At 58.7% G+C, this 56592-nt stretch carries 54 protein-coding genes, 1 other RNA gene and 1 pseudogene (2 of these 56 cut by a window edge); 38 read left to right on the forward strand and 18 right to left on the reverse strand.

Annotation, left to right across the window (positions count from 1 at the left end; genetic code table 11):
• From AC07W5_RS24140 to AC07W5_RS24160, 5 genes are all read left to right on the forward strand, one after another.
• Positions 1 to 669 carry the 3' portion of an ABC transporter permease gene (locus AC07W5_RS24140; RefSeq protein ID WP_495024469.1) on the forward strand. Its footprint begins 135 nt before the window's first position, so only the last 669 of its 804 coding nucleotides appear in the window; its start codon lies off the left edge, out of view; it ends in the stop codon at positions 667 to 669.
• Positions 657 to 1493: an ABC transporter ATP-binding protein gene (locus AC07W5_RS24145; protein WP_495024470.1), complete on the forward strand. Its 837-nt coding sequence runs from the start codon at positions 657 to 659 to the stop codon at positions 1491 to 1493. Before AC07W5_RS24140 ends, AC07W5_RS24145 begins: the two co-directional genes overlap by 13 nt.
• 264 nt (positions 1494 to 1757) lie before the next feature.
• Positions 1758 to 2258, forward strand: a complete 501-nt coding sequence (locus AC07W5_RS24150; RefSeq protein ID WP_495024471.1) for a methylated-DNA--[protein]-cysteine S-methyltransferase — start codon at positions 1758 to 1760, stop codon at positions 2256 to 2258.
• Positions 2259 to 2432: 174 nt separating this feature from the next.
• Complete coding sequence (locus tag AC07W5_RS24155) at positions 2433 to 3074, forward strand: MBL fold metallo-hydrolase (protein ID WP_495011173.1); 642 nt, start codon at positions 2433 to 2435, stop codon at positions 3072 to 3074.
• 115 nt (positions 3075 to 3189) lie between these two features.
• Entirely contained in the window at positions 3190 to 3939 is a 750-nt protein-coding gene (locus AC07W5_RS24160; RefSeq protein WP_495024472.1) for a YiaD family glycine zipper/OmpA-like lipoprotein, read from the forward strand.
• A 77-nt stretch (positions 3940 to 4016) separates the two neighbouring features.
• Here AC07W5_RS24160 and AC07W5_RS24165 read toward each other — a convergent pair whose 3' ends face one another.
• Positions 4017 to 4451 (reverse strand): Z-ring associated ZapG family protein, encoded by a 435-nt coding sequence (locus tag AC07W5_RS24165; RefSeq protein WP_494991844.1) that lies wholly within the window; start codon positions 4449 to 4451, stop codon positions 4017 to 4019.
• A 146-nt stretch (positions 4452 to 4597) separates the two neighbouring features.
• On the opposite strand from AC07W5_RS24165, the gene AC07W5_RS24170 reads away from it, so the two are divergent.
• The 3 genes from AC07W5_RS24170 (at position 4598) to zapE (ending at position 7791) form a co-directional block, all read left to right on the forward strand.
• Positions 4598 to 5227: an alpha/beta hydrolase gene (locus AC07W5_RS24170; protein ID WP_494991845.1), complete on the forward strand. Its 630-nt coding sequence runs from the start codon at positions 4598 to 4600 to the stop codon at positions 5225 to 5227.
• A 24-nt stretch (positions 5228 to 5251) separates the two neighbouring features.
• Entirely contained in the window at positions 5252 to 6607 is a 1356-nt protein-coding gene (locus AC07W5_RS24175; RefSeq protein ID WP_495024473.1) for a tryptophan--tRNA ligase, read from the forward strand.
• Between the two features lie 89 nt (positions 6608 to 6696).
• Positions 6697 to 7791: a cell division protein ZapE gene (zapE, locus tag AC07W5_RS24180; protein WP_494991847.1), complete on the forward strand. Its 1095-nt coding sequence runs from the start codon at positions 6697 to 6699 to the stop codon at positions 7789 to 7791.
• 114 nt (positions 7792 to 7905) lie between these two features.
• Here zapE and AC07W5_RS24185 read toward each other — a convergent pair whose 3' ends face one another.
• The gene (locus tag AC07W5_RS24185) at positions 7906 to 8802 is read right to left on the reverse strand and encodes a GlxA family transcriptional regulator (protein ID WP_494992138.1); all 897 of its coding nucleotides are present in this window, start codon (positions 8800 to 8802) and stop codon (positions 7906 to 7908) included.
• 243 nt (positions 8803 to 9045) lie between these two features.
• On the opposite strand from AC07W5_RS24185, the gene AC07W5_RS24190 reads away from it, so the two are divergent.
• Positions 9046 to 10182, forward strand: coding sequence for an acyl-CoA dehydrogenase family protein (locus AC07W5_RS24190; protein ID WP_495024474.1), 1137 nt, complete (start codon positions 9046 to 9048; stop codon positions 10180 to 10182).
• A gap of 123 nt (positions 10183 to 10305) precedes the next feature.
• Here the strand turns inward: AC07W5_RS24190 and AC07W5_RS24195 are convergent, their stop codons facing one another.
• Entirely contained in the window at positions 10306 to 11346 is a 1041-nt protein-coding gene (locus AC07W5_RS24195; protein ID WP_494991849.1) for an NADP(H)-dependent aldo-keto reductase, read from the reverse strand.
• 245 nt (positions 11347 to 11591) lie between these two features.
• On the opposite strand from AC07W5_RS24195, the gene rplM reads away from it, so the two are divergent.
• The 7 genes from rplM (at position 11592) to AC07W5_RS24230 (ending at position 16466) form a co-directional block, all read left to right on the forward strand.
• Complete coding sequence (gene rplM, locus AC07W5_RS24200) at positions 11592 to 12020, forward strand: 50S ribosomal protein L13 (RefSeq protein ID WP_494991850.1); 429 nt, start codon at positions 11592 to 11594, stop codon at positions 12018 to 12020.
• 14 nt (positions 12021 to 12034) lie between these two features.
• Entirely contained in the window at positions 12035 to 12427 is a 393-nt protein-coding gene (rpsI, locus tag AC07W5_RS24205; protein WP_002555064.1) for a 30S ribosomal protein S9, read from the forward strand.
• Positions 12428 to 12680: 253 nt separating this feature from the next.
• Positions 12681 to 13274: a ubiquinol-cytochrome c reductase iron-sulfur subunit gene (gene petA, locus AC07W5_RS24210; protein WP_494991851.1), complete on the forward strand. Its 594-nt coding sequence runs from the start codon at positions 12681 to 12683 to the stop codon at positions 13272 to 13274.
• Positions 13274 to 14485, forward strand: coding sequence for a cytochrome b (locus AC07W5_RS24215; protein WP_494991852.1), 1212 nt, complete (start codon positions 13274 to 13276; stop codon positions 14483 to 14485). The genes petA and AC07W5_RS24215 overlap by 1 nt, the downstream gene beginning before the upstream one ends.
• Entirely contained in the window at positions 14485 to 15267 is a 783-nt protein-coding gene (locus tag AC07W5_RS24220; RefSeq protein ID WP_494991853.1) for a cytochrome c1, read from the forward strand. The genes AC07W5_RS24215 and AC07W5_RS24220 overlap by 1 nt, the downstream gene beginning before the upstream one ends.
• 151 nt (positions 15268 to 15418) lie before the next feature.
• Positions 15419 to 16036 carry a glutathione S-transferase N-terminal domain-containing protein gene (locus tag AC07W5_RS24225; protein WP_494991854.1) on the forward strand — a complete coding sequence of 206 codons (618 nt, stop codon included), beginning with the start codon at positions 15419 to 15421 and terminating at the stop codon, positions 16034 to 16036.
• A 16-nt stretch (positions 16037 to 16052) separates the two neighbouring features.
• The gene (locus AC07W5_RS24230) at positions 16053 to 16466 is read left to right on the forward strand and encodes a ClpXP protease specificity-enhancing factor (protein ID WP_494991855.1); all 414 of its coding nucleotides are present in this window, start codon (positions 16053 to 16055) and stop codon (positions 16464 to 16466) included.
• 157 nt (positions 16467 to 16623) lie between these two features.
• On the opposite strand, the gene AC07W5_RS24235 is transcribed toward AC07W5_RS24230, so the two are convergent.
• The 4 genes from AC07W5_RS24235 to AC07W5_RS24250 form a co-directional block, all read right to left on the reverse strand.
• On the reverse strand, positions 16624 to 17202 hold the full coding sequence (locus AC07W5_RS24235; protein ID WP_494991856.1) for a BON domain-containing protein: 579 nt from the start codon (positions 17200 to 17202) through the stop codon (positions 16624 to 16626).
• Positions 17199 to 17792, reverse strand: a complete 594-nt coding sequence (locus AC07W5_RS24240) for a phosphoheptose isomerase (RefSeq protein ID WP_007928463.1) — start codon at positions 17790 to 17792, stop codon at positions 17199 to 17201. The genes AC07W5_RS24235 and AC07W5_RS24240 overlap by 4 nt, the downstream gene beginning before the upstream one ends.
• A gap of 107 nt (positions 17793 to 17899) precedes the next feature.
• The gene (locus AC07W5_RS24245; protein WP_494991857.1) at positions 17900 to 18271 is read right to left on the reverse strand and encodes a YraN family protein; all 372 of its coding nucleotides are present in this window, start codon (positions 18269 to 18271) and stop codon (positions 17900 to 17902) included.
• Positions 18271 to 20082, reverse strand: coding sequence for a penicillin-binding protein activator (locus AC07W5_RS24250; protein ID WP_495024475.1), 1812 nt, complete (start codon positions 20080 to 20082; stop codon positions 18271 to 18273). The genes AC07W5_RS24245 and AC07W5_RS24250 overlap by 1 nt, the downstream gene beginning before the upstream one ends.
• 219 nt (positions 20083 to 20301) lie before the next feature.
• Between AC07W5_RS24250 and rsmI the strand changes: the two genes are divergently transcribed.
• From rsmI to lpxC, 18 genes are all read left to right on the forward strand, one after another.
• Positions 20302 to 21174 carry a 16S rRNA (cytidine(1402)-2'-O)-methyltransferase gene (rsmI, locus tag AC07W5_RS24255; protein ID WP_494991859.1) on the forward strand — a complete coding sequence of 291 codons (873 nt, stop codon included), beginning with the start codon at positions 20302 to 20304 and terminating at the stop codon, positions 21172 to 21174.
• 74 nt (positions 21175 to 21248) lie between these two features.
• Positions 21249 to 21602, forward strand: an RNA gene (gene rnpB, locus AC07W5_RS24260) — RNase P RNA component class A.
• A gap of 309 nt (positions 21603 to 21911) precedes the next feature.
• Positions 21912 to 22367 carry a division/cell wall cluster transcriptional repressor MraZ gene (gene mraZ, locus AC07W5_RS24265; protein WP_019693566.1) on the forward strand — a complete coding sequence of 152 codons (456 nt, stop codon included), beginning with the start codon at positions 21912 to 21914 and terminating at the stop codon, positions 22365 to 22367.
• Complete coding sequence (rsmH, locus tag AC07W5_RS24270) at positions 22364 to 23311, forward strand: 16S rRNA (cytosine(1402)-N(4))-methyltransferase RsmH (protein WP_495024476.1); 948 nt, start codon at positions 22364 to 22366, stop codon at positions 23309 to 23311. Before mraZ ends, rsmH begins: the two co-directional genes overlap by 4 nt.
• A complete protein-coding gene (ftsL, locus tag AC07W5_RS24275; RefSeq protein ID WP_494991861.1) occupies positions 23308 to 23601 on the forward strand; it encodes a cell division protein FtsL in 294 nt (97 codons plus the stop codon). Before rsmH ends, ftsL begins: the two co-directional genes overlap by 4 nt.
• Positions 23601 to 25340 (forward strand): peptidoglycan D,D-transpeptidase FtsI family protein, encoded by a 1740-nt coding sequence (locus AC07W5_RS24280; protein ID WP_494992139.1) that lies wholly within the window; start codon positions 23601 to 23603, stop codon positions 25338 to 25340. Before ftsL ends, AC07W5_RS24280 begins: the two co-directional genes overlap by 1 nt.
• Positions 25340 to 26803, forward strand: a complete 1464-nt coding sequence (locus AC07W5_RS24285) for a UDP-N-acetylmuramoyl-L-alanyl-D-glutamate--2,6-diaminopimelate ligase (protein WP_494991862.1) — start codon at positions 25340 to 25342, stop codon at positions 26801 to 26803. The genes AC07W5_RS24280 and AC07W5_RS24285 overlap by 1 nt, the downstream gene beginning before the upstream one ends.
• On the forward strand, positions 26796 to 28163 hold the full coding sequence (locus tag AC07W5_RS24290) for a UDP-N-acetylmuramoyl-tripeptide--D-alanyl-D-alanine ligase (protein WP_494991863.1): 1368 nt from the start codon (positions 26796 to 26798) through the stop codon (positions 28161 to 28163). Before AC07W5_RS24285 ends, AC07W5_RS24290 begins: the two co-directional genes overlap by 8 nt.
• Entirely contained in the window at positions 28163 to 29245 is a 1083-nt protein-coding gene (mraY, locus tag AC07W5_RS24295) for a phospho-N-acetylmuramoyl-pentapeptide-transferase (RefSeq protein WP_494991864.1), read from the forward strand. The genes AC07W5_RS24290 and mraY overlap by 1 nt, the downstream gene beginning before the upstream one ends.
• Positions 29246 to 29250: 5 nt before the next feature.
• Positions 29251 to 30597, forward strand: coding sequence for a UDP-N-acetylmuramoyl-L-alanine--D-glutamate ligase (murD, locus tag AC07W5_RS24300; protein WP_494991865.1), 1347 nt, complete (start codon positions 29251 to 29253; stop codon positions 30595 to 30597).
• Positions 30594 to 31811 (forward strand): putative lipid II flippase FtsW, encoded by a 1218-nt coding sequence (gene ftsW, locus AC07W5_RS24305; protein WP_494991866.1) that lies wholly within the window; start codon positions 30594 to 30596, stop codon positions 31809 to 31811. The genes murD and ftsW overlap by 4 nt, the downstream gene beginning before the upstream one ends.
• Complete coding sequence (murG, locus tag AC07W5_RS24310; protein WP_494991867.1) at positions 31801 to 32871, forward strand: undecaprenyldiphospho-muramoylpentapeptide beta-N-acetylglucosaminyltransferase; 1071 nt, start codon at positions 31801 to 31803, stop codon at positions 32869 to 32871. The genes ftsW and murG overlap by 11 nt, the downstream gene beginning before the upstream one ends.
• 13 nt (positions 32872 to 32884) lie before the next feature.
• Positions 32885 to 34324, forward strand: coding sequence for a UDP-N-acetylmuramate--L-alanine ligase (gene murC / locus AC07W5_RS24315; RefSeq protein ID WP_494992140.1), 1440 nt, complete (start codon positions 32885 to 32887; stop codon positions 34322 to 34324).
• The gene (locus AC07W5_RS24320; protein WP_495011166.1) at positions 34321 to 35301 is read left to right on the forward strand and encodes a D-alanine--D-alanine ligase; all 981 of its coding nucleotides are present in this window, start codon (positions 34321 to 34323) and stop codon (positions 35299 to 35301) included. Before murC ends, AC07W5_RS24320 begins: the two co-directional genes overlap by 4 nt.
• A 4-nt stretch (positions 35302 to 35305) precedes the next feature.
• Positions 35306 to 36172 carry a cell division protein FtsQ/DivIB gene (locus AC07W5_RS24325; protein WP_494991869.1) on the forward strand — a complete coding sequence of 289 codons (867 nt, stop codon included), beginning with the start codon at positions 35306 to 35308 and terminating at the stop codon, positions 36170 to 36172.
• Positions 36173 to 36187: 15 nt separating this feature from the next.
• Complete coding sequence (gene ftsA / locus AC07W5_RS24330; protein ID WP_489376406.1) at positions 36188 to 37450, forward strand: cell division protein FtsA; 1263 nt, start codon at positions 36188 to 36190, stop codon at positions 37448 to 37450.
• 72 nt (positions 37451 to 37522) lie between these two features.
• A complete protein-coding gene (ftsZ, locus tag AC07W5_RS24335; protein ID WP_489073363.1) occupies positions 37523 to 38710 on the forward strand; it encodes a cell division protein FtsZ in 1188 nt (395 codons plus the stop codon).
• A gap of 112 nt (positions 38711 to 38822) precedes the next feature.
• Complete coding sequence (gene lpxC / locus AC07W5_RS24340) at positions 38823 to 39734, forward strand: UDP-3-O-acyl-N-acetylglucosamine deacetylase (protein WP_494991870.1); 912 nt, start codon at positions 38823 to 38825, stop codon at positions 39732 to 39734.
• 206 nt (positions 39735 to 39940) lie between these two features.
• On the opposite strand, the gene AC07W5_RS24345 is transcribed toward lpxC, so the two are convergent.
• The 7 genes and pseudogenes from AC07W5_RS24345 to AC07W5_RS24375 form a co-directional block, all read right to left on the reverse strand.
• Positions 39941 to 41434 carry a diguanylate cyclase gene (locus AC07W5_RS24345; RefSeq protein ID WP_495024477.1) on the reverse strand — a complete coding sequence of 498 codons (1494 nt, stop codon included), beginning with the start codon at positions 41432 to 41434 and terminating at the stop codon, positions 39941 to 39943.
• 148 nt (positions 41435 to 41582) lie between these two features.
• Positions 41583 to 41675: pseudogene (locus AC07W5_RS24350) on the reverse strand (hypothetical protein); the annotation flags it as partial.
• 337 nt (positions 41676 to 42012) lie between these two features.
• Positions 42013 to 42237, reverse strand: a complete 225-nt coding sequence (locus AC07W5_RS24355; protein WP_495024478.1) for a hypothetical protein — start codon at positions 42235 to 42237, stop codon at positions 42013 to 42015.
• 266 nt (positions 42238 to 42503) lie between these two features.
• Complete coding sequence (locus AC07W5_RS24360; RefSeq protein WP_495024479.1) at positions 42504 to 43868, reverse strand: heavy metal sensor histidine kinase; 1365 nt, start codon at positions 43866 to 43868, stop codon at positions 42504 to 42506.
• Positions 43858 to 44532 carry a heavy metal response regulator transcription factor gene (locus AC07W5_RS24365; RefSeq protein WP_489376411.1) on the reverse strand — a complete coding sequence of 225 codons (675 nt, stop codon included), beginning with the start codon at positions 44530 to 44532 and terminating at the stop codon, positions 43858 to 43860. Before AC07W5_RS24365 ends, AC07W5_RS24360 begins: the two co-directional genes overlap by 11 nt.
• Positions 44533 to 44541: 9 nt before the next feature.
• Positions 44542 to 47637, reverse strand: coding sequence for a multidrug efflux RND transporter permease subunit (locus AC07W5_RS24370; protein WP_495024480.1), 3096 nt, complete (start codon positions 47635 to 47637; stop codon positions 44542 to 44544).
• Entirely contained in the window at positions 47634 to 48803 is a 1170-nt protein-coding gene (locus tag AC07W5_RS24375; protein WP_495011162.1) for an efflux RND transporter periplasmic adaptor subunit, read from the reverse strand. Before AC07W5_RS24375 ends, AC07W5_RS24370 begins: the two co-directional genes overlap by 4 nt.
• Positions 48804 to 49030: 227 nt before the next feature.
• Here AC07W5_RS24375 and AC07W5_RS24380 point away from each other — a divergent pair, with 227 nt between their 5' ends.
• The gene (locus AC07W5_RS24380) at positions 49031 to 49288 is read left to right on the forward strand and encodes a hypothetical protein (RefSeq protein WP_494991877.1); all 258 of its coding nucleotides are present in this window, start codon (positions 49031 to 49033) and stop codon (positions 49286 to 49288) included.
• A 145-nt stretch (positions 49289 to 49433) separates the two neighbouring features.
• On the opposite strand, the gene AC07W5_RS24385 is transcribed toward AC07W5_RS24380, so the two are convergent.
• From AC07W5_RS24385 to norR, 4 genes are all read right to left on the reverse strand, one after another.
• Positions 49434 to 50183, reverse strand: coding sequence for a YkgJ family cysteine cluster protein (locus tag AC07W5_RS24385; RefSeq protein ID WP_495024481.1), 750 nt, complete (start codon positions 50181 to 50183; stop codon positions 49434 to 49436).
• Between the two features lie 136 nt (positions 50184 to 50319).
• The gene (locus tag AC07W5_RS24390) at positions 50320 to 50802 is read right to left on the reverse strand and encodes a GNAT family N-acetyltransferase (protein WP_494991879.1); all 483 of its coding nucleotides are present in this window, start codon (positions 50800 to 50802) and stop codon (positions 50320 to 50322) included.
• A gap of 3 nt (positions 50803 to 50805) precedes the next feature.
• The gene (locus AC07W5_RS24395; RefSeq protein ID WP_494991880.1) at positions 50806 to 51708 is read right to left on the reverse strand and encodes a chemotaxis protein CheV; all 903 of its coding nucleotides are present in this window, start codon (positions 51706 to 51708) and stop codon (positions 50806 to 50808) included.
• Between the two features lie 268 nt (positions 51709 to 51976).
• A complete protein-coding gene (gene norR / locus AC07W5_RS24400; protein ID WP_494991881.1) occupies positions 51977 to 53533 on the reverse strand; it encodes a nitric oxide reductase transcriptional regulator NorR in 1557 nt (518 codons plus the stop codon).
• Between the two features lie 156 nt (positions 53534 to 53689).
• Here norR and hmpA point away from each other — a divergent pair, with 156 nt between their 5' ends.
• From hmpA to cyoA, 3 genes are all read left to right on the forward strand, one after another.
• On the forward strand, positions 53690 to 54871 hold the full coding sequence (gene hmpA, locus AC07W5_RS24405) for an NO-inducible flavohemoprotein (protein WP_494991882.1): 1182 nt from the start codon (positions 53690 to 53692) through the stop codon (positions 54869 to 54871).
• Between the two features lie 268 nt (positions 54872 to 55139).
• The gene (locus AC07W5_RS24410; protein ID WP_494991883.1) at positions 55140 to 55649 is read left to right on the forward strand and encodes a disulfide bond formation protein B; all 510 of its coding nucleotides are present in this window, start codon (positions 55140 to 55142) and stop codon (positions 55647 to 55649) included.
• An 813-nt stretch (positions 55650 to 56462) separates the two neighbouring features.
• On the forward strand, positions 56463 to 56592 hold the beginning of the coding sequence (gene cyoA, locus AC07W5_RS24415; protein ID WP_494991884.1) for a ubiquinol oxidase subunit II. The gene runs 815 nt beyond the window's last position; only the first 130 of its 945 coding nucleotides appear in the window; it begins with the start codon at positions 56463 to 56465; its stop codon lies off the right edge, out of view.

The raw sequence follows: 56592 nt of genomic DNA on the forward strand, positions 1-56592 counted from the left end.
GTGGTGCCGGGCATGTTTCTGCCGACCCCGGGGGCGGTGCTGGACGCCGCGCTGCGTCTGGGGCGCGACGGCACACTGGGGGTGCATGTGTGGGCCAGCCTGGAAGTGGTGATGGTGGGCTTCATCGTTTCGTCGCTGGTGGCAGTGCCCTTGGGTTTGCTGATGGGCAGCTTCCGTATCGTCCAAGCGTTCCTCGAACCGATGGTCAACTTCATTCGCTACCTGCCGGTGACCTCCTTTGTGCCGCTGTTCATCCTGTGGATCGGCATCGGCCTGGAGCAGCGGGTCTCGGTGATCATATTCGGGGTGTTCTTCCAGCAGCTGGTGATGATTGCTGATGTGTCAAAAGGCATATCGAAGGACCTGATCAATGCCTCCTACACCCTCGGTTCGAGCCGTCGCGATGCAGTGTTGCATGTCATCGCTCCGGCCTCGCTGCCGGGTGTGCTCGATACCCTGCGGGTCACCATGGGCTGGGCCTGGACCTATCTGGTCGTCGCCGAACTGGTGGCGGCCTCCAGTGGCCTGGGTTACCTGAGCCTGAAAGCCATGCGCGGCTTTCAAGTGGATGTGATCTTTCTCGCCATTGCGATCATCGGCCTGTTGGGCCTGATCACCGATCAACTGTTCCGCTTCCTTCGTCTGAGGATCGCCGCATGGGCTCAGTAACCGCTGCCAATCATCGCTTCGTCACCCCCGCTGCCACCCCGGTACAGGCCGCGCCACGGTTGCAAGTGGACAAGGTCAGCCTGCGCTACCAGAAGCCCGACGGCGGCATCTTCACCGCGCTGGAAAAGGTCTCGTTTGAAGTGCCGGACCAGCAATTCGCGGTGCTGGTGGGGCCGTCGGGCTGCGGCAAATCCAGCCTGCTGTACCTGACGGCCGGCCTGGCCGAACCCACGGAGGGGGAGATCTACGTGGGTGGTCAGCAAGTCGAAGGCCCCGGCGCCGATCGCGGCATGGTGTTCCAGAGCTACACCTTGTTCCCGTGGCTGACGGTGCGGCAAAACGTCGAATTTGGCCTCAAACGTCGCGGCATGCCCGCTGTCCAGCGCAAGGAAATCGTCGACTACTACGTGAACGAAGTCGGCCTGACGAGCTTCGCCGACAACTATGCCAAGCAACTCTCCGGCGGCATGATGCAGCGCGTAGCTATCGCCCGCGCCCTGGCCAACGACCCGCAAATCCTGCTGATGGACGAACCCTTCGGTGCCCTCGACAGCCAGACCCGCTTGCAAATGCAGCAACTGTTGCTGCGGGTGTGGGGCAACAGCAAAAAGACCGTGCTGTTTGTCACCCACGACATCGACGAAGCCATCCTCCTGGGCGACCGGGTGTACGTCATGGGCGCAAAGCCCGGGCGAATCAAAAAAATCCTCGACGTACCCATCGACCGCCCGCGCACCCTGGACATGGTCATGGAGCGCTCGTTCATCGAAATGAAACGCGAGATATTCGGCTTGCTGCATGATGAGCTTGAGGAAGCGCACTGATCGGCTGCCCGCCAAGTACACGCATTGATCGTTCCCACGCTCTGCGTGGGAATGCCTCTGGGGACGCTCCGCGTCCCGTGACGCAAAGCGTCACAGCTGCATACCCACGCGGCAGCATGGGAACAATCATCAAATTCAACCGCAAGAAACGTAGTTCTTGCGGTTGAACCACAAATTATTGTGAATACGTCCTCTGACAAAGATGAACGATCGCCTTCACCGTCCAGCGACGTCTGAAGTGCCTGTCGGATCAAGGAGTCACCCATGTCGTACGTATTCAAACTGATGAACTCGCCCGTCGGCACACTCACCCTGGTGGCCAAGGGCAACAAACTCTGCGCCATCCTCTGGGAGAACGACAAACCCAACCGGGTTCGCTTCACCACCCTGCAAGAAGATATCCACAGCCCGGTGTTGCTGGAGGCCGAGCGCCAACTCAACGAGTACTTCGCGGGCAACCGCAGCCGCTTTGAGCTGGAGCTAGACTTTGCCGGCACTGACTTCCAGCAAAAGGTCTGGCAAGCGTTGCTGACCATCCCGTTCGGCGAAACCCGCAGTTACAGTCAAATCGCCGTGCAAATCGGCAATCCAAAGGCAGTTCGAGCGGTTGGCGCTGCAAATGGAAGAAACCCGATCTCAATTGTCGCGCCTTGCCATCGCGTCATCGGTGCATCGGGTGCTCTCACGGGATTTGCAGGTGGGCTCGGAGCCAAAAAGTTTCTGCTTACATTGGAAGGTGAAGACAGGTTTGAGCTCGCACTTTGACTGTTCAGCCTCTTCGCGGGCAAGCCTCGCTCCTACGAGTATCAGACGGTCCCACAATTCTGGCCCGACGCAAATCTCATGTAGGAGCGAGGCTTGCCCGCGAAGACTCTGGATCAGGCAACTCATCTTTTGTGCCAGAATCGCCCCCATCACTGATTTCCGAGCATGCCCCCGATGTCCCAGCCCCCCGCCCTTATCCGCGAAACCTTCCCCGTCGGCCCGTTGCAGTGCAACTGCACGATCATCGGCGACCCGATCACGAAAAAGGCTATCGTCGTCGATCCGGGTGGCAATCATGAGTTGATCCTGGCACGGCTCGATGCGTTGGGCCTGAAGGTGGTGAGCATTATCCATACCCACGCCCATCTCGATCATTTCCTCGCCTCCGGTCAATTGAAGGAAAAAACCGGCGCCACCTTGCATCTGCATAAAGAGGATCAGTTCCTCTGGGACAACCTGGAGATGCAGTGCAGCATGTTCGGCGTGCCCTACACGCCAGTCCCGTCGCCGGATCGCTGGTTGGCGGATGACGAAGAGCTGGCCTGTGGCTGCGGCGTGGCGCTGCACACGCCCGGACATACGCCAGGTTCCATGAGCTTTTGGTTTTCTGAGGCTAAGCTGCTGATTGCCGGTGACACGCTGTTTCGTCGCGGGGTGGGGCGTACGGACTTGTGGGGCGGCGATCAGGCGACCATCGTGCGCTCGATCAAGCAGCGTCTGTATACCCTGGACGAGGAGGCGACGGTGGTTGCCGGGCATGGTCCCGATACCCGTCTGGGTGATGAAATGCGGGAAAACCCTTTTGTGCGAGCCTGATTTTCTGGCGTGGACAGGCTTACGGAATTTTTACCGTCGGTCGTGTTCCAACGCCAGCACGGGTCTATTGCCAACGTCCGTTGCACCACAGAATGCAAAAAAGTAGGAGCTTTCCATGTTCACCTCGCGTCGTTTGATTATTGTCGCTACTGCCGTGGCCTTGTTGTCTGGCTGTGCGAACCAGAACCCGTATGACAACCAGGGTCAGGCCGACAGCTCCACAGGCTCCACGGGCATGAGCAAAACTGCCAAATACGGTGGTTTGGGAGCCTTGGCCGGTGCGCTGGCCGGTGCTGCCATCGACCACAATAACCGTGGCAAGGGCGCGCTGATTGGCGCCGCCGTGGTGGGTGCATCCGCCGCCGGCTATGGTTACTACGCGGATCAGCAGGAAAAGAAACTGCGTGCCAGCATGGCCAACACCGGTGTAGAAGTGCAGCGCCAGGGTGATCAGATCAAGCTGATCATGCCGGGCAACATCACCTTCGGCACCGATTCGGCGAACATCGCCCCGAGCTTTTATCAGCCGCTGAACAACCTGGCCGGCTCCCTCAAGGAGTTCAACCAGAATCAGATCGAGATCGTGGGTTACACCGACAGCACCGGCGGCCGTCAGCACAACATGGACTTGTCGCAGCGTCGCGCTCAAAGCGTAGCAACCTACCTGACGTCCCAGGGTGTCAGCGGTGCCAACCTGTCGGCTCGCGGTGCCGGTCCGGATGGCCCGATCGCCAGCAACGCCGACGTCAACGGCCGTGCCCAGAACCGTCGGGTAGAGGTCAACCTCAAACCGATTCCTGGTCAGCAGTATCAGCAGCAAGGTCAGCAGCAAGGTCAGCAGCAAGGCCAGCAATATCAGCAATAAGCCCTGACGCTCAGGTACAAAAAAGCCCGCCCGATCTTCAATAGATCGGGCGGGCTTTTTTTACGCTTGAACCCTGATTATTTCTTCAGGCCGTAATGCTCATCGAGCATGCCGGGAGCGTTCGGCGATTTTGGCGCGTAATCTTTCGGCGCTTCCTGGCTGCGCGGTGGTGTCAGACGTTCCCGTGGCGCTTGTACCGAATCGGCGTGCAGAGCGGCCAGCAAGCGTTGGCGAGTCAGTTCGTCCAGGGCCAGACGGTTGGCGCCCTCGGCGAGATGCTCTTGTACGTCCTGATAGCTCTGAGTGAGCTTCTGTACCAAAGCTGCGGTGCTGTTGAAGTGGGTGACCACTTCATTTTGATAACTGTCAAAACGTTCCTGAATATCATCCAGCTGACGCTGCGTGCGGTTAGGCGCGGCATTGGGCAGCAGGCGAGCGACCAGGAATCCAATGACGACACCGGCAACCAGGGCAAGAGTCGGCAACAACCAAACTAAGAGCGAGTGTTCCACGAGTCCTTCCTCTATAAACGGCTTTGCTTTACGTTAACGGCTCGGACCTGCGCTGTATACCGCGACGAGATCGCAATCATGCCAGGCACAGACTTTTAGCTAGACGAGTCGACCCAATTCGAGGTCACGGAGTTCCTTCCTTGCTTATGCGCGAAACCCCTGTATTTATCGATGGCCCGGTTGGTCAATTGGAAGCCTTGCACCTGGATCAGCCCGACGCCCGTGGCCTGGCACTGATCTGTCACCCGAATCCGGTGCAGGGTGGCACCATGCTCAATAAAGTTGTTTCGACCCTGCAGCGCACCGCGCGTGATGCTGGCTTGATCACCCTGCGCTTCAACTATCGTGGCGTTGGCGCCAGCGCTGGCAGCCATGACATGGGCTGCGGTGAAGTCGATGATGCACTGGCGGCGGCACAATGGTTTCGGGCCCGGCATCCTGAGCTGCCCATCACCCTGTTCGGTTTTTCCTTCGGCGGTTTCGTCGCGGCCAGCCTTGGTGGTCGCCTGGAAGCCAAGGGTGAAACACTGGCTCACTTGTTCATGGTCGCGCCTGCGGTCATGCGTCTGGGCGATCAGGATCAGTTGCCGCAAAACTGTCCGCTGACCCTGATTCAGCCAGAAACCGACGAAGTGATCGATCCGCAACTGGTCTACGACTGGTCCGATGCCCTTGATCGTCCCCATGAGCTGCTGAAAGTGGCAGAATGCGGACACTTTTTTCACGGCAAGCTGACGGACCTCAAAGATCTGATACTGCCGCGCCTTTCGAATTGATTGCAGTCTGACAAGCGATTACCCATGACTACTCGTACGCGTATCCTCACCGGCATCACCACCACCGGCACGCCGCACCTGGGCAACTATGCCGGGGCCATCCGTCCGGCGATCGTTGCCAGCCGCGACAGCAATGCCGATTCGTTCTACTTCCTGGCCGACTACCACGCCCTGATCAAATGCGATGACCCGCTGCGCATCCAGCGCTCGCGTCTGGAAATCGCCGCGACCTGGCTGGCCGGTGGTCTGGATGTGGATCGGGTAACGTTCTATCGCCAGTCCGATATCCCGGAAATCCCTGAGCTGACCTGGCTGCTGACCTGCGTCGCGGCCAAGGGCCTGCTCAACCGCGCCCACGCCTACAAGGCCTCGGTGGACAAAAACGTCGAAACCGGTGAAGACCCGGATGCCGGTATCACCATGGGCTTGTACAGCTACCCGGTGCTGATGGCGGCGGACATTCTGATGTTCAACGCACACAAGGTGCCGGTCGGTCGCGATCAGATCCAGCACGTAGAAATGGCTCGCGACATCGGCCAGCGCTTCAACCACCTGTTCGGCCAGGGCAAAGAATTTTTCACCATGCCCGAGGCACTGATCGAAGAGAGCGTGGCCACACTGCCAGGTCTCGACGGCCGGAAGATGTCCAAAAGCTACGACAACACCATACCGTTGTTCAGCAGCGTCAAGGAAATGAAGGACGCCATTTCGCGGATCGTCACCGACTCCCGCGCCCCCGGTGAAGCCAAAGACCCGGACAACTCGCACCTGTTCACCTTGTTCCAGGCCTTCGCCACGCCGGCGCAGTCCGACGAATTTCGCAGCGAACTGCTGCAGGGGCTGGGTTGGGGTGAAGCAAAAAATCGTCTGTTCCAACTGCTCGACAACGAGCTGGGCGAATCCCGCGAGCGCTATTACCAGTTGATCGAGCGTCCGGCGGATCTGGAAGACATCCTCCAGGCCGGTGCCAGGAAGGCGCGCGCCATTGCGATGCCATTCCTCAATGAGCTGCGTGAAGCGGTTGGCCTGCGTTCTTTCGTCAATCAGGTGCAAGTCACCACGACCACCAAGAAGAAAGCTGCGAAAGCCGCGCGCTTCGTCAGTTTTCGTGAAGACGACGGCAGTTTCCGCTTCCGTCTGCTGGCGGCTGATGGTGAGCAACTGCTGCTGTCGCGCAACTTTGCCGACGGTAAGGCAGCAGGCGCAGTGACCAAGCAACTGCAAGCCGGTCAGGCACTGGACCTGCGTAGCGACAACCTGAGCTTCAGTATCTGGCTGGAAGGCGAGTGCGTGGCAGACAGCCCGACCTTCGCTGACAGCGCTGCTCGCGATGCTGCCATCGACGCCTTGCGGGTTGCTCTGACACCTGCGCAGGACTAATCGGAGGTCTGCCCGACTAAGGGTTGATTGCCATTCTCAAGGGCCGTCGCTACAGTGACGGCCCGTTTTTGTTGCCTTGCTAACGAATTATGAACCCCCTAGAACGATATCAAGCTGATCTGAAACGCCCGGAATTTTTCCATGATGCCGCCCAGGAAACTGCGGTACGTCATTTGCAACGCCTGTACGACGATCTGGTCGCGGCTTCGCATAGCAAGCCGGGCCTGTTCGGTAAACTGTTTGGCAAAAAAGATCAGGCGCCGGTCAAGGGGCTGTACTTCTGGGGTGGCGTCGGCCGCGGCAAGACCTATCTGGTCGATACCTTCTTCGAAGCCCTGCCGTTCAAGGAAAAGGTCCGCACTCACTTCCACCGCTTCATGAAGCGCGTGCACGAAGAGATGAAGACCCTCAGCGGCGAGAAAAACCCGCTGACCATCATCGCCAAGCGCTTCTCCGACGAAGCACGGGTGATCTGTTTCGATGAGTTCTTCGTTTCCGACATCACCGACGCCATGATTCTTGGCACGTTGATGGAAGAGCTGTTCAAGAATGGTGTAACGCTTGTTGCCACCTCGAACATCGTCCCGGACGGTCTGTACAAAGATGGTCTGCAACGTGCGCGCTTCTTGCCGGCTATCGCCCTGATCAAGCAGAACACCGATATCGTCAACGTCGACAGCGGCGTCGATTATCGCCTGCGTCATCTCGAACAGGCCGAGCTGTTCCACTACCCGCTGGACAAAGCGGCCAACGAAAGCCTGCGCAAGAGCTTCCGTGCCCTGACTCCGGAGTGCACTCAGGCCGTCGAAAACGATGTGCTGATGATTGAAAACCGCGAAATCCGTGCCTTGCGTACCTGCGATGACGTGGCCTGGTTCGACTTCCGCGAACTCTGCGACGGCCCTCGCAGCCAGAACGACTACATCGAGCTGGGCAAGATCTTCCACGCCGTGCTGCTCAGTGGCGTCGAGCAGATGACCGTCACCACCGACGACATCGCCCGACGCTTCATCAACATGGTCGACGAGTTCTACGACCGTAACGTCAAGCTGATCATCTCCGCTGAAGTCGAGCTCAAGGACCTCTACACCGGCGGTCGCTTGAACTTCGAGTTCCAGCGCACCCTCAGCCGTTTGCTGGAAATGCAGTCCCACGAATTTCTGTCGCGGGCGCACAAGCCGTAGGACGTTTCCGAAAATAAAAAAGGGCCTGCATTGCAGGCCCTTTTTTGTGCTGTGCGTCGCTCCAACTGATCGTTCCCACACAGAGCGTGGGAACGATCAGCTTGTTGGCTGGTGCTATGCCGCCTGCTGAAACTGCTGCCGATACTGATTCGGCGACAGCTCGGTGTGCTGGCGGAACAATCGAGCGAAGAAGCTGGCATCGTCATAGCCGACTTCATAGCTGATGGTCTTGATGCTTTTGCGGCTGGCCGAGAGCAGGCCCTTGGCGGTTTCGATGCGCAGGCGTTGCAGGTAGTGCAGCGGCTTGTCGCCGGTGGCGGTCTGGAAACGGCGCATGAAGTTGCGGATGCTCATCCCGTGTTCGCGGGCGACGTCCTCGAAGCGGAACTTGTCGGCGAAGTGTTCTTCGAGCCAGTGCTGGATCTGCAGGATGATCACGTCCTGGTGCAGTTTCTGCCCGCCGAAACCGATTCGGCCGGGGGCGTAGCTGCGTTGCACTTCGTAGAGAATGTCCCGGGCCACGGCCTGGGCGACGTTGGCGCCGCAGAAGCGCTCGATCAGGTAGATATAAAGGTCGCAGGCCGACGTGGTGCCGCCAGCGCAGTACAGGTTGTCGGCGTCGGTCAGGTGCTTGTCCTGATTGAGCTGGACCTTTGGGAAGCGTTCGCTGAAGGCATTGAAGAAGCGCCAGTAGGTGGTCGCTTCCTTGCCGTCGAGCAAGCCGGCTTCGGCAAGCCAGAACACTCCAGTGGCTTCGCCGCAGAGCACGGCACCGCGTGCGTGTTGTTCGCGCAGCCATGGCATCACTTGTGGATAACGCTGGCAGAGCGTTTCGAAGTCGTCCCAGAAGGCCGGGAGGATGATCACGTCGGTATTTTCCAGGCCGCCGTCCACCGGCAAAATCACATCGCTGAAGCTACACACCGATTGTCCATCGGGGCTGACCAGACGGGTTTCGAATGCCGGGGTCAGGCCGTGGCCGAGTTGTTTGCCATAACGCAGGCTGGCCAGATGGAAGAAATCCTTGGCTTGCATGAGGGTTGACGCAAAAACCCGATCAATAGCCAGGATGCTGACACGCCGCAGGGGCGTGGAGAGTTGGATAGACATAATTCAATTATTCTTATAGGGGAAAGTGGTCACCAAACGGCTGGATCGTCTTATTTTTTGTCGGATGTGTCCAGTGTCCTGTGATGGATAGGCGGCATAGGCTCTGTGAGTCAATCCCGGCTAACAATAATTACAGGTGTGTGCATGATCCCCAGAACCTTGTTCAGTTCCGAGCACGAACTCTTTCGCGACAGCGTACGTACCTTTCTCGAAAAAGAGGCTGTTCCGTTCCATGCGCAGTGGGAAAAGCAGGGGTACATCGATCGCAAACTGTGGAACAAGGCGGGGGAGGCGGGGATGCTCTGCTCGCATCTGCCGGAACAATACGGTGGGCTGGGAGCTGACTTCCTCTATAGCGCAGTGGTGATCGAAGAGGTTGGTCGTCTCGGGTTGACCGGCATCGGCTTTTCGCTGCATTCGGACATCGTTGCTCCGTACATCCTGCATTACGGCAGTGAAGCCTTGAAGCACAAATACCTGCCAAAACTGGTTTCCGGCGAAATGGTCACGGCCATTGCCATGACCGAGCCAGGCGCCGGTTCCGACCTGCAAGGGGTGAAGACTACCGCGGTGCTGGACGGTGACGAGTACGTGATCAATGGCTCGAAAACGTTCATCACCAATGGGTTTCTTGCCGATCTGGTGATTGTCGTGGCCAAGACCGACCCCAAGGCCGGAGCCAAAGGTACCAGTCTATTCCTGGTGGAGGCGCAGACCCCGGGCTTCGCCAAGGGCAAGCGTCTGGAAAAGGTCGGCATGAAGGCCCAGGATACCTCGGAGCTGTTCTTCCAGGACGTGCGCGTACCCAAGGAGAACCTGTTGGGGCAGGCCGGGATGGGCTTCGCCTATCTGATGCAGGAGTTGCCCCAGGAGCGCCTGACGGTTGCCATAGGCGGTCTGGCGTCGGCCGAGGCGGCGTTGCAGTGGACCCTGGAATACACTCGCGAGCGCAAGGCATTCGGCAAGGCGATCGCCGATTTTCAGAACACCCGCTTCAAGCTGGCTGAGATGGCCACTGAAATACAGATCGGCCGGGTCTTCGTCGACCGCTGCCTGGAGCTGCACCTGCAAGGCAAGCTGGACGTGCCGACGGCGGCGATGGCCAAGTACTGGGGCACTGACCTGCAATGCAAAGTGCTCGACGAATGCGTGCAGTTGCATGGCGGTTACGGCTTCATGTGGGAATACCCTATCGCTCGCGCCTGGGCGGATGCGCGCGTGCAGCGGATCTATGCGGGGACCAACGAGATCATGAAAGAGATTATTGCGCGGTCTTTGTAACGATCATTCCCACGCTCCGCGTGGGAATGCATCCCGTGACGCTCTGCGTCACATTCAGAAGTGGACGCGGAGCATCCATGGCGGCATTCCCACGCGGAGCGTGGGAACGATCAGTGCTGAAAATTATGGCGCCGGGTTAGGGTGATCCTTGTGAATCGCCTCAATCCCTGCCAGGACTTCATCCGACAGCTTCAAATCGACACTGGCGATGTTGCTGTCCAGTTGCTCAAGGGTGGTGGCGCCAATGATGTTGCTGGTCACGAACGGCTGCTGGGTCACATACGCCAGGGCCATTTGCGCCGGATCCAGGCCGTGTTCGCGAGCCAGGGCGACATAACGGCTGCAAGCGGCTTCCGACTGTGGATTGAAGTAGCGGCTGAAGCGGCTGTAAAGGCTCAAGCGACCTTTGGCCGGGCGTGCCCCGCCTTCATACTTGCCAGAGAGGAAGCCGAACGCCAGCGGCGAATAAGCCAACAGCCCGCACTGTTCGCGGATGGCGATTTCCGCCAGGCCCACTTCAAAGCTGCGGTTGAGCAGGTTGTACGGGTTCTGGATCGACACCGCTCGCGGCCAGCCGCGGCTTTCGGCCAGCGCAAGGAATTTCATTGCGCCCCACGGGGTTTCGTTGGACAGGCCAATATGGCGGATCTTGCCAGCCTTGACCTGCTCGTCCAGCGCTTCAAGGATTTCCTCCAATGGGGTGAAGTCTTCATTGGCCTTGTGCTTGTAGCCCAGTTGACCGAAGAAGTTGGTGCTGCGCTCGGGCCAGTGCAATTGATAAAGGTCGATCCAGTCGGTCTGCAAGCGCTTGAGGCTGGCATCCAGCGCTTCAACGATGTGCTTGCGGTTGTGCTTGAGCTGGCCGCCGCGAATGTAGTCGATTCCGTTGCCGGGGCCGGCGATCTTGCTGGCGAGCACCCAGTCGGCACGATCGCCGCGAGTCTTGAACCAGTTGCCGATATAACGCTCGGTGCTGGCATAGGTTTCGGCTTTTGGCGGCACCGGGTACATCTCGGCGGTGTCGATGAAATTGATCCCGGCACTCTTGGCCCGTTCGATCTGGGCAAAGGCCTCAGACTCGCTGTTTTGCTCGCCCCAGGTCATGGTCCCGAGACAGATGGCGCTCACATTCAGATCGGTTCGGCCTAGCTTGCGATAATCCATCGGGTGCTCCTTGGGCAAAACAATCATAAAAGCAGGTTGAAAATCTTTTCGCAATCTGCATAATTACGCACCTCTTTCTGCAGTGGAAGTGATGCGCCGCCGCCGAAGAATCTTGCCGTTGAACGGACGCGCCGACCCGAGCCCCCGAAAGCGTCTGTATCCGGCTGCCTTTGACTTGTCAAAGTACGCACTATTCAGTAAGATCCGCCGTCTAATTTACAGGGCGGCCCCTGAGGCTATAAAGAATGAAAACTTTTACTGCTAAACCGGAAACAGTAAAGCGCGACTGGTTTGTCGTCGACGCTGCTGGTCAGACCCTGGGTCGTCTGGCCACCGAAATCGCGAGCCGTCTGCGTGGCAAGCACAAGCCTGAGTACACTCCTCACGTTGACACTGGCGACTACATCGTCGTTATCAACGCCGAGCAGATCCGTGTTACCGGTGCTAAAACCACTGACAAAATGTACTACTCCCACTCCGGTTTCCCGGGCGGCATCAAGTCGATCAACTTTGAAAAACTGATCGCCAAGGCCCCTGAGCGCGTGATCGAGACCGCGGTCAAAGGCATGCTGCCGAAGAACCCGCTGGGTCGCGACATGTACCGTAAGCTGAAAGTCTATGCGGGCGCTGTACACCCTCATACTGCTCAGCAGCCCCAAGAACTGAAGATTTAACGGAATAGTTCATTATGTCGGCGACTCAAAATTACGGCACTGGCCGTCGCAAGACCGCAACCGCACGCGTTTTCCTGCGTCCGGGCACTGGTAACATCTCCATCAACAACCGTTCCCTGGATAATTTCTTCGGTCGCGAAACTGCCCGCATGGTAGTTCGTCAGCCGCTGGAATTGACTGAGACTGTCGAGAAATTCGACATCTACGTCACCGTGATCGGTGGTGGTGTGAGTGGTCAAGCTGGCGCAATCCGCCACGGTATCACTCGCGCTCTGATGCAGTACGACGAAACTCTGCGTGGTGCTCTGCGCAAAGCCGGTTTCGTTACTCGCGATGCACGTGAAGTTGAACGTAAGAAAGTTGGTCTGCGTAAAGCGCGTAAGCGTCCGCAGTACTCGAAGCGTTAATTCGCTTTTGCGTTCAAAAGCGCCCAGTTTCCTCACGGAGCTGGGCGTTTTTTATGGGCGATGTTTTTTAGTGTGACAACTTGCCACATCCGTAGACCCCCTATACTACAAGGCTTGCCGCTGGGGCAGGATGGTAATTACCTTGTCAGAATAGGGGCTTTTCTTTACCATTCTGCAAAATTTTTATAAGTTCAGATTTTTACTTAGTAGATGCCTGATTTAACAGGCCACAAAGCTGATGGGAGAGGACTGAATGAGCAATGACGGCGTGAATGCAGGCCGGCGTCGCTTCCTTGTAGCAGCCACATCCGTTGTGGGTGCTGCAGGAGCGGTGGGGGCTGCGGTCCCGTTCGTGGGGTCGTGGTTTCCCAGTGCCAAGGCGAAAGCCGCAGGTGCACCGGTGAAAGTGAATATCAGCAAGATCGATCCAGGCCAGCAGATGATTGCTGAGTGGCGCGGTCAGCCGGTATTCATCGTCCGCCGTACCGAGGAAATCCTTGGGAATCTTAAAAAGATCGAGGGGCAGCTGGTTGACCCGACCTCCAAGAACTCTACGCAACCGACCTATGTCGACCCGCAAACGCGGTCGATCAAGCCAGAAGTTCTGCTGCTGATCGGTATCTGCACACACCTGGGCTGTTCACCGACCTTCCGTCCGGAAGTGGCGCCAGCGGATCTGGGTAAGGATTGGGTGGGTGGCTATTTCTGCCCTTGCCACGGTTCTCACTACGATCTGGCCGGCCGCGTCTACAAGTCGCAACCTGCGCCGCTGAATCTGCCAGTACCACCGCATTCCTATGAGTCGGACAGCGTCGTTGTCATTGGTGTCGATACGGAGAAGGCGTGATGAGCAAATTCATGGATTGGATTGATGCACGCTTTCCCGCAACCAAAATGTGGGAAGACCACCTCAGCAAGTACTACGCCCCGAAGAACTTCAACTTCTTCTATTTCTTTGGCTCCCTGGCACTGCTGGTTCTGGTTAACCAGATCGTTACCGGTGTCTGGCTGACCATGAGCTACAACCCATCGGCAGAAGAAGCATTTGCTTCCGTCGAATACATCATGCGCGACGTCGAGTATGGCTCGATCCTGCGTCTGCTGCACTCCACCGGCGCTTCGGCGTTCTTTATCGTGGTCTATCTGCACATGTTCCGTGGCTTGCTCTACGGTTCGTATCAGAAGCCGCGTGAGCTGGTGTGGGTATTTGGCATGCTGATCTACCTGGCACTGATGGCTGAAGCCTTCATGGGCTACCTGCTGCCTTGGGGCCAGATGTCGTACTGGGGTGCTCAGGTGATCATCTCGCTGTTCGGTGCGATTCCGGTCATCGGCAACGACCTGACCCAGTGGATTCGTGGCGACTACCTGATTTCGGGTATTACCCTGAACCGCTTCTTCGCCCTGCACGTTGTCGCCTTGCCGATCGTGATTCTCGGTCTGGTGGTGCTGCACGTTCTGGCACTGCACGAAGTCGGTTCGAACAACCCTGACGGCGTGGACATCAAGAAGCACAAAGACGAAAACGGCGTACCGCTGGATGGCATTGCTTTCCACCCGTACTACACCGTGAAAGATATCGTCGGCGTGGTGGTGTTCCTGTTCATCTTCTGCTCGATCGTGTTCTTCTTCCCGGAAATGGGCGGCTACTTCCTCGAGAAGCCGAACTTCGAAGTGGCTAACGCCTTCAAGACCCCGGAACACATTGCGCCGGTTTGGTACTTCACGCCGTTCTACGCGATCCTGCGTGCGATTCCCGACAAGCTCCTGGGCGTTGTCGCCATGGGTGCTTCGATTGCCTTGCTGTTCGTCCTGCCCTGGCTCGATCGTAGTCCGGTCAAGTCCATGCGCTACAAAGGCTGGCTGAGCAGGATCTGGTTGTGGGTCTTCTGTATCGCCTTCGTGATTCTTGGCTGGCTGGGTGTCATGGCGCCAACTCCGGAACGTACGTTGCTGTCGCAGGTATGTACCTTCCTGTACTTCGCCTACTTCATTCTGATGCCGTTCTACACCAGGCTCGAGAAGACCAAACCGGTTCCGGAAAGGGTGACTGGCTGATGAAAAAGCTATTTGCTGTACTGATTCTTGCTGCTATGCCTGTATTGTCCTTCGCGGCCGAGCATGGTGGTCCTGAGCTGGAAAAGGTCGATATCGACGTCTCCGACAAGGCTGCAATGCAGGATGGCGCGCGTACGTTCGCCAACTACTGCATGGGGTGCCACAGTGCCAAGTTCCAGCGCTATGAGCGCGTCGCCGACGATCTGGGTATTCCTCATGATCTGATGCTCAAGAACCTGGTGCTCACTGGCGCCAAGATCGGTGACCACATGAGCACTGGCATGCAGCCTGCTGACGCAAAAGCCTGGTTCGGTGCGGCTCCGCCCGACCTCACCCTGGTGGCTCGCGTTCGAGGTACTGACTGGCTCTACGGCTACCTGCGTTCTTTCTACGAAGATCCGGCACGCCCTTGGGGTGTGAACAACAAGGTATTCCCGAATGTCGGTATGCCTAACGTTCTGGCGGGGCTGCAAGGCCGTCAGGTCGTAGGCTGCAAACAAGTTCAAATCGTCGAAAACGGCAAGAAGCAATTCGATCCGCTGACTGGTACGCCTTTGACTCATGAAGCGTGCGATCAGCTGACGGTATTGCCGAAAACCGGCACACTGAACCAAGAGCAGTTCGACGAGAAGGTCAAGAATCTGGTGACCTTCCTGGCCTATTCGGCCAACCCGGTGAAGCTGCAGCATCAGCGCATCGGTACGTACGTGTTACTCTACCTGGCCTTCTTCTTCGTATTTGCTTATCTGCTCAAGCGCGAATACTGGAAGGACGTTCATTGATAGAGCTGTAAGTAATTGCTGTTAATCGTGCGCGCCCAGGGGCGTCTCTAAACGTGTAACGTGTCTGGATCATCCAGGCGTTACGGGAGGCGCCCTTTGGGCGCGCTCGTTTTTCTGCTCCCGATAATTTCTACAAGCGAGGAGGACCGCCATGGGCGTGACCAATCGGTTGGCCTGTTACTCCGACCCCGCCGACCACTATTCCCACCGGGTACGCATCGTGCTCGCAGAGAAGGGTGTCAGCGCCGAGATCATTTCTGTAGAGGCGGGACGTCATCCGCCAAAGCTGATCGAGGTGAACCCTTACGGCAGCTTGCCCACCCTGGTCGATCGCGATCTGGCGTTGTGGGAGTCAACCGTGGTGATGGAGTATCTGGATGAGCGTTATCCACATCCGCCATTGCTGCCGGTTTATCCGGTGGCACGTGCCAATAGCCGTTTGCTGATTCATCGTATTCAGCGCGATTGGTGTGGGCTGGTGGATCTGATTCTGGATCCGCGCAGTAAAGAAGCCGCTCGCGTACAGGCGCGTAAAGAGTTGCGCGAAAGCCTCACCGGTGTTTCGCCACTGTTCGCCGACAAGCCGTTTTTCCTCAGTGAGGAACAAAGTCTGGTCGATTGCTGCCTATTGCCAATACTCTGGCGTTTACCGATTCTAGGTATTGAATTGCCGCGGCCAGCCAAGCCGCTGCTTGACTATATGGAGCGTCAGTTTGCGCGTGAGGCTTTCCAGGCGAGTCTGTCTGGTGTCGAACGCGATATGCGCTAAGGCTTAAGGAGCCGCTATGAACTCCAGTCGACCTTATTTGGTCCGCGCGCTCTATGAGTGGATTGTGGACAACGATTGCACCCCGCACATACTGGTCAATTCCGAGTACCCGTCAGTGCAGGTGCCTCAGGGCTTTGCCAGTGACGGACAGATTGTCCTGAACGTATCGCCCAGTGCTGTGAGGCATTTGCACATGGATAACGATGCGGTCAGCTTCGAAGGGCGTTTCGGCGGTGTGCCGCACACGCTTTACGTGCCTATAGCCGCCATCCTGGGCATTTATGCTCGCGAGAACGGCCAAGGCATGGTCTTCGATCTGGAATCGTCTATAGAGGACGATGACGAGGTTGGGCCGGATGATGACGGTTCGCCACCTGACAGCGAGCCACCGCGTCCAAGCGGTCGGCCAAGCCTGAAAGTGGTCAAGTAATAAAAAAGGCGATCCGCAAGGATCGCCTTTTTTATTACTGTAGGAGCACGGCTTGCCGGCGATGGCGATCTTCAGGGCGCTATCGCCGGCAAGCCGTGCTCCTACAGGGTGATGGCGATCTCAAGGACGTCATCGCCAGCAAGTCGGTGCGCAGATATCAGTCGATGTACTCGAACAACTTCACGATCTTCTGCACGCCGGAAACGCCCTGCACCAGGTTGGTGGCCTGGGCGGCTTCCTGTTTGGTTACCAGTCCCAGCAGATAGACGATGCCATTCTCGGTCACGACTTTGATGCGCGAGCCAGGAATGCTGGCGTCGGTAAGCATCTGGGTTTTGATCTTGGTCGTCAGCCAGGTGTCGTTCTGGCGCGCCAGGAGCGAGGAGGGCTGCAGAATTTGCAGCTCGTTGTGCACCGTCTTCACACGCTGGACAGAGCTGGCGGCTTGTTCGGCCTGGGCCTTGAGGTCGGCGCGCGGAGTCTGTCCGGCAAGCAGGACGACGCCGTTGAAGCTGGTGACGACGATGTGCGAGTTGTTGTCCAGGTCCGGATTGGCCTTGGCGACGTTCACGCCGACCTTGGTTTCGATCAAGGAATCGTCGATCTTGCTGCCGATGGTGCGGGTGCCGCGATCATCTTCAATGGGTTTTTCGCGGCTGGCGCTAACCATCGTGGTGCAGCCGCTGATGCTCAGGCATAGAGTCAAGGCCAGTAGGCCGAGGCGATTAGGGGTCATTCTTCACTCCCGAACAGTTGGCTGTCGATCAAGTCGCAAAGGCAGTGGATCGCCAGCAGGTGGACTTCCTGAATACGTGCAGTGACATTGGCCGGTACGCGGATTTCGACGTCTTCAGGCAAGAGCAGCGAGGCCATGCCGCCGCCATCGCGTCCCGTCAATGCTACGACAATCATTTCGCGATCGTGTGCGGCCTGGATCGCTTGAATAATGTTCGCCGAGTTGCCGCTGGTAGAAATCGCCAGCAAAACATCGCCAGGTTGGCCGAGGGCGCGGATCTGTTTTGAGAATACTTCGTTGTAGCTATAGTCGTTGGCGATCGAGGTGATCGTCGAGCTGTCGGTGGTCAGTGCGATGGCTGGCAGGCTTGGGCGCTCGCGCTCGAAGCGGTTGAGCAGTTCGGAGGAGAAATGCTGTGCGTCGCCCGCAGAGCCGCCGTTTCCGCACGAGAGCATTTTGCCTTCGTTGAGCAGGGCGTTGACCATCACCTGGCTGGCTTGCTCGATGTGCGGTGCAAGTACGTCCATCGCCTGTTGCTTGGTATCGATACTGGCCTGAAAAAGCTGGCGAATACGGGATTGCATGTCCATCTGTGTGACCTTAAGTAGCGCGGCTTTCCGGCACATGAATGTGCAGCCCGCAAAGCAAAGAGCAAAATTGTTCAGTGAAAGTGTTCGGCTCGACTTGAGCGCTTCGATCAGCTGTCAAAGGCATTCCGTAGCCAGTTCAAATGAGGTGCTGCGCCGGTGGTGCTGTCTATTGCGACCACATCGAAACGGCAGGGGTGATTGGCCCAGCGCGACTCGCGCAGCAAAAAATACTGCGCGGCGAGTATCAACTTCTGGCGCTTGCGTGCATCGATGCTGCCGAGTGCGCCACCCCATTGCGTGTGTTGTCTATAACGGACTTCAACGAATACTACTGTATCGCCGTCAAGCATGACCAGATCAAGCTCGCCGCGTTTGCACAACCAGTTCTGCGCCAGCAGGCGCAGACCTTGTTGCTGGAGATGCTTGAGCGCCTGGCTTTCCGCATCTTTTCCGCTTTGTTGGCGTGACCTGTCAGGCATCAGTGTGGGGTATCCGGCAGGCGTTGAACCTGGCCGCTGACGAACTGGGCCCAGGGCAGCTGGCGCTGGACGCGTTGTGTCCGGCTCATGCTCAGGCTCCCTGACAGCCCTTCAATGCGGCTGTCTGGCAGTGACTTGAGCTGACCCAGGCGCGGCGCAAGGCGATAGGCATCGACGCCCATTGCGTACAGGCGACCCAGGCTGCCGCCGGCTTGTGGCCATTGTGCAGTCACTTGCTTGCGCAGTGGGTCGTTGGCATCCAGCAGCCATGGTGTTTCGCAGAAGCGCACACCATTCATGTCGTTGTACTGGTTTTGATCGCCGCTGGCGCTGAATACGTGCGAGGTGGCGTAAACCGGCACATCACCTGCGTACTGGAAGTTCAGGGTCGGCTTGATCTGTTGGGCTTGCTGCGGGGTAGTGGCGAGGAAAATGAAATCGATGTCCTGGCGACGCGAAGGTTGTGCGGTCACCTGCGAACCTACAGTGTTTTGCAGGCTCTTGGCGCGACCTTCACTCTGACGCAGCTGGAACAGGTCGGCAATCTGCTGGGCCAGAGCAACCGGCTGGTCGACGTGTTCGACGCCGATCACGGTACCGCCGTTGGCTTCCCAATCCTGGCGGAAGGCTTTGAGTACGCGATCACCCCATTCACCTTTCGGCACCATGGCGGCAGCGCGATGCAGGCCATCGGCGCGGGCGCGGCGAGACACTTCGCGGGCTTCATCTTCGGCGGCAAGGCCGAACTGGAACAGCTGTGCCGGTCCTTGTTCGCTTTCGCTGTAGTTCAGAGCCAGAGTGGTGATCGGCAGTTGCGCACGAGCGCTGAGTTGTTTGACCAGCGGTTTTTCCAGCGGGCCGATCACCAGTTGCACGCCGTCGGCCTGCGCCTTGCGATAGAAATCGTCCAGCGAGGTCAGGCGCGAACTGTCATAAAACTCGATGCTTGGCGGTTTCTGCCCGGCTTGTTGAGCCTGGTAGTGAGCAGCCACGAAGCCTTCGCGCAGCGCTTTGCCGACCGAGGCCAGCGGGCCGTCCTGTGGCAACAGCAGGGCGATTTTGCTCAGTGGTTGGCTGACCAGTTCCTTGAGCCTGGTCAATGGCAGTGGCAGTTGAATGGCGGCAGGGTGATTAGGGTGCTGCGCGCGCCATTTATCGATGGCGGCTTGTTGTTGTTCCAGAGTGCCGGCGTTTTTCACTGCCAGGGCCAGGCTCATCCAGCCACCGAGATCGTCATTGCTGGTGGGTTGCAATTGTTCGGCAGGCAGGGCGGCGATCAGGGCCCAGATCGTTTCGTGGTTTTTACTGGCGGCATCGCCGCTGAGCAACGGGGCGATGAGGGTGCGTTCCCGCGCGGCGGCCAGGGTCTGGCCATCAGCCTCAAGCGCGAGAACGTGTACGCTGTCGGTGCGGATCTGTTGCTCGACCGGCAACTCGCCCAGACGCTGCAGACTTGGGTGGCCCAAAGCTGCCAGCGCCGCCTTGGGCTGGTTGCGGGTCATGGCCAGTTCGGCCGCCAGGGTGCTGGCGAAAACCTGTTGACCAGGCTTGAGTTGTTCCAGCGGGACTTGCGCAAGAATCTGCGCAGCCTGACCGGCCTTGTTTTGGTGATAGGCCAGGTCCGCCGCGCTCAAGCGCAGCAAGGCGGCTTTCTCGGGCGTTTTGTTGGCGGCGGCCTGTTCGAGCAACTGCTCGATACTGGCTTCCGGAGTTCGTGGAAGTTCGCCAAGGCTGGACGAGGGCGAGCTGGCGCAAGCCGCCAGCAGGGCAGCGAGGCAGAGGGCAGAGAACAGCCGCAGGCAAGCGATCATGTAAGTGTTCCTGATACTCGATCAAATTAGCGTGGAATTGTACCCAAGCACTGGCCGGGGCGCGATGTTACTGGCGTTAAACCGTTAAATTAGGTCGTGTAAATGTTGCAGGACTTCGGGAAAGACTGAAAAACGCAGGTCTACAAGGTGTCTGTGGAGCGCATTGCGAAGGCCTCAACAGGCTACAATGGCGCTTTTACCGATCAAGAGGTGTGCGCTTTGACTGCTCCAGGTGCTTTGAATTCCGCTGCTGGCTCGCTTTATGTGGTGGCGACGCCCATCGGCAACCTGGACGACATCAGTGCGCGGGCGCTGAAAATATTGCGCGAGGTGGCATTGATTGCCGCAGAAGACACGCGTCATTCCTTGCGGCTGATGCAGCACTTCGGTATTTCGACACCGCTGGCGGCGTGTCATGAGCACAATGAACGCGACGAAGGCAGTCGTTTCATTACTCGATTGCTGGCCGGCGACAACGTGGCGCTGATTTCCGACGCGGGTACGCCGCTGATTTCCGATCCCGGCTACCATCTGGTTCGTCAAGCCCGGGCTGCCGGTATCAATGTGGTGCCTGTGCCGGGCGCCTGCGCGCTGATCGCCGCCTTGTCTGCGGCAGGTTTACCCTCTGATCGTTTTATCTTTGAGGGTTTTCTACCGGCCAAGGCTGTGGGGCGTCGCGCTCGCCTGGAGCTCTTGAAGGAAGAGCCGCGCACACTGATTTTCTACGAAGCCCCGCACCGGATTCTTGAGTGCCTGCAGGATATGGAGCTGGTATTTGGCGCTGGGCGTCTGGCGTTGCTGGCTCGGGAGTTGACCAAAACCTTCGAGACACTCAAGGGTTTGCCGCTGGCGGACTTGCGGGCTTTTGTCGAAGGCGACAGCAATCAGCAGCGCGGTGAGTGCGTTGTGCTGGTGGAGGGGTGGTCCACGCCGGTAAGCGACGAGGCGGTCAGTGGCGAGGCGATGCGCATTCTCGATTTGTTGCTAAAAGAGATGCCGCTCAAACGAGCTGCGGCATTGGCGGCGGAAATTACCGGCGAGCGCAAAAATGTCTTGTATCAGGTTGCCCTGGACAAGCAGAAAGGCGAGTAGGTCGCAGGTCGCGGAGTGGCAAAAGGCTTTTAGCGCTTGTTCTTGAGCGGTTCTGCCGTTAATCTTTGCGACGGAGAGTCGATTGGACAGTCGCTGCCCTCTATGAAAATTAGGGGGGGGAGGAAAGTCCGGGCTCCATAGGGCGGAGTGCCAGGTAATGCCTGGGAGGCGTGAGCCTACGGAAAGTGCCACAGAAAATAACCGCCTAAGCACTTCGGTGCCGGTAAGGGTGAAAAGGTGCGGTAAGAGCGCACCGCACGACTGGCAACAGTTCGTGGCTAGGTAAACCCCACTCGGAGCAAGACCAAATAGGGTTCCAAGGCGTGGCCCGCGCTGGAACCGGGTAGGTTGCTAAAGATGTCCAGTGATGGCCATCGTAGACGAATGACTGTCCTCGACAGAACCCGGCTTACAGATCGACTCTCCACCTTTTTCCCTCCCTGCTTGAATCCATAGCAGAAGCGCTTTTGTAATACCAAAAAAATCTTACTCTTAACAAATCACTTTAACTTCTGATCGTAGCTTTATGAGCGGGCTGAAGTTAATGAGTTAAAACATCCGCCAAATTCTTTCTACCCCTCCCTTTAGTCTCCTAAATCTCCGATCTGTAAGGCTTTTCCGTCACTCCGCGCCTTGACGGTGTGGTGGGCGCATTCCTATAGTGTGCGCAAGTGGCGGAAAGTGGCATGAAGTGGGTTTTTTGAGCGCAAAACGCTAATATTTGGAGAAACGCTGACGTGTTTCGCGGAGCCAACGCTATCAGTCTCGATGCAAAAGGCCGTCTCGCCATGCCGAGCCGGTATCGTGACGAGCTCGTTTCGCGAAGTTCCGGGCAATTAATCGTCACCATCGATGCCGTTGATCCTTGTTTATGCGTTTATCCCCTCGATGAGTGGGAGCTGATTGAAACCAAACTGCGCGCACTGCCTTCGCTGCGCGAAGAAAACCGTCGCTTGCAACGTTTGCTGATCGGTAATGCCGTCGACCTCGAGCTCGATGGCAGTGGTCGTTTTCTGGTCCCGCCACGTTTGCGCGAATATGCCAAGTTGGATAAGCGCGCAATGCTGGTTGGCCAACTGAACAAGTTCCAATTGTGGGACGAGGATGCCTGGGACGCCGTTTCTGCTGCGGACCTGGCTGCCATTCAACAACCGGGCGCCATGCCTGATGAACTGCGTGATTTGATCCTGTGACTATTGATAGCGGCTTTAACCACATCACCGTACTGCTTGACGAAGCCGTCGAGGCTCTCGCCGTACGTCCTGATGGCTGCTATCTGGACGGTACGTTCGGGCGCGGCGGGCATAGTCGCCTGATACTCAGCCAGCTCGGCCCCGATGGTCGAGTGCTGGGATTCGACAAAGATCCTCAAGCGATTGCCACAGGGCAAGCGCTGGCGGCCGAAGACGGCCGCTTTGTCATTGTGCAGCGCAGCTTTGCCGAGATGGGTTCGGAAATTGCCGATCGCGGTCTGGCCGGCAAGATCAACGGCGTTCTGCTCGACCTGGGCGTTTCCTCGCCACAACTCGATGATCCAGAGCGTGGCTTCAGCTTCATGAACGATGGCCCGCTGGACATGCGCATGGACCCGAGTCGCGGTGTCAGCGCAGCCGAGTTTATCGCCACGGCTGCGGCGGAAGAAATCGCCCGGGTGTTCAAGGAATATGGTGAAGAACGTTTCTCCGGGCGCATGGCCCGCGCGGTCGTCGAGCGTCGTGTAATCAAGCCGTTCGAGCGTACCGGCGATCTGGCCGAAGTCCTGAAAGTCGCCAATCCGGCCTGGGAAAAGGGCAAGCACCCGGCTACCCGGGCGTTCCAGGGTTTGCGCATTCACGTCAATAACGAGTTGGGCGATCTGGAAACCGGTCTTGAAGCCGCGCTGGAAGCCCTTGAAGTGGGCGGCCGTCTGGTCGTTATCAGCTTCCACTCGCTGGAAGACCGCATCGTCAAACTGTTCATGCGTCGTCTGGTCAAGGGCGAAGCCGATAACCTGCCGCGTAACCTGCCGGTGCGTTTCGAAACCTTCGTGCCAAAAATCAAGATCCATGGCAAGGCGCAGTTCGCTTCCGAGGCCGAGCTCAAGGCCAACCCACGCGCTCGTAGCGCTGTCATGCGCATCGCGGAGAAGCTTCGGTGAGCAAGCTCTTCGCCAAACCGCTTCCAGGCGGAAGCTTTTTCATGCTGCTGCTGTTTATAGGCGTGTTGGTGTCCGCGATTGCGGTGTCTTACAGCGCCCACTGGAACCGTCAACTGCTCAACGCCCTCTACAACGAGTTGAGCGTGCGCGACAAGGCGCAAGCCGAGTGGGGCCGGTTGATTCTTGAGCAGAGCACCTGGACCGCCCACAGCCGGATCGAAGTGCTGGCCTCCGAACAGCTGAAGATGCGAATTCCTGGCGCGGCTGAAGTCCGTATGGTGGCGCCATGATGAAACTCGAAGGCGCCCTTTATCCATGGCGCTTCCGCGTGGTGCTGGGTTTGCTGGCAGTGATGGTGTCGGCGATTGCCTGGCGCATCATTGACCTGCAAGTCGTTGACCGTGACTTCCTCAAGGGGCAGGGGGATGCGCGCAGCGTTCGTCATATTCCGATTCCAGCCCACCGCGGTCTGATTACCGACCGTAACGGTGAACCTCTGGCTGTCAGTACGCCGGTGACCACGCTGTGGGCCAACGCCAAGGAAATGCAACTGGCCAAGGACAAGTGGCCAGAATTGGCGGCTGCGATGGGGCAGGATCCCAAAGCGCTGAGCGAACGCCTCGAGGCGCAGGCCAATAAAGAATTTATCTATCTGGTGCGTGGTTTGACCCCCGAGCAGGGTCAGGCCGTGCTTGATTTGAAAGTGCCTGGTGTTTATGGCATCGAAGAGTTCCGGCGTTTCTACCCGGCCGGTGAGGTCACCGCGCACATGGTCGGCTTTACCGACATTGATGACCACGGCCGCGAAGGTGTCGAGCTGGCTTATGATGAGTGGCTGGCCGGTGTGGCGGGCAAGCGCCAGGTCATCAAGGACCGGCGCGGCAGACTGATCCAGGATGTCCAGGTCACCAAAAACGCCAAGGCTGGTAAGCCCTTGGCGTTGTCGATTGACCTGCGCCTGCAATATCTGGCCAACCGCGAACTGCGTAATGCCATTGTGGAAAACGGAGCCAAGGCCGGAAGCCTGGTGATCATGGATGTAAAGTCCGGCGAGATCCTGGCCATGGTCAACCAGCCCACTTACAACCCGAACAATCGTCGCAACCTGCAACCGATCATGATGCGTAACCGCGCCATGATCGATGTGTTCGAACCGGGATCGACCATGAAGCCGATCTCCATGAGTGCAGCCCTGGAAACCGGGCGCTGGAAACCCAGCGATACGGTCGAGGTCTACCCAGGTACGTTGCAGCTTGGCAAGTACACCATTCGCGACGTTTCCAAGACTGAAGGGCCGGTACTCGATCTGACCGGCATTCTGATCAACTCCAGTAACGTGGGCATGAGCAAGGTTGCCTTCGATATTGGCGGTGAAGCGATTTTCCGCCTGATGCAGAAGGTCGGCCTCGGTCAGGACACCGGTCTGGGGTTTCCGGGAGAGCGCGTCGGCAACCTGCCGAACTATCGGGATTGGAAAAAGGCCGAGACGGCCACGTTGTCCTACGGCTACGGCTTGTCGGTGACTGCGATCCAGCTGGTTCACGCCTTCTCGGCGTTGGCCAACAACGGCCGGATTGCACCGCTGACCCTGATCAAGACTGACAAGGCTCCAGAAACAACCCAGGTGATTCCGGAGAAAGTCGCCAAAACCATGCAAGGCATGTTGCAGCAAGTAATTGAAGCGCCGCGTGGCGTGTTCCGCGCACAAGTGCCGGCTTATCACGTGGCCGGCAAGAGTGGTACCGCACGTAAGACTTCGGTTGGCACCAAGGGCTATGCCGAGAATTCATACCGTTCGCTGTTCGCCGGCTTCGGTCCGATGAGCGACCCGCGTTACGCGATCGTGGTGGTCATCGATGAGCCAAGCAAGGCTGGTTACTTCGGTGGTCTGGTTTCTGCGCCGGTGTTCAGCAAAGTGATGTCCGGGACCCTGCGCTTGATGAATATTTCACCGGATAACCTGCCGCCTGTGCAACAAGCGAATGCAGCACCAGCTAATGCAGCACCAGCTAAAGGAGGGCGCGGTTAATGTCTCTTAGCCTGAACAAGATTTTTGCCCACGCCGGTCGTGATCTGTTGATTCGCGAGCTGACGCTCGATAGCCGCAATGTTCGCGCAGGCGACCTGTTTCTCGCGGTCCCAGGCGGTAAAGTGGATGGCCGTGCACACATTGTCGACGCCTTGCAGCGCGGTGCGGCTGCCGTGGCCTATGAAGTCGACGGCGCTACTGTTCTGCCTATTACCGATGTGCCGCTGATTCCGGTCAAAGGCCTGGCGGCGCAGCTGTCGGATATCGCCGGGCGTTTCTATGGTGACCCGAGCCGCAACCTGAATCTGGTCGGTGTGACCGGTACCAACGGTAAAACCAGCGTGACCCAATTGGTTGCGCAGGCACTCGACTTGCTCGGCCAGCATTGCGGCATCGTCGGCACATTGGGTACGGGTTTTTACGGCGCGCTACAAAGTGGCCTGCACACCACGCCCAATCCGATTGCCGTGCAGGCGACTCTGGCGGACCTGAAAAAGGCGGGTGCGAAAGCCGTGGCGATGGAAGTCTCCTCCCATGGTCTGGATCAAGGCCGCGTCACCGCTCTGGCGTTCGATGTGGCGGTGATGACCAACCTGTCCCGGGATCACCTGGATTATCACGGGACCATGGATGCCTACGCCGACGCCAAGGCCAAGCTGTTCGGCTGGGCTGATCTGAGCTGCCGGGTAATCAATCTCGACGACGATTTTGGTCGGCAACTGGCCGCCGAAAAACATGAGTCACGCCTGATCAGCTACAGCCTGGAAAATTCCAGCGCTTACCTGTATTGCCGTGAAGCGCAGTTCGACGACGAAGGCGTGCGCGCCACATTGGTCACACCTCAGGGCGAACACCATTTGCGCAGCACCTTGCTCGGTCGTTTCAACCTGAGCAACGTGTTGGCGGCTGTCGGCGCCTTGCTCGGTCTGGACTACGCGCTGGACGAGATCCTGCAAGTGCTGCCGAAACTCGAAGGCCCGGCCGGTCGCATGCAGCGCCTGGGTGGCGGCACTCAGCCGCTGGTAGTGGTCGATTACGCCCACACCCCGGACGCGCTGGAAAAAGTTCTGACGGCCCTGCGTCCTCATGCCAAGGGCAAGTTGCTGTGCCTGTTCGGTTGCGGTGGTGATCGCGATCGCGGCAAGCGCCCGTTGATGGCGCAAATAGTCGAGCGTCTGGCGGACGGTGTATTGGTCACCGACGACAATCCGCGCACCGAAGCTCCCTCGAGAATTTTCGACGATATCCGCGTCGGTTTCAGCGCTGTGGATAAAGTCACATTCGTGGCCGGTCGCGGCCAGGCCATTGCCCAACTGATAGCCAGTGCCTCGGCCGACGATGTGATCGTTCTGGCCGGTAAAGGTCATGAGGACTATCAGGAAATCAACGGCGTGCGCCATGACTTCTCTGATCTGGTGGAGGCCGACCGCGCCTTGACCGCATGGGAGGTGGCCCATGCTTAAAGCCTTGAAGTTGAGCGAAGTGGCCGGCCCGTTGGCCGGCCGTGTGCTGACTGCCGATTGCAATTTCGATGGCGTCAGCATCGACAGTCGGGCGATCAAGCCGGGCCAGTTGTTTGTCGCCCTGACCGGGCCGCGTTTCGATGGTCATGACTACCTGAACGACGTTGCCAGCAAAGGCGCGGTCGCAGCTCTGGTCGAGCGTGAAGTGGCGAACAGCACATTGCCGCAACTGCTGGTCAAGGATACTCGTCAGGCCTTGGGTGAACTCGGCGCGCTGAACCGCGCTGCGTATTCGAACCCGGTCGCGGCAATCACCGGCTCCAGTGGCAAAACCACGGTCAAGGAAATGCTCGCAAGCATCCTGCGCACGCGCGGGCCGGTACTGGCGACCCGTGGCAACCTGAACAATGACCTTGGCGTTCCGCTGACCTTGCTCGAGCTGGCCGCGGAACACACTGCGGCAGTCATCGAACTCGGTGCTTCGCGTATCGGCGAGATTGCCTACACCGTCGGCATGACCAAACCGCATGTGGCCGTGATCAACAACGCCGGGACTGCCCACGTCGGCGAATTCGGCGGGCCGGAAAAAATCATTGAAGCCAAGGGCGAGATTCTGGAAGGGCTGGACGCCGATGGCCTCGCCGTTCTGAACCTTGACGACAAGGCTTTTGATATCTGGAAGAAGCGTGCCGCCGGTCGCCAGGTGCTGACCTTTGCCTTGAACGATAGCCGTGCCGATTTCCATGCCAGCGATCTGGATCGTGACGCACGCGGTTGCCCGTCCTTCAAGCTGCACAGCCCGCAAGGTGTCGAGCACGTTCAGCTGAACCTGCTTGGCAACCACAACGTTGCCAATGCCCTGGCAGCGGCAGCGGCTGCCCATGCCTTGGGTGTGTCGCTGATCGGCATCGCCACGGGGTTGAATGCGGTGCAACCGGTCAAGGGCCGTGCCGTCGCGCAACTGGCGACCAACGGCATGCGCGTGATTGATGATTCTTACAACGCGAACCCCACCTCTATGTGCGCTGCCGTTGATATACTTGCCGGCTTTTCCGGACGCACCGTTCTGGTGCTCGGAGATATTGGCGAGTTGGGCGCGTGGGCGGAGCAGGGGCATCGTGACGTTGGCGCTTATGCCGCCGGCAAGGTTTCTGCGCTCTACGCCGTTGGGCCGATGATGGTTCACGCCGTGGCAGCTTTTGGCCAACAGGCTTATCACTTCGCCACTCAGGCCGAGCTGATCGAAGCGCTGGGTGCCGAACACGATACAAACACCACAATTTTGATCAAGGGATCGCGCAGCGCGGTGATGGAAAACGTCGTCGCGGCTTTGTGTGGTTCCAGCGGGGAGAAACATTAATGCTGCTGCTGCTGGCTGAGTATCTGCAACAGTTCTACAAAGGCTTCGCGGTCTTCCAGTACCTGACCCTGCGCGGGATCCTCGGTGTGCTGACCGCGTTGTCGTTGTCGCTGTGGCTGGGGCCATGGATGATCCGCACCTTGCAGAATCGCCAGATCGGTCAGTCGGTGCGTAACGACGGGCCGCAATCGCACCTGTCCAAATCGGGCACGCCGACCATGGGCGGTGCGTTGATCCTTTCCGCAATCGCTGTCAGCACACTGCTCTGGGCTGACCTGGATAACCGTTACGTCTGGGTCGTGCTGCTGGTGACACTGCTGTTCGGCGCGATTGGCTGGGTCGATGACTACCGCAAGGTGATCGAGAAGAACTCTCGTGGTCTGCCAAGTCGCTGGAAGTATTTCTGGCAATCGGTGTTTGGCCTGGGTGCAGCAGTCTTCCTATATATGACTGCGCCAAGCGCGGTTGAAACTACGCTGATCCTGCCAATGCTCAAAGATGTAAGCATTCCGCTGGGCGTCGGCTTCGTGGTGCTGACCTATTTCGTCATCGTCGGCTCGAGTAATGCGGTCAACCTGACCGATGGTCTCGACGGCCTGGCGATCATGCCGACCGTCATGGTCGGCGGCGCGCTGGGGATCTTCTGCTACCTCTCGGGTAACGTGAAGTTCGCCGAATACCTGCTGATCCCTTATGTACCGGGCGCGGGTGAGCTGATTGTGTTCTGCGGCGCGTTGATCGGTGCCGGCCTTGGGTTCCTCTGGTTCAACACTTACCCGGCACAAGTCTTCATGGGCGACGTCGGTGCACTGGCGCTGGGTGCGGCGCTGGGCACCATTGCAGTCATCGTCCGTCAGGAAATCGTCCTGTTCATCATGGGCGGCGTGTTCGTGATGGAGACCCTGTCTGTCGTCATTCAGGTTGCTTCCTTCAAGCTGACCGGTCGTCGTGTGTTTCGCATGGCGCCGATTCACCACCACTTTGAACTCAAGGGCTGGCCCGAGCCGCGCGTGATCGTCCGCTTCTGGATCATCACCGTGATTCTGGTCCTGGTCGGCCTTGCCACCCTGAAGCTGAGGTAGAACGAGTGTCTCTGATCGCTTCTGACCACTTCCGCATCGTTGTCGGCCTCGGCAAGAGCGGCATGTCCCTGGTTCGCTTCCTGGCGAGTCGGGGTGTGTCGTTTGCTGTGGCCGATACGCGGGAGAATCCGCCGGAGCTGGTCACGCTGCGCCGTGATTACCCGCACGTGGACGTGCGTTGTGGCGAGCTGGACGTTGAGTTCCTGTGCCGTGCCGACGAGCTCTACGTGAGCCCGGGCCTGGCCTTGGCGACGCCGGCGCTGCAAGCGGCAGCAGCCCGTGGCGTGAAACTTTCCGGTGATATCGAGCTGTTCGCGCGTAACGCGAAAGCGCCGATCGTCGCCATCAGCGGTTCCAACGCGAAAAGCACCGTGACCACGCTGGTGGGTGAAATGGCAGCGGCGGCCGGCAAGCGTGTTGCGGTCGGCGGCAACCTTGGCACACCAGCGCTGGATCTGCTCAGCGACGACGTCGAGCTGTACGTGTTGGAGCTGTCGAGTTTCCAGCTTGAAACAACAGATCAACTCGGTGCGGAAGTCGCCACCGTATTGAACGTCAGCGAAGACCACATGGACCGCTACAGCGGTCTGCCGGCGTATCACCTGGCCAAACACCGGATCTTCCGTGGTGCCAGGCAGGTTGTGGTGAACCGTCAGGATGCCTTGACCCGTCCGTTGATGGGCGAGGGGTTGCCGTGCTGGACCTTCGGTTTGAGCCAGCCTGACTTCAAGGCTTTCGGTCTGCGTGAAGAGAACGGCGAGAAGTATCTGGCCTTCGAATTCCAGAACCTGATGCCGGTTCGCGAGTTGAAAATTCGTGGTGCTCACAATCAGTCCAACGCCCTGGCGGCCCTGGCCCTGGGGCATGCCGTGGGGCTGCCGTTCGACGCCATGCTGTCGAGCCTGCGCACTTTCGCCGGCCTTGAGCATCGCTGCCAGTGGGTCCGGGACCTGAATGGCGTGAGCTACTACAACGATTCCAAAGCCACTAACGTGGGCGCCGCTTTGGCCGCCATTGAAGGCTTGGGTGCAGACATCGCCGGCAAGTTGGTGCTGATTGCTGGCGGCGATGGCAAGGGGGCGGATTTCAAGGACCTGCGCGCTCCGGTTGCGGCCAACTGCCGTGCCGTGGTGCTGATGGGCCGTGACTCGGAGTTGATTGCCAAGGCGATCGGCGACGAGGTTGCGCTGATTCGCGTCAATTCGCTGATTGAAGCCGTTGAGCGCTGCAAGGCTGTCGCCGAACCGGGCGACGCTGTGTTGCTGTCTCCGGCCTGCGCCAGTTTCGACATGTTCAAGAACTACGAGGAGCGTGGGCACTTGTTCGCCCGGGCCGTGGAGGGCTTGAAATGATCTTCGCGAATATCATCAAGCCGTACCCATCGCCGATCATCACCGGTCGCGGTATCGACCTCGACTTCCCGATGCTTGCCGGTTGTCTGGCGCTGCTCGGTCTTGGCCTGGTCATGATCACATCGGCGTCCTCGGAAGTCGCCGCGGTACAGTCCGGCAACACGCTGTACCACATGATTCGCCACCTTGTTTATCTGGTCCTCGGCCTCGGTGCCTGCGTCGTGACCATGATGATCCCGATTGCAACCTGGCAACGTCTGGGCTGGCTGATGCTGATCGGCGCCTTCGGTTTGCTGGTCATGGTGCTGCTGCCCGGGATCGGTCGTGAGGTTAACGGCTCGATGCGCTGGATTGGTTTCAGCTTCTTCAACGTCCAGCCTTCCGAGATCGCCAAAGTCTTCGTGGTGCTCTACCTGGCCGGTTATCTGGTACGCCGTCAGAAGGAAGTCCGCGAAAGCTGGATGGGCTTCTTCAAGCCGTTCATCGTATTGCTGCCTATGGCTGGTCTGCTGCTGATGGAGCCGGACTTCGGGGCCACCGTCGTGATGATGGGCGCCGCAGCGGCGATGCTGTTCCTCGGGGGGGTCGGGCTGTTCCGTTTCACCTTGATGGTGGTGCTGGCGGTGGCTGCGGTGACGATTCTGGTTCAGGCCCAGCCCTACCGTATGGCGCGTCTGATTACCTTTACCGACCCGTGGGCCGACCAGTTCGGTTCCGGCTACCAGTTGACTCAGGCGCTGATCGCTTTCGGGCGTGGTGAATGGTTCGGCGTCGGCCTGGGCAACAGCGTGCAGAAACAGTTCTACCTGCCCGAAGCCCACACTGACTTCGTATTCTCGGTCCTGGCTGAAGAGCTGGGCGTGGTTGGCTCGCTGGCGACCATCGGCCTGTTCGTCTTCGTTTGCATACGTGGCATGTACATCGGGTTGTGGGCAGAAAAGGCCAAGCAATTCTTTGCGGCTTATGTTGCGTACGGCTTGTCGTTCCTGTGGATCGGCCAGTTCCTGATCAACATCGGTGTGAACGTCGGCTTGCTGCCGACCAAAGGTCTGACCTTGCCGTTCCTCAGTTATGGCGGCAGTTCCCTGGTTATTTGCTGCGCCTGCCTCGGTTTGTTGCTGCGTATCGAATGGGAAAGCAGAACTCATTTGGGCAGTGAGGAGATGGAGTTCAACGAGAGCGACTTCGCTGAGGAGCCGACTCATGGGCGCTAATGTGCTGATCATGGCTGGCGGTACAGGCGGGCACGTGTTCCCGGCGCTGGCCTGTGCCCGTGAATTCCAGACGCGCGGCTATACCGTGCACTGGCTGGGCACGCCACGCGGGATCGAGAACGAGCTGGTGCCAAACGCTGGTCTTGCCCTGCATCTGATCAACGTCAGCGGCCTGCGCGGCAAAAGTAAATTGTCCTTGCTCAAGGCGCCGTTCGTACTGCTCAAGGCGATCTGGCAGGCGCGCAAGATCATTCGTCAGTTGCAGCCGGTCTGTGTCCTGGGGTTTGGCGGTTATGTCACCGGTCCCGGTGGCGTTGCGGCCAAACTGGCTGGCGTGCCAGTAATCGTTCACGAACAAAATGCCGTCGCTGGTACCGCCAATCGGCTGCTGGTGCCGCTGGCTGCCCGAGTCTGCGAAGCTTTCCCGGATACCTTCGGGGCATCGAACAGCCGCCGGACCACCGGTAACCCGGTGCGTACCGAGCTGTTCCTCGAAACACCGCGCCAGGCTTTAGCCGGACGCAAGGCGCGTTTGCTGATCCTGGGCGGAAGCCTGGGGGCTGAGCCGCTGAACAAACTGTTGCCTGAAGCCCTGGCGCAAGTCTCTGTCGAGCTGCGCCCGGAAGTGTTTCATCAGGCTGGAAAAAATCATGATGAAGTGACCGCCGAGCGCTATCGCGCCGTTGGCGTCAATGCGCAAGTGCAACCCTTCATCAAAGACATGGCCCAAGCCTATGGCTGGGCCGACCTGGTGGTTTGTCGCGCAGGCGCGCTGACCGTCAGTGAACTGGCTGCCGCCGGTCTGCCCTCGTTGCTGGTGCCTTTGCCCCACGCAATCGACGATCACCAGACCCGCAATGCCGATTATTTGGCTCGTGAAGGCGCTGCCTTCCTGATGCCGCAAAGAACGACTGGCGCAGCCGATCTGGCTGCTCGCCTGACAGAGGTTTTGATGCAACCGGAACGACTCAATAGCATGGCGAGCGCTGCCCGTCGCCTGGCCAAACCCGATGCCACCCGTAGCGTGGTCGATATCTGCCTGGAGGTGGCCCGTGGTTGAGAATCAGAAAGCCATGCCTCAACCGGAAATGCGCCGTATCCGTCGTATCCACTTCGTCGGTATCGGTGGCGTCGGTATGTGCGGGATTGCCGAAGTGTTGTTGAACCTGGGCTATGAAGTTTCCGGCTCCGACCTGAAAGCTTCGCCGGTGACCGAGCGTCTCGAGTCTTTCGGTGCGCACATCTATATCGGCCACCGCGCCGAGAACGCGGCGAACGCCGATGTCCTGGTGGTTTCAAGCGCCGTGAACACTTCCAACCCGGAAGTCGCCACTGCTCTGGAGCGCCGGATTCCGGTAGTGCCGCGCGCCGAAATGCTCGCCGAACTGATGCGTTATCGCCACGGCATCGCCGTTGCCGGTACTCACGGCAAAACCACCACGACCAGCCTGATCGCCTCGGTGTTCGCGGCCGGTGGTCTGGACCCTACCTTCGTCATCGGTGGCCGGCTGAATGCAGCAGGCACCAATGCACAGCTGGGCACCAGCCGTTATCTGATCGCCGAAGCTGATGAAAGCGATGCCAGCTTCCTGCACCTGCAGCCACTGGTAGCGGTCGTCACCAATATCGACGCCGATCACATGGCGACCTATGACGGTGACTTCAACAAACTGAAGAAAACCTTCGTCGAGTTCCTGCACAACCTGCCGTTCTACGGTTTGGCTGTGGTCTGCCTGGACGATCCTGTCGTGCGCGAGATCCTGCCGCAGGTCAAACGCCCGACGGTCACCTACGGCTTCAGCGAAGAAGCCGACGTGCGCGCGATCAATGTTCGCCAGCAAGGCATGCAGACCTTCTTCACCGTGCTGCGTCGTGACCGCGAGCCGCTGGATGTCTCGGTGAACATGCCGGGTAACCACAACGTATTGAACGCCCTGGCAACCATCTGTATCGCCACCGACGAGGGCATCAGCGATGAAGCCATCGTTCAGGGCCTGTCGGGCTTCCAGGGTGTGGGCCGACGGTTCCAGGTGTACGGCGAGCTGCCGGTGGAAGGCGGCAGCGTGATGCTGGTTGACGACTACGGTCACCACCCGACCGAAGTGGCCGCAGTGATCAAAGCCGTGCGCGGTGGCTGGCCGGATCGGCGTCTGGTGATGGTTTACCAGCCGCACCGTTTCAGTCGCACTCGTGACCTGTATGACGATTTCGTGCAGGTGCTGGCTGATGCCAATGTGTTGCTGTTGATGGAAGTCTACCCGGCCGGTGAAGAACCGATTCCAGGTGCCGACAGTCGTCAGCTGTGCCACAGCATTCGTCAACGCGGTCAGCTCGACCCGATCTACATCGAGCGTGGCGTCGAACTGGCACCGCTGGTCAAGCCGCTGCTGCGTGCCGGCGACATTCTGCTCTGCCAGGGCGCCGGTGATATCGGTGGTCTCGCACCAAAACTATTGATCAGTCCGCTGTTTGCGGGTGCCGTTGCCGCTGCCGGTCAGGGGAAGTTGAAATGACTGCTGCCTACGCCAACCTGTTCTCGACGATCGAGCCGAAAGACTTCGGCCGCGTTGCCGTGCTGTTCGGTGGCAAGAGCGCCGAACGCGAGGTTTCGCTCAAATCCGGCAACGCCGTTCTCGATGCATTGCAAAGCGCGGGTGTGAACGCCTTCGGCATCGATGTCGGTGATGATTTTCTGCAACGTTTGCTGAGCGAGAAAATCGACCGCGCCTTCATCATTCTCCACGGTCGTGGCGGTGAAGACGGCAGTATGCAGGGCCTGCTCGAATGCCTGGGCATTCCTTACACCGGCAGCGGCATCCTCGCCTCGGCGCTGGCCATGGACAAGCTGCGGACCAAGCAGGTCTGGCACAGCCTGGGTATTCCTACGCCGCGTCACGCGGTACTGAGCAGCGAAGCCGACTGTATTTTGGCGGCGACGGAACTGGGCTTCCCTTTGATCGTCAAACCGGCCCATGAAGGTTCAAGTATCGGTATGGCCAAAGTGAATTCCACGCCCGAGTTGATCGACGCCTGGAAAGCGGCCAGTACCTACGATTCGCAAGTGTTGGTCGAGCAATGGATTCAAGGTCCGGAGTTCACCATCGCCACCCTGCGTGACCAGGTGTTGCCACCGATCGCCCTGGGCACGACCCACAGTTTCTACGACTACGACGCCAAGTATGTGGCTAGCGATACCCAGTACCGGATCCCGTGCGGCCTCGATAGCGCAAAAGAACAAGAACTCATGGACCTCACGGCAAAAGCCTGTGAGGCGTTGGGTATTGCCGGTTGGGGACGGGCTGACGTGATGCAGGACGCCGAAGGGCAGTTCTGGTTTCTGGAAGTCAACACTGCACCGGGTATGACCGACCACAGTCTGGTCCCAATGGCAGCCCGTGCTGCCGGCCTGGATTTCCAGCAGTTGGTGTTGGCGATTCTGGCTGCAAGTGTTGCCAGTAACGCTGCCGGTAACAAAGAGCCGCGAGGTTAAGACCATGCAAGGCCACCAGCTACGTCATCCGCAACCCGCTCCTGGCCGTAAGCCGGTGCCGCGTGGTGCCAGCCGTATGGTGGCCAAAGAGCCAATGTCGGTGCGCCTGCCGAAAGCCAATTTCGGCTTTCTGAAAAGCCTGTTCTGGCCGGTGCTATTGGTGGCTCTGGGCTTCGGTACCTACGAAGGCGCGCAGCGTTTGCTGCCTTATGCCGACCGGCCAATTACCAAGATCAACGTCCAGGGTGATTTGAGTTACATCAGCCAGCAAGCCGTGCAGCAGCGAATCGCCCCTTACGTGGCCTCGAGCTTCTTCACCATTGACCTGGCCAGCATGCGTACCGAGCTTGAGACGATGCCCTGGATTGCCCACGCCGAAGTGCGTCGCGTCTGGCCTGATCAGGTGGTGATTCGCCTGGAAGAACAACTGCCCGTGGCCCGTTGGGGCGACGAAGCACTGTTGAACAACCAGGGCGAGGCGTTCACCCCGCGTGAGCTGGCGAACTACGAACACCTGCCACAGCTGTTCGGCCCGCAGCGCGCTCAACAGCAAGTGATGCAGCAGTACCAGGTGTTGAGCCAGATGCTTCGGCCGATGGGTTTTTCGATTGCCCGTCTGGAGCTGCGTGAACGTGGCAGCTGGTTCCTGACCACCGGTGCCGGCAGCGCCGGTCCGGGGATCGAACTGTTGCTCGGTCGTGATCATCTGGTCGAGAAGATGCGCCGCTTTATCGCCATTTATGAAAAAACGCTGAAAGAACAGATTACGAACATTGCGCGCATCGATCTGCGCTATGCCAACGGCCTGGCCGTCGGCTGGCGGGAACCTGTAGCGCCCACGACGGCCCAACCCGCCGTCGCGAAGAATTAAGAAGAGGCAGGACCAATGGCTAATGTGCAAAGCGGCAAAATGATCGTCGGTCTTGATATCGGCACTTCCAAGGTGGTGGCACTGGTGGGCGAGGTCGCGGCCGATGGCACGCTGGAAATCGTCGGTATCGGCACTCATCCATCCCGTGGCCTGAAGAAGGGCGTGGTGGTGAATATCGAATCCACCGTGCAGTCGATCCAGCGCGCTATCGAAGAAGCGCAATTGATGGCCGGGTGCCGCATTCACTCGGCGTTCGTCGGTGTGGCGGGCAATCACATTCGCAGCCTGAACTCCCACGGCATCGTGGCGATTCGTGATCGCGAAGTCAGCTCGGCGGATCTGGAGCGGGTACTCGACGCGGCCCAGGCTGTAGCGATCCCTGCGGACCAGCGTGTCTTGCACACCTTGCCTCAGGATTACGTAATCGATAACCAGGAAGGCGTGCGTGAGCCTCTGGGCATGTCCGGCGTACGTCTGGAAGCCAAGGTCCACGTGGTCACCTGCGCCGTGAACGCGGCACAGAACATTGAAAAGTGCGTGCGTCGCTGCGGTCTCGAAATCGACGACATCATTCTCGAGCAGTTGGCCTCTGCTTACTCGGTGCTGACCGATGACGAGAAAGAGCTTGGCGTGTGCCTGGTGGACATCGGTGGCGGCACCACTGATATCGCGATCTTCACCGAAGGCGCGATTCGCCATACGGCGGTGATCCCGATTGCAGGCGATCAAGTGACCAACGACATCGCCATGGCGTTGCGCACTCCGACCCAGTACGCCGAAGAAATCAAGATTCGCTACGCCTGCGCCCTGGCCAAACTGGCCGGTGCCGGTGAAACCATCAAGGTCCCAAGCGTCGGTGATCGTCCGCCGCGCGAGCTGTCCCGTCAGGCCCTGGCTGAAGTGGTCGAGCCGCGTTACGACGAGCTGTTCACGCTGATTCAGGCCGAACTGCGTCGCAGCGGTTATGAAGACCTGATTCCGGCCGGCATCGTGCTGACCGGCGGTACTTCGAAGATGGAAGGCGCGGTGGAGCTTGCCGAAGAGATTTTCCACATGCCGGTCCGCCTTGGCGTACCCCATGGCGTCAAAGGCCTCGACGATGTCGTGCGCAACCCGATTTATTCCACCGGTGTGGGCTTGCTGATGTACGGGCTGCAAAAACAGTCCGATGGCGTGTCCTTCTCCGGGATCAGCAGCAACCGAGACAGCTACAGCAGTGACGAGGCCAAGACGCCTCTTTTCGATCGTCTCAGAAGCTGGGTTCAGGGCAACTTCTAAAGATTTACAGCAAGACAGTTTCAAAGTGGCAGCAGTAGGCGAAAAAACTAGAGAAATGAAAGGAGAGGGAAAATGTTCGAACTCGTAGACAACATCCCCGCAAGCCCGGTTATTAAAGTTATCGGTGTTGGCGGAGGCGGCGGCAACGCTGTCAATCACATGGTCAAGAGCAACATTGAAGGCGTTGAATTCATTTGCGCCAACACTGATGCCCAGGCGCTGAAGAGCATCGGCGCGCGGACCATCCTGCAACTGGGCACCGGCGTGACCAAAGGTCTGGGCGCTGGCGCCAATCCGGAAGTGGGCCGTCAGGCCGCTCTGGAAGACCGTGAGCGTATTGCCGAAGTGCTGCAGGGCACTAACATGGTGTTCATCACCACGGGCATGGGTGGCGGTACTGGTACCGGTGCTGCGCCGATCATCGCCGAAGTGGCCAAGGAAATGGGCATCCTCACCGTTGCGGTGGTGACGCGTCCGTTCCCGTTCGAAGGTCGCAAGCGCATGCAGATTGCCGATGAAGGCATCCGCCTGCTGTCGGAAAGCGTCGACTCGTTGATCACCATTCCCAACGAGAAACTGCTGACCATTCTCGGTAAAGACGCGAGCCTTCTGTCGGCTTTCGCCAAGGCTGACGATGTACTGGCCGGTGCCGTTCGCGGTATCTCCGACATCATCAAGCGCCCAGGCATGATCAACGTCGACTTTGCCGACGTGCGTACCGTGATGAGCGAAATGGGCATGGCGATGATGGGCACTGGCTGCGCCAGCGGTCCGAACCGTGCACGTGAAGCGACTGAAGCGGCGATCCGCAACCCGTTGCTCGAAGACGTGAACCTGCAAGGTGCACGCGGCATCCTGGTAAACATCACCGCCGGTCCCGACCTGTCTCTGGGTGAGTACTCGGACGTTGGTAGCATCATTGAAGCCTTCGCTTCCGAGCATGCAATGGTCAAGGTCGGTACTGTTATCGATCCGGACATGCGCGACGAGCTGCACGTGACTGTGGTTGCCACAGGTCTGGGTGCTAAAATCGAGAAGCCTGTAAAGGTCATCGACAATACCGTTCATACCTCCATGGCCGCTCAATCGCCAGCACCTTCGCGTCAGGAAATGCCGTCGGTGAACTACCGCGATCTGGACCGTCCAACCGTGATGCGCAACCAGGCTCAGGCCAGTGCTGCGACCGCGGCGAAGATGAATCCGCAGGATGATCTGGACTATCTGGACATCCCGGCATTCCTGCGTCGCCAGGCCGATTGATGGAATGTATCAGGGGTATTAGGGTGATTGGTGTTCAGCAAAGGCCTGGTCTGCTATTATCGCCAGCCTTTGTTGATACCAGTTCGCAATTTGCGCTGAAGCGGCCCAAGCCATGATTAAACAACGCACCCTGAAAAATATTATCCGTGCCACAGGTGTAGGTCTGCACTCCGGGGAGAAGGTATACCTGACCCTCAAGCCTGCACCTGTAGACACCGGCATTGTGTTTTGTCGTGCCGACCTGGACCCTGTGGTGCAGATTCCTGCTCGCGCGGAAAATGTTGGTGAAACCACTATGTCGACCACACTGGTCAACGGTGACACCAAAGTGGACACGGTGGAGCACTTGCTCTCGGCCATGGCTGGCCTGGGCATCGATAACGCCTACGTCGAGCTCTCCGCGTCCGAAGTCCCGATCATGGATGGTAGCGCTGGACCCTTCGTATTCCTGATTCAATCTGCCGGCCTGGAAGAACAGGACGCAGCCAAGAAGTTCATCCGCATCCTGCGTGAAGTGACAGTGGAAGACGGCGACAAGCGCGCCACTTTCGTCCCTTTCGAAGGCTTCAAAGTGAGCTTCGAGATCGATTTCGATCACCCGGTGTTCCGTGACCGCACTCAAAGTGCCAGCGTGGATTTTTCCAGCACTTCGTTCGTAAAAGAAGTCAGCCGCGCCCGGACCTTTGGTTTCATGAGTGATATCGAGTACCTGCGCAAGCACAACCTCGCACTCGGCGGTAGCGTTGAAAACGCCATCGTGGTCGACGCGGATGGTGTACTGAACGAAGACGGCCTTCGCTATGAAGACGAATTCGTGAAGCACAAGATCCTCGATGCAATTGGTGACCTCTACCTGCTGGGCAACAGCCTGATAGGTGAGTTCCGCGGCTTCAAGTCGGGGCATGCACTGAACAACCAGCTTCTGCGCAAATTGATTGAGCAGAAAGATGCCTGGGAAGTCGTGACCTTCGAAGATGCCAGCACTGCACCGATCTCTTACATGCGTCCCGTTGCGGCAGTGTAAGTAACACTCTCTTTCTTTAGTTTTTAAAGGCTGCCTTCGGGTGGCCTTTTTTTATGTCCGTAGGAGCGAGGCTTGCCCGCGATGGCGGCAAATCTGACACTCCGCGTCATCGTTCATCGCGAGCAAGCTCGGCTCCTACAGGTGTCCGCGTTTCCTTGCAGGCGCGAGGCTTGCCCTGGATGGGGCCGCTATTCGCAACGTGGATGTCAGCCTGTAACCACCCGATTTCGCCCACTGTATTTGGCCTGATAGAGCGCTGTGTCGGCAGCGAACAGCAGTGTCTCCAGGCTTTCCCCGGGCTCTCCCGACCAAGTGCCCAGGCCGATGCTCACGGTGATTGGCAAATTGTCGCCATTGATCGGTGCAAGCACTTCGACGGCGGCGCGGATGTTCTCGGCAATGCGCAACGCGCCAAGGGTATCGGTTTCGGCCAGGACCACGGCAAACTCCTCGCCGCCATAACGGGCGACAAGGTCCGCCGGGCGACGGATATGCTCGCTGATCACACTGGCGACCGTGCGCAGCGCCTCGTCACCGACCTGATGGCCGTGCCGGTCGTTGAAGGCCTTGAAATGATCCGCATCGATCATCAGTACCGACAATGGCTTGCCCGAACGCTGTGCGCGAACCCACTCACGGCTGAGTACCTGATCCAGTGTTCTACGGTTGGCCACACCGGTCAGTGCATCGGTTGCGGCCAGTTGCGCCAGTTCCTGCTCGGCGTTGTGGCGCAGACGCAGCTCGCGGCACAGCAGCCAGGTCAGCCAGAGCAGGCCGATGCAAAGCACGCCGGTGGCGCTGCTGATCAGTATTGCGGTGCGCTTCCATGAGGCAAGTACCTCATCGGTCGAGAGTGCTACCACGACGATTAATGGCAGTTTGCCAACCCGGGAGAAGGTGTACAGCCGCTGTCGGTGATCGAGGCTCGAGACACTGTTAAAGCTGCCATTGCCTTCTCGCAGAATGCGCATGAAGTTTGGCCGGTTACTGAAGTCCTTGCCGATCAGGTCATCGGCCAGGGGCGGCTCCTGGGCCAGCAGGACACCGTCAGTGCTGATCAGATTGACCGAACTGTCACGATCGATAGTCAAACTCCTGAACAGTTGATTGAAGTATCTCAGGCGCATGGCCGCTTGGGCGACACCGAGAAATTCGCCCTGTTGGGATGAAATGCGTCGACTGAAGCTGATGAGCCAGTCGTGATTGGCGCGTCTGGCCCTGAACGGCCGGCTGATAAACATTCCAGGATCGGGATTGTTTACATGGGACTGAAAGTATTCACGGTCGGCGAAGTTACCCGTTCGAGGTTCAACTGAGGCCGAGTCGGCGAGGACGTCGCCGTGTTGATCGAGTAACAGAATGTCGCCTTTATGGGGGGCGGCAGTTGCTCGATCGAACATCGCCAGATGACGTATTTGCGGGGAAGCCGTCCTGAGGTCGGTACGCTGCGAAGCGGCAATCAATCCCAGCAAGGACAGGTCATAGAGCTCGACATTGCGCAGCACGTCGGCGTCGATCAACTGCACAATGTTGGAGGCAGCACGAGCTGCGGCTAACTCGGCACTACGGTGTTCGCGGATCAGCAGAAAGGTCACGATGCTCAGAATGGCAATCACAGTCAGCGAACTGCCGAGAATCAGGATCCACTCCGACCGGCTGACGGGGGGCGGGCGCGGGGATGTTGCACTGCTCACACTCATGGTTCTGACTTCTGCTGTCTGGGCGGTAATGAAGTTGTTGCGAGGGAAGCGGGCAGAGTGACAGAGACCTGTTGCGCCTATGGCGCATGTATAAATCCCGGGCATAAAAAAGGCCAGCAAAACGTGCTGGCCTTTTGCTTATATGAGCTTAGAACACATTCAACGGGTAATCGACGATCACTCGGTAATCGTCGACATCGCGCTTCCGGTGCCTGGCGTTCTTACCGTCGGCGCTGTACCAGGTCTTGAGCATCGAGCTTGAGGCTGGAACCTTCAACGAACTTCGGTTGAGTCGTTTGCTGCATAGGCGTTTGGGGCGATCGTTACAGTAAGTGCAATGAACAGAGGGCTGAATTTGAATGCACGACTCACGTGAAGTAGAACGCCTTTGATCAATAATGGCCGTTGTTATTTTTTGCACCTGTATAAATACGGCGGGTATTTCTCAAGAGAAAACCAGGCAGGTCGGTGTTTATACACAGCGAAAAAAAAAGCCGCTGATAGCAGCGGCTTTGAAGACAACTTCTCAGGAGAAAGAGCCCAGAGAAGTGTCGAGGGAAACAGAGCGATGGTGCTGATCAGCTGTCTTTCTCAACCTGTGGTTGCGCCTGATTGGCTGACGTTTGTCGGGATTGCTCAGGATTTTGCGCCTTGGCAGTCAACTCGGCCTGGGACTTTTCGAAGGCATTGGCGCGTGCGGCATTTTGCGCAATGAATGCTGGAGAGTCTTTGGCCATGGCGAAGGGTGACAGGAATAAAGAAGACAAAACGAAAGCGCTGGTAATACCCATGGCGTTGGACATCTTGAAGACCTTCTTGCAGAGCAAGTGTTAGTGAGTGCGGCAAAAGTAACGGTCTTCAAGGTCGGGAAAAAGAGCGGATTGCATAAAGGACTGTTGCCTTTACAGTAATAGTCAGGAGCCTGATCGTTCCCACGCTCTTGATCGTTCCCACGCTCCGCGTGGGAATGCAGCCCGTGACGCTCCGCGTCACAATCGAAGCGGACGCGGAGCGTCCAGTGAGGCATTCCCACGCGGAGCGTGGGAACGATCGCAACGATCATCAGGGGCTAAATCGGCAGGTAAATACCGAATGTATTCATTCCGTCATTGCTGCGCACAAACACATCGCCGCCGTGCATCAACGCAATGGCCTTGACGATGGCCAGTCCCAATCCATGGTTGGCGCCGCTGTTGCTGCGCGAGGCATCGACCCGGTAGAAGCGTTCAAACAACCGCGACAGGTGTTCGCTGGCGATAGCCTTGCCGGGGTTGGCGACACCGATGGCAACCTGGTGTTCTTGCACCTCGATCTGTACACGGATGACTTGTCCGGGGGCGGTGTGTTGCACGGCATTGTTCAGCAGATTGATCAGCGCCCGACGCAGATGGGCTTTTTCGATTTGCACGTTGGCGTCGCCGCTGACTTCGACTTTCACCTGAGCGTCTTCGAGAATGAAGTCCAGATAATCCAGAGTCGTCGCGACTTCATCGGCCAGTGACGTCGGGGTGAGTTTGGTGGCTTTGCTGCCTTGGTCGGCGCTGGCCAGAAACAGCATGTCATTGATGATTGACCTCAGTCTCTCAAGCTCTTCGAGGTTCGATTGCAGGACTTCGAAGTAGTGCTCGGCCGAACGCCCGCGAGTCAGTGCGACCTGGGTCTGGCCAATCAGGTTGGTCAGGGGCGAGCGTAACTCGTGGGCCACATCGGCGTTGAACGACTCAAGGCGTGAATAGGCTTGCTCGACCCGTTCCAGTGTCGAGTTGAAGGCGCTGACGAATTGATTGAGTTCCGGCGGCAACGGTGACAGTTGCAGGCGTCCGGACAGCAACGGCGGCGCTAGACGTTGAGCTTCCTGGGACAACTTTATCAATGGCTTCAGACCGATCCGTGCGACCCAATAGCCCAAGACCGAGGCCAGTAACACACCGACGATGGCCAGGCTGATCAGGGCGATCAGCAAGTGATGCTGGGTCTGGGAGAAGGTCTCGGTGTCGATGCCGATCAGAAAGCGCAGCGGTGGTTGCTGGTCCTTGGCCGGGAGTTGGCTGACCAACACTTTCAGCGGATAAGGATGGTCCGGCAAGGTCAAGTCACGCATGCCCAAAGGTCCTTGGGCAAAGGCGCGAATTTGTGCGTCCGGGGCGCCATATTCATAGCCGGCATCACTGCTGACCACCCAGAAACGGATGCGTTTGTCTTCTTCGCCGAGCAGCTTGAGCTTGGCGTTGATCTTCACCCAGTGTTCGGGTGTGCCATCGCGGTTGAGGGCCGATTCGAGCACGCTGTAGCGCGCAACCAGTTCGGCTTCGGGCAGCAGGCCCAGGCCTTTGTCGACTTGTTGATAGAGCGCCCAGCCAATCAGCAGGAACACCAGCAAAGCCACCAGGGTGAACATGCCGCTCAGACGTAACGCAATGGAGTTAGACACCACGGCTCTCCAGCACATACCCCATGCCGCGAATGGTGTGCAGCAGTTTCTCTTCGAACGGTCCGTCGAGCTTGGCCCGCAGGCGTTTGATCGCCACTTCGACGACATTCGCATCGCTGTCGAAATTGATGTCCCAGACCATTTCGGCAATAGCGGTTTTCGAGAGGATTTCACCCTGACGCCGGGCCAGCACGCTGAGCAGCGAAAACTCCTTGGCGGTCAGGTCCAGGCGCGTGCCGGCCCGGCTGGCCTTGCGGCTGATCAAATCTATCCACAGGTCGGCGATGCTGATCTGCACCGGCTCATGACCGCCGCTGCGGCGGGTCAATGCCTGTAAACGCGCCACCAGTTCGAGAAAGGAAAAGGGTTTGCCGAGGTAGTCATCGGCGCCGTCGCGCAGGCCCTTGATCCGGTCTTCGACGCGCTCGCGGGCGGTGAGCATGATCACCGGGGTTTGCTTGCGCGCACGCAGCGCACGCAGCACGCCAAAACCATCGAGGCCGGGTAGCATTACATCGAGCACGATCACCGCGTAATCGCTTTCCAGCGCCAGGTGCAGACCTTCGACGCCGTCCCGGGCCAGGTCCACGGTGTAGCCTTGTTCGGTCAAACCGCGATGCAGGTAATCCGCGGTTTTTTCTTCGTCTTCGATAATCAGAACGCGCATGACCCCGCCTCAGTCAGTGGTCGCCAGCACTGGGGCTGGTTTGGGCCGATGGAATAGCCGCTCAAGCCACAAGTATATGACCGGTGTGGTGAACAACGTCAGCGCCTGACTCACCAGCAGTCCGCCAACCACGGCGATCCCCAGCGGCTGGCGCAGTTCGGCGCCGGTGCCATAGCCGAGCATTAGCGGCAGGGCACCGAGCAGCGCGGCGAGGGTGGTCATGATGATTGGCCGGAACCGGATGAGGCAGGCCTGGTAGATGGCCTCTTGCGGCGCTAGCCCACCTTTGCGTTGGGCTTCGAGGGCAAAGTCGATCATCAGGATGCCGTTTTTCTTGACGATCCCGATCAGCAGCACCAGGCCGATCAACGCCATGACCGAGAAGTCCTGGCCCCAGATCCACAGCATCAGCAGGGCGCCAAGGCCGGCCGAGGGCAAGGTCGAGATGATCGTCAGTGGATGCACGAAGCTCTCATAGAGCACGCCGAGAATGATGTAGACCGCCACCAGCGCCGCGAGAATCAGCCATGGCTGGCTGGCCAGCGAGCTTTGGAACGCCTGGGCTGCGCCCTGGAAATTGCCAATGATCGAGGCGGGCACACCGATCTCGTTCTTCGCCTGGTTGAGCATGATCACCGCATCGCCCAACGCCACGCCGGGGGCGAGGTTGAATGACAAGTTGGCGGCCGGGAACATCCCGTCATGGGCAATGGACAGCGGCCCGACAGTGGGCGGATCGACCTTGGCCAGCGCCGACAACGGGACCATCTGGCCACTGAGGGGCGAACGCAGGTAGAAGTAATTCAGGCTTTCGGCCTTGCCGCGCTGCTTGGCGTCGAGTTCGAGGATCACGTTGTATTGGTTGGTCTCGGTCTGGTATTCGTTGACCTGACGCTGGCCAAACGCATCGTAAAGCGCTTGGTCGACATCGCTGGCATTCAGGCCGAAACGCGCTGCCGCGCTGCGGTCGATGCTGATGTGGGTAATGCTGCCGCCCAGTTGCAAGTCGTTGGAAATGTCACGGAACGCCGGGTTGGTTCGCAGTTTTTCCGTCAGACGCTGGGTCCAGGTATTCAGGGTTGGTCCATCGTTGCTCTTGAGCACGTATTGGTATTGGCTGCGACTCGGCCCAGAGCTGAGGTTGATATCCTGGCCGGCCCGCAGATAGAGGACGATCCCCGGAACCTTGGCCAGTTGCGCACGGATCCGGTCGATGAACTGGCTGGCGCTGACGTCGCGTTGACTGCGGTCTTTCAAGGCGATCCAGAAGCGGCCGTTGGCGATGGTCTGGTTGCTGCCGGTCACGCCCACGGAATGGGAGAACGATTGAACCGCCGGGTCCGCGTTGACGATTTTCGCCAGCGCCAGGTGTTTGGCCACCATGTCCGGGTAGGACACATCGGCCGCCGCTTCACTGGTCCCGAGCACGAAACCGGTGTCCTGCACCGGAAAGAAACCTTTGGGAATGATCACGTAACCGACGATCGCCATGGCGAACGTCAGGCCGAAAATCCCGAGCATCAGCCGTTGGTGGGCGAGGGCGCGCCGCAGGCCTTTTTCGTAGAGCGCCAGCAGTCGTTCGCCGAAGCCGGGTTTGGTATGGGCATTGTGTCCCGGGGCTCGCATAAACAGTGCGGCCAGGGTTGGTGCCAGGGTCAACGACACCACCACCGAAATCAAAATGGTCGAGGTCGCGGTCAGGGCGAACTCCTTGAACAGCCGTCCGACCACACCACCCATGAACAGCAACGGGATAAACGCCGCCACCAGCGAGAAGCTGATGGAGACCACCGTAAACCCGATCTCGCCGGCGCCCTTGATTGCAGCCTCGCGCATGCCGTCACCGGCCTCGAGGTGACGGTGAATGTTCTCCACCACAACGATCGCATCGTCCACCACAAAACCCACGGAGATCACGATCGCCACCAGGGTCAGGTTGTTCAGGCTGAAACCCATCGCGTACATCAGCGCTAAACTGGCGATCAGCGACACGCCAAGCACGCTGGAAACAATCATCGTCGCCGACCACTGGCGCAGGAACAGCGCCATCACCGCGATCACCAGAAACACAGCAATCAGCAGGGTGATTTCCACCTCATGCAACGAGGCGCGGATGGTCCTGGTCCGGTCCGAGAGTACGGTCACTTGCACCGTGGCCGGGAGCATCGCTTGCAGGCGCGGCAGTTCAGCCTGGATGCGGTCGACGGTCCCGACGATGTTGGCGCCGGGCTGACGGAAGATCACCAGGTTCAACCCTGGTTGATCACCGGACCAGGCCTGAACGTAGGCGTTTTCCGAGCCATCGATCACCCGCGCGACATCTTTGAGGTGGACCGGTGCACCGTCCTTGTAGGAGACGATCAACTGCCCATACTCCTCGGGGTGAAACAACTGGTCGTTGGTCGACAGCGTGGAAATGCTCGACGGGCCGTATAGCGCACCCTTGGCCAGATTCAAGCTAGCCTGCTGCAGGGCTACCCGGATATCGGCCAGGGTCAGACCTACGGCCGCCAGTCTGTCCGGCGCGACCTGGACGCGGATGGCCGGGCGTTGCTGGCCAGTGACGTAGATCTGGCCGACACCGTCGATCTGGCTGAGCTGCCGCGCCAGCAGGGTTTCCACATAGTCGCTGAGTTCGGTGCCGGGCATCTGCGTCGAGCTGATAGCGAGGATCAGAACCGGGCTGTCGGCCGGGTTGAGTTTCCTCCAGGTCGGCAGGCTCGGTATGTCTTTGGGCAGCTTGCCGGAGGCGGTGTTGATCGCCGCCTGAACTTCCTGGGCTGCGGTGTCGATGCTTTTGTTGAGGGTAAATTGCAGCGTCAGGTTGGTAGAGCCCAAGGCACTGCTGGAGGTCATTTGGGTCATGCCGGGGATGGCGCTGAACTGTACTTCCAGTGGCGTGGCCACTGAGGAGGCCATGGTGTCCGGGCTGGCACCGGGCAACTGCGCAGTGACCTGGATGGTCGGAAACTCCGCTTCCGGCAACGGCGCGATGGGCAGTCGCGGGAAGGCGATCAGCCCCAGCAGCACCAGCGCAAAGGTCAGCAGAAGGGTAGAGACCGGGTGATCGATGCACCAGGCCGAAACCGAGCCATGGCCCTTCATGGTTGCAGCTCCGATTTCGCGGTTTGAATGACCGGTGTCGGCTCATTGAGTACCTCGATCCTGGAACCTGCCTTGAGCCGCGACTGGCCGTCGCTCACCAGCACATCACCGGGCTGCACACCCTTGATGATGTTCAGGTCACTGCCCTGATAAACCATCTGCACCGGCACCACTTCCACTTCGTCGGCTTTGACCCGATAGACGAAATACTGATCGAGCCCGCGTTGCACCACGGATGGCGGCACTACCAAGGCATCTTTGTCGAGGGCGGTCTGGATCTTGATGGTCACCAATTGCCCTGGCCAGAGCTTTTGCCCGGCGTTACTGAATTCGGCCTTGGCGCGAATGGTCCCGGTGTTGGTGTTGATCTGGTTGTCGATCAGGGTCATATGGCCTTCACCGAGCAAGTCGCCGGTTACACCATCGGTGTCGGCGCCAAGATAGGCGTTGACCTGGGTTTGGGTCTGGGCGCCGATCAGTCTTTGCAGGGTCGGCAGCATCTGTTGCGGCAGGGAGAACTCGACGGCGATCGGGTCGATCTGGGTCACTGAGAACAAGCCTTGGGTATCGCTCATGCGCAGAAAGTTGCCTTCATCGACGGAGCGAATGCCAACTCGACCGGTCACCGGAGAGTGAATTTGGGTGTAGGACAGTTGGACTTGCGCAGCGTCAATGGCCGCCTGATTGCCTTGCGCGGTGGCTTTCAACTGGTTCACCAGCGCCAGTTGCTGATCGTAGGTCTGCCTGGAGACGCCATCATCGACGCTTAGCAGTTTGTATCGCTTGAGATTGACCTCGGCCACTTGCAGCTGCGCCTGGTTTTGCCCCAGCTGAGCGCGGGCCTGATCGAGGCTGGCGCGAATCGAGCGATCGTCGAGGGTGGCCAGCAGATCACCGGTTTTTACCAGCTGGCCTTCCTTGACCCACAGTTTGGTCAGGATGCCATCGATCTGCGGCCGGATGATTACGCTGTGCAACGACAACACTGAGCCGATGCTGCTGACATAGCGTGGCACGTCCTTCTGCTCGACGCTGATCACCCGCACTGGAATCGCGCTCGGCGCCGCCGGTTTGGCGGTGGTCGGCCCGGTCACAAACCAGGTGGCCATTGCGGCCAAGGCAATCAGCAATCCTGCGATCAACACCGTTTTTTTTTGAATACGCATGCTTGTAGGACGCCAGAGCAAAGTGGTCGAGGGATTTGGCCAGTATCAATGGCTTACTTATAGTCCTCAAACCCGGTCAGCAAAATGACTGCTAACTGACAGCGCTGTCAGTAATGGCTGACCATTCGCGCGGTGCGCAGGTTAAAGATCGCAGTCGCACAGGTATACTGCCGGCTTCTGCGGCCCGTCACCCCGGCCAGATCCATTTTTACACCCTTGGAGCTTTCATGACTTCCCGTAAACAACCGCCTGCTGCTGACGTCCAGAGCGAGGAACAGGCTGACCTGCAAAACAGCGTCGACTCCAGCGCAGACACCGAAGACAAAGCCGCAATCCCAGCGTTCAAGTTCCCGTTCAAGCCGGGCGAGCTTGCCGCGGCGAAGAATGCCAGCCAGCCTTGGTATAAAAACGGTGCCAAGAACGGCCACACCAAGACTCCGGGCGCAGCGCCTCCCGGCACCCGTCGCTCGATGGGCAAGCGCTGAGTCATTGATCCGGATGGATCGTTGGATCGTTCCCACGCTCCTGCGTGGGAATGCCTCACTGGGCGCTCCGCGTCCGCTTTCGGCAGTGACGCAGAGCGTCACGGGCTGCATTCCCACGCAGAGCGTGGGAACGATCACAGATGCATCAAGCCGCACGCAGCGAGATGAAGGCGTAGTTTGAAGGCTGCGTCGTTGCCACCTGCGCTCCGGCGGCCTGCACTTGTTCGGCGATATCTGTCCCGGATACATGGAACAACCACTCGCTGGTCGAACTCGCGGGTGGCTGCGCTTCAATCTGCTCGATGGCCATGGCGAACGCCGTCATGTCCGGCAGGTAAGCGGTAAAGCCGTCGCCCTTGAGCGCGGTAGTCCGAATGCCCAGCAGTTCGCAGATGGCTTCCTTGGTCTGGATGTCGTCCCGATCAGCCTGGCGCGAACGCTGGATCAAGCCGGCCAGTTCCCGGTCGACCAACTCGCCGCCAACAATCAGCTGCGGGCCTTTTTCCCAGGATTCTGGCGGGCAGTCCTTGGCGGCTGGCTTGAGTGCAATGTGCGGATTGATTTCCATGGGGTAAATGCGACACACCAAAGGCCGGCGTTCATAGATCCGGCAGAGGTTGTCTTCGTCAAGATTCCGGCAGGGGCCAACGTTGTACGCGGCGAAGGTGATCGCCACATAAGCTTCGGTCACACCGCTGGGCACCAAACAGGAACGTCGTTCGGCATGCTCGCGTTGCTGCAAAGGCAAGCCCAGGCCATTGCCGAGAAAGCCTTCCACCAGCACGATCACGTTGCCGCCGTCAGCCGCCCACTGCCGGGCTTCGGCGAGGGTCAGGGGGACGTGATGGTCGGCGCAGCACTTGCCGCAACCTACGCAGGAAAACGTTGTATTCATTGAACGGCCGGCTGCAATTGATAGATGAGAGCGGTGACGGGATTAACCACAGAGTCACTGCAAAGGCCTGTTACGAAGCAAGTTATGCGCCAGTCATTCTTGGGTGGATCCCGGACCGCCAGGATCGCAGCCTGGGCTACGCTGGAACGAGTTCTCTGCGCACCAGACGCATGCCCGCGCTTTCATACAAGCGCCGGGCCCGATGGTTATCTTCCAGCACTTTCAAATCGACATACTCTTCGCGTTTTTGCTGGAAAACCCTGAATGCATGCAACAGCAAAGCCCGCCCAAGCCCTTGGCCTTGAGCCCTGGGATGCACCACCAGGTCTTTGATGTAGGCGCTTGTCCAGCACTGGGCGACGCCGACAATCCCTTGGGCGTGCGTGGCGATAAAACACAGGGCCGGGTCATACTCGGCATCGGTTTCGAAGCGTTCACGCCAAATGTCCAGTGCTGGCACGCTGCCGCCGCCCTGCCGATAACCCAGCTCCATAAGCCCATGAACCGTTTCGGCAAGCGGCGCACGGTAAACGGTCAGGCTGATGCCGGCCGGCCAGGCGACGGGCGGCAAAACCTTGGTGAGGTCTCGACGCAGCAGCAGGCAGTAGTCCTCGGCCAAGGCTCAAATACCCTGAGCCGCGACGGCTTTGGCGGCCTCGATCAGACACTTGGTGAGCTCCGGCGAGGAGAACTTGGTCAGCACCGCGTTGGCTCCGGCCAGTCGGGCTTTTTCGCTGTTCATCGCGCTGTCCAGAGAGGTGTGCAGCAGCACGTAGAGGTGTGCGAAGTCCGGGGTTTCGCGCAGGGTACGGGTGAAGGCGTAACCGTCCATCTCCGACATCTCGATGTCCGAGACGATCAGATTGATTTGCTGTTCAGTGCCCTGCAGGTCCAGCAAGCAATCGATGGCTTCCTTGGCGCTGCGCGCGGTGTGGCATTGCAGGCCGAGGTTGCGCAGGGTGTGCACCGATTGTTGCAACGCCACCTGGCTGTCATCGACCACCAGAATCCTGGCATTACCCAGCACTTCGGCATCTTCCATGCTTAGTTCGGTCGGTGCCATTTCGATTCGTACCGGGGCGATGCCGTGGATGACTTTCTCGATATCCAGTACTTGTACCAGGGTGCCGTCGACCTGGGTTACGCCAGTGATGTACGACTTGGCGCCGCTGGCACCGTAGGGCGGCGGGCGGATATCGGTGGTCAGGCAATGCACGATCTTGCTCACGGCCTGAACGTGCAGACCTTGCTTGGAGCGGCTGACGTCAGTGACGATCAGGCAGCCGCCGTCCGGGTCGACCAGCGGCTTTTCACCAATCGCCCGGCTCAGATCGATCACCGACAGCGACGCGCCGCGCAGAGTGGCGATGCCTTTGACGTGCGGATGCGACTCCGGCAGCTTGGTCAGCGGCGGGCAGGGAATGATTTCACTGACTTTCAGCAGATTGATCGCCATCAGCTTGCCACTGCGCAAGGTAAACAGCAGAAGCGAGAGTGAGTCTGCGCGGGCTTTATCGGAGGACATAAAAACCTTCTGTGGATAAGGTGGTTCGCGGAAACGGGGCCGTGAACAGCTATCGATAACGGGTTATCGACTTGTTCAGGGCTGGCTTTAGGGGTAATCCCGGTAAACCAGACCGGCGCGATCTTCGTAGCAGCTGCCGAAGGCTGCGTTCGGCTGCGCAGCAGTCGTAAAACCTGAAACCGTGGTGTAACAGGTAGAACACGGTGACCGTTTTGCGAGGACTTCGTCCTCGAACGCAGGCTTCGCCAGCTGCTACGGGGGATGTGTGTTATTTCATCCCCAACCGCTTGGCCATCCTTCCAAGGTTTGCCCTGTCCAGGCCTAGCTCACGGGCCGCGCTTGCCCAGTTGTTCTGGTGGCGCTCAAGGCAGGCGCTGATTAGCTGACGCTGGTAGTTCTCGGTAGCCAGGCGCAGATCTCCGGCGACGTCGGGTAAATCCACGGGGGCGCTGGCAGGCTCTGACGGGGATGCTTGCTGCGCGACATTCGGCAACTCCAGATCCGCCGCGCTGAGGCTGAGGATCTTCGGGCGCTCGCGGCAATTGCCCAGCGCCTTCAGCGCACTGCGACCAATCAAGTGTTCGAGTTCACGGACATTGCCCGGCCAGGCATAAGCCAGCAGCGCCGCCTGGGCATCACTGGTCAAGCGCAAGCTGTTGAGGCCCATGCGCGAGCGGTTCTGCTCCAGGAAGAAGCCGCTGAGCAGCAGCACATCACGGCCGCGATCCCGCAGCGCCGGCACCAGCAGCGGGTAAACGCTGAGGCGATGATAGAAGTCGGCTCGATAGCGGCCGCTGCGTACTTCTTCGGCCAGATCGCGGTTGGTTGCAGCGATCAGGCGCACATCGACCTGATGTTCCTTATCCGAACCCAATCGCTGCAGCTGGCCGCTTTGCAGCACTCGCAGCAACTTGGCCTGAACGGTCAGCGACAACTCGCCAACTTCATCGAGGAACAGCGTGCCGCCATTGGCCAGTTCGAACTTGCCGCGGCGGTCGTTCATCGCGCCGGTGAAGGCGCCGCGCACATGGCCGAACAACTCGCTTTCCACCAGTGTGTCCGGCAGGGCGGCGCAGTTCAGGCTGATAATCGGTTTGTCGGCTCGCGGCGAAGCCGCGTGTATCGCCTGCGCCACCAGCTCCTTGCCGACTCCTGTCTCGCCGGTGATCAGCACCGTAAGGTCGCTGCCGCCGACCAGGCTGATCTCTTCCATCAGGCGTTTATGGGTTTTGCTTTGGCCGATCATTTCGCGGTTTTGCTGGCCGCTGGCCTGACGGTAAACCTCGGCACGCTGGTGTTCGTCCTCGACGCGCAGGGCCAGACGCTCCATACGCTCGGCGGCATTGACGGTCGCGGCGGCGAGGCTGGCAAACGCCTGCAGGGCGTCCAGTTCGATGGGTTCAAAACGCTGCGGGTCCAGCGCATCAAGGGTCAGCAGACCCCAAGGGCGTTCGTCGATAAACAGTGGGCAACCCATGCAGTCGTGGACTTCCAGGTGTTCGTCGAGACCGTCCACCAGACCGTCGTAAGGGTCCGGCAACTCGCTGTCGCTGGCGAAACGGGTTGGCCCGGGACTGCTGAGCAACGCCTCGAAGCGCGGATGTTCGCTGACCTTGAAGCGTCGGCCCAGGGTGTCGGGGCTCAGGCCATCCACCGCCAGGGGCACCAGCCATTCGCCGTCGAGGCGCAAAAGGGCGGCGGCGTCACACGGCAGCAGAGCGCGCATGGCTTCGAGCAGGCGTCGATAGCGCTCGCCCTCCGGCAGTTCGCGGGACAGGTCGGAGACCAGAGGGAGCAGGGCGGTGAGCAGTGATTTTGCAGTCATATTGACTCCATATAGTCTTAAGGACTATAAAGCAGGCGTTGTCGATATGACTACTATTTTATTAACTTATTGATTTATATAGATTTAATTGTTGGCATGGAAGCTGATAAGTAAAGGGTAGTCAGCTGGAAACCAAAAAGCTCAGGAGTTGCCCTTATGCTTAGCGTTCAAGACCGTGCCATCGTCAAATCGACCGTCCCTCTGCTGGAAAGCGGTGGCGAAGCGTTGATCACTCACTTCTATCGCATGATGCTTTCTGAATACCCGCAAGTGCGTCCGTTGTTCAACCAGGCCCACCAGAGCAGTGGCGATCAGCCTCGGGCACTGGCCAACGGCGTATTGATGTATGCGCGGCATATCGACCAGTTGGACCAATTGGGCGATCTGGTGGCGAAAATCATCAATAAGCACGTTGCCCTGCAAATCCTCCCTGAGCATTACCCAATCGTTGGCAGCTGCCTGCTGCGGGCCATTTCCGAAGTGCTCGGCAGTGAGATTGCCACCCCTGAAGTCATAAGCGCCTGGGGCGCGGCCTATAACCAACTGGCCGATATCCTGATCGGTGCTGAAACGGTGATCTATGACCAGAAGGCCGAAGCACCGGGCGGCTGGCGCGGTGAGCGGGAATTCAAACTGGTCGCGCGGGTCGAGGAAAGCTCGGAAATTACTTCGTTCTACTTCGAGCCTGCAGACAAGGGCCCGATTCTGGCGGCAGAGCCTGGCCAATATATCGGCATGAAACTGATCCTCGATGGCGAAGAGATTCGTCGTAACTATTCATTGTCGGCCCTGGCTGACGCCGGCCAGTACCGCATCAGCGTCAAGCGCGAAGCTGGCGGTCGTGCCTCGAATTTCCTGCATGACCGGTTCCATGTCGGCGCGAGCATCATGCTGTTTCCGCCATCCGGCGAGTTCACCCTGACCGCCAGCGACAAACCTTTGGTACTGATCAGTGGCGGTGTCGGCATTACACCTACTTTGCCGATGCTTGAAGCAGCTCTGGCGAGCAAACGCCCGGTGCACTTCATTCATTGTGCGCGTAATGGCGGTGTCCACGCCTTCCGTGATTGGGTGGATGGCCTGGCCGAGCGTCACCCGCAACTCAAGCGTTTCTACTGCTACGCCGAAGATGATGGCGTCAGTCCGGCGGCGCACCGGGTCGGGTTGTTGAGTCAGGATCAGCTTGCTGCCTGGATGCCTGAAGAGCGTGATCTGGACGCTTACTTCCTGGGTCCCAAAGGCTTCATGGGCGCAATCAAACGTCACCTCAAGGCGTTGGGCGTTCCGGAGAAACAAAGCCGTTACGAGTTCTTCGGTCCGGCTGCGGCGCTGGAGTAAACCTTTATTGAATGATCGTTCCCACGCTCTGCGTGGGAATGCAGCCCGTGACGCTGCGCGTCACAAAAGCGGACGCAGAGCGTCCGGTGAGGCATTCCCACGCGGGAGCGTGGGAACGATCAAAATCATCTCCAACGATTAATCCCCCGTTAATTCCCCTGCCGTTAATTCCTCCTGTTAAAACCACCGAACCGCCCGCGTGCGCTCACGGCCAGCGTGTAAACTTGCGGACAGACGAAAACTACCACTTTGGCAAAGGGATACGGGGATGAGTGACGAAATACTGCGTTTGGGGCGCGAGCGACGGTTTCTGGTCTTGCTGGGTGTGATCTGCCTGGCGCTGATCGGCGGTGCGCTGTACATGCAGGTGGTGCTGGGCGAAGCGCCATGTCCGCTGTGTATCCTGCAACGCTATGCCTTATTGCTGATTGCGATCTTCGCCTTCATCGGCGCGGCGATGCACACCCGCCGCAGTATTACCGTGTTCGAAGTGTTGGTGGTGCTCAGTGCCATCGCTGGCGCCGCGGTGGCTGGTCATCACGTCTACATCCAGTTCTACCCGGCGGTCAGTTGCGGAATCGACGTCCTGCAGCCGATCGTCGATGGCTTGCCGCTGGCTTCGATCTTCCCGCTGGGCTTTCGGGTCGACGGTTTCTGCGAGACGCCTTACCCACCCGTGCTGGGTTTGTCCCTGGCGCAGTGGGCGCTGGTGGCCTTCGTATTGACGGTGGTGCTGGTGCCGCTGGGTATCTCCCGCAATCGCAAAAACCTGCGCTGAAGTCATCCGCCACATCACTTAGCGACACAAAAACGCCCTGGTCCTGCGTGTGAGGATCGGGGCGCTTTGCATTTCGGTGCCCTTGAAAAAAGAGTGTGGTTTGCAGCAGTGAAATGTGCGGCGCATGTGCGACACGTTGTCACACACCGGGTATGGCGAGACATTTCAAGTGGTCATATTGGTGCTGTATGGCAGCCTGAATTTCTCCCCGTTCAGCGATCAAATTGTCGAAAGCCGCAAAACCCCATCAGGCAGATTTAACAGGCTCCAGGGAAACGCTGGAGGCCTTGTTTCAAGAGGTCTTGGGGCAAATTGAGGGGCAAGATCGGGCAGCGAAGCTGTCTAAAATGAGCGCATTAAGCCTACATTCTTTATGGTTATTGTTGCGAATGAAAAGCGATACGATCGCTGGGTGATGCAATAATCGTTAATGATTATTGCCAGATCCGATAAAAATTATTTCGATATGAGACATGGTTTATAAAACGCTACATATCTACAATCGCACGCACTGAGTTTCCGGCGCTGCTCATTCTTCGTCAGGAGGGGAGGCGAGGGGCGGTTTGATTGCTCCATACGACTCCAGGTGTCGGCAACCTTCCAACTATCCGCACCAAATGGAATTGGTCTGTAACAAGGCCTTTGACCACGAATTCGAATAAGAATTACCGCTAGCCCAGGATTTGTCGATCAGCGTTTAGCGCGACGGGCAGGCCCTTATTCAATCGAAGAAAAAATGCCAACCCTTGGCAGGGTGAAGTGTTGGCGATCAAAACCCAACTGCATTGCGCAAGCTGCTTTAGAGGTCGTGAGATGAGTAAAAACAGGTACCCCAGATTCTTAGGCTTCTTGCCTCTGCTCGGCACGTTGTTGCTGGGTGGTTGCAATATGACCTTGCTCGATCCGAAGGGCCAGGTCGGCCTGGACGAGCGAAACCTGATCA

The organism is Pseudomonas sp. GW821-FHT01E05, assembly GCF_059422425.1.

Coding starts and splice junctions, on each gene's coding strand:
- AC07W5_RS24145 (WP_495024470.1), top strand. CDS start 657: ATGGGCTCAGTAACCGCTGCCAATCATCGCTTCGTCACCCCCGCTGCC.
- AC07W5_RS24150 (WP_495024471.1), top strand. CDS start 1,758: ATGTCGTACGTATTCAAACTGATGAACTCGCCCGTCGGCACACTCACC.
- AC07W5_RS24155 (WP_495011173.1), top strand. CDS start 2,433: ATGTCCCAGCCCCCCGCCCTTATCCGCGAAACCTTCCCCGTCGGCCCG.
- AC07W5_RS24160 (WP_495024472.1), top strand. CDS start 3,190: ATGTTCACCTCGCGTCGTTTGATTATTGTCGCTACTGCCGTGGCCTTG.
- AC07W5_RS24170 (WP_494991845.1), top strand. CDS start 4,598: ATGCGCGAAACCCCTGTATTTATCGATGGCCCGGTTGGTCAATTGGAA.
- AC07W5_RS24175 (WP_495024473.1), top strand. CDS start 5,252: ATGACTACTCGTACGCGTATCCTCACCGGCATCACCACCACCGGCACG.
- zapE (WP_494991847.1), top strand. CDS start 6,697: ATGAACCCCCTAGAACGATATCAAGCTGATCTGAAACGCCCGGAATTT.
- AC07W5_RS24190 (WP_495024474.1), top strand. CDS start 9,046: ATGATCCCCAGAACCTTGTTCAGTTCCGAGCACGAACTCTTTCGCGAC.
- AC07W5_RS24195 (WP_494991849.1), bottom strand. CDS start 11,346: ATGGATTATCGCAAGCTAGGCCGAACCGATCTGAATGTGAGCGCCATC.
- rplM (WP_494991850.1), top strand. CDS start 11,592: ATGAAAACTTTTACTGCTAAACCGGAAACAGTAAAGCGCGACTGGTTT.
- rpsI (WP_002555064.1), top strand. CDS start 12,035: ATGTCGGCGACTCAAAATTACGGCACTGGCCGTCGCAAGACCGCAACC.
- petA (WP_494991851.1), top strand. CDS start 12,681: ATGAGCAATGACGGCGTGAATGCAGGCCGGCGTCGCTTCCTTGTAGCA.
- AC07W5_RS24215 (WP_494991852.1), top strand. CDS start 13,274: ATGAGCAAATTCATGGATTGGATTGATGCACGCTTTCCCGCAACCAAA.
- AC07W5_RS24220 (WP_494991853.1), top strand. CDS start 14,485: ATGAAAAAGCTATTTGCTGTACTGATTCTTGCTGCTATGCCTGTATTG.
- AC07W5_RS24225 (WP_494991854.1), top strand. CDS start 15,419: ATGGGCGTGACCAATCGGTTGGCCTGTTACTCCGACCCCGCCGACCAC.
- AC07W5_RS24230 (WP_494991855.1), top strand. CDS start 16,053: ATGAACTCCAGTCGACCTTATTTGGTCCGCGCGCTCTATGAGTGGATT.
- AC07W5_RS24235 (WP_494991856.1), bottom strand. CDS start 17,202: ATGACCCCTAATCGCCTCGGCCTACTGGCCTTGACTCTATGCCTGAGC.
- AC07W5_RS24240 (WP_007928463.1), bottom strand. CDS start 17,792: ATGGACATGCAATCCCGTATTCGCCAGCTTTTTCAGGCCAGTATCGAT.
- AC07W5_RS24245 (WP_494991857.1), bottom strand. CDS start 18,271: ATGCCTGACAGGTCACGCCAACAAAGCGGAAAAGATGCGGAAAGCCAG.
- AC07W5_RS24250 (WP_495024475.1), bottom strand. CDS start 20,082: ATGATCGCTTGCCTGCGGCTGTTCTCTGCCCTCTGCCTCGCTGCCCTG.
- AC07W5_RS24280 (WP_494992139.1), top strand. CDS start 23,601: ATGAAACTCGAAGGCGCCCTTTATCCATGGCGCTTCCGCGTGGTGCTG.
- AC07W5_RS24285 (WP_494991862.1), top strand. CDS start 25,340: ATGTCTCTTAGCCTGAACAAGATTTTTGCCCACGCCGGTCGTGATCTG.
- AC07W5_RS24290 (WP_494991863.1), top strand. CDS start 26,796: ATGCTTAAAGCCTTGAAGTTGAGCGAAGTGGCCGGCCCGTTGGCCGGC.
- mraY (WP_494991864.1), top strand. CDS start 28,163: ATGCTGCTGCTGCTGGCTGAGTATCTGCAACAGTTCTACAAAGGCTTC.
- ftsW (WP_494991866.1), top strand. CDS start 30,594: ATGATCTTCGCGAATATCATCAAGCCGTACCCATCGCCGATCATCACC.
- murG (WP_494991867.1), top strand. CDS start 31,801: ATGGGCGCTAATGTGCTGATCATGGCTGGCGGTACAGGCGGGCACGTG.
- murC (WP_494992140.1), top strand. CDS start 32,885: ATGCCTCAACCGGAAATGCGCCGTATCCGTCGTATCCACTTCGTCGGT.
- AC07W5_RS24320 (WP_495011166.1), top strand. CDS start 34,321: ATGACTGCTGCCTACGCCAACCTGTTCTCGACGATCGAGCCGAAAGAC.
- AC07W5_RS24325 (WP_494991869.1), top strand. CDS start 35,306: ATGCAAGGCCACCAGCTACGTCATCCGCAACCCGCTCCTGGCCGTAAG.
- ftsA (WP_489376406.1), top strand. CDS start 36,188: ATGGCTAATGTGCAAAGCGGCAAAATGATCGTCGGTCTTGATATCGGC.
- ftsZ (WP_489073363.1), top strand. CDS start 37,523: ATGTTCGAACTCGTAGACAACATCCCCGCAAGCCCGGTTATTAAAGTT.
- lpxC (WP_494991870.1), top strand. CDS start 38,823: ATGATTAAACAACGCACCCTGAAAAATATTATCCGTGCCACAGGTGTA.
- AC07W5_RS24345 (WP_495024477.1), bottom strand. CDS start 41,434: ATGAGTGTGAGCAGTGCAACATCCCCGCGCCCGCCCCCCGTCAGCCGG.
- AC07W5_RS24355 (WP_495024478.1), bottom strand. CDS start 42,237: ATGTCCAACGCCATGGGTATTACCAGCGCTTTCGTTTTGTCTTCTTTA.
- AC07W5_RS24365 (WP_489376411.1), bottom strand. CDS start 44,532: ATGCGCGTTCTGATTATCGAAGACGAAGAAAAAACCGCGGATTACCTG.
- AC07W5_RS24370 (WP_495024480.1), bottom strand. CDS start 47,637: ATGAAGGGCCATGGCTCGGTTTCGGCCTGGTGCATCGATCACCCGGTC.
- AC07W5_RS24375 (WP_495011162.1), bottom strand. CDS start 48,803: ATGCGTATTCAAAAAAAAACGGTGTTGATCGCAGGATTGCTGATTGCC.
- AC07W5_RS24380 (WP_494991877.1), top strand. CDS start 49,031: ATGACTTCCCGTAAACAACCGCCTGCTGCTGACGTCCAGAGCGAGGAA.
- AC07W5_RS24385 (WP_495024481.1), bottom strand. CDS start 50,183: ATGAATACAACGTTTTCCTGCGTAGGTTGCGGCAAGTGCTGCGCCGAC.
- AC07W5_RS24395 (WP_494991880.1), bottom strand. CDS start 51,708: ATGTCCTCCGATAAAGCCCGCGCAGACTCACTCTCGCTTCTGCTGTTT.
- norR (WP_494991881.1), bottom strand. CDS start 53,533: ATGACTGCAAAATCACTGCTCACCGCCCTGCTCCCTCTGGTCTCCGAC.
- hmpA (WP_494991882.1), top strand. CDS start 53,690: ATGCTTAGCGTTCAAGACCGTGCCATCGTCAAATCGACCGTCCCTCTG.
- AC07W5_RS24410 (WP_494991883.1), top strand. CDS start 55,140: ATGAGTGACGAAATACTGCGTTTGGGGCGCGAGCGACGGTTTCTGGTC.